Genomic DNA, 54,068 nt, shown 5'->3' on the forward strand with positions numbered 1-54,068 from the left:
CGGAGCGTTATACGCCCTACGCTCCACGATCAGATCGTCGCCAACGCCTTGGCCAGATCGGCGCGCAGGTCCTCCACGTCTTCCACTCCCACCGACAACCGGACCAGCGAATCACCGATGCCCAGCTCGGCGCGATTCTCCGCAGGAATGCTGGCATGGGTCATGATCGCCGGGTGCTCGATCAGGCTTTCCACCCCGCCCAGGCTTTCCGCCAGGGCGAACAGCTTGACGTTCTCCAGGAAGCGCTTGGAGCCTGCCAGGTCGGTGTTCAGGTCCAGCGAGATCATCCCGCCGAAGCCCTTCATCTGCTTGCGCGCCAGCTCGTGCTGCGGGTGCGACGGCAGGCCGGGGTAGTAAACGCGCTTCACCTGCGGCTGCTGCTCCAGCCACTTGGCCAGGTCCAGCGCATTGGCACAGTGCCGTTCCATGCGCAGCGCCAGGGTCTTCACCCCGCGCAGGGTGAGGAAGGCGTCGAACGGGCCGGCAATGGCGCCCACCGAGTTCTGCAGGAAGCCCAGGCGCTCGGCGAGGTCGGGGTTGTCGCCGACGATGGCGATGCCGCCGATCACGTCGGAGTGCCCGTTGAGGTACTTGGTGGTGGAGTGCACGACGATGTCGAAGCCCAGGTCCAGCGGGCGCTGCACGTAGGGGCTGGCGAAGGTGTTGTCGGCCACGCAGAGGATGCCGCGCTCACGGCAGGTGCGGGCGATGGCGGCCAGATCGGTCAGGCGCAGCAGCGGGTTGCTCGGGGTTTCCACCCAGACCATGCGGGTCTTGTCGGTCAGCGCCGCCTCCAGCGCGCCGGGCTGGGCCAGGTCGGCGAAGTGGAAGTCATGCCCGGCGCTGCGCCGGCGCACCCGCTCGAACAGGCGGAAGGTGCCGCCGTACAGGTCGTTGCCGGAAACGATGTGCGAGCCGGCGTCGAGCAGCTCCAGCACCGCCGAGATGGCCGCCAGCCCGGAGGCGAAGGCGAACGCCTTGCTGCCGCCTTCCAGGTCCGCCACGCAGCGTTCCAGCGCCCAGCGCGTGGGGTTGTGCGAGCGACCGTAGTCCAGGCCCTTGTGCACGCCGGGGCTGTCCTGGCGGTAGGTGGAGTTGGCGTAGATCGGCGGCATGATCGCCCCGGTGGACGGGTCCGGCTCCTGCCCGGCGTGAATCACGCGGGTGGCGAAACCGAGGCGGTCGTGGTGCTGGCTCATGCGAGGGTCCTCCGCAAATGGTTGAGCAAATCGAATCTTGTGATCAGGCCGTGGAAGCCCGAGGCATCGGCAATGATGGCGACCAGGCCGCGCGCCAGCACGGCTTCGAGCTCCTTGAGGCTGGCGCCCGGCGCGAGGGTTTCCGGGGCGGTGCTCATGGCGCTGGCGACGTCGCTGCGAAAATGCGCCGGGTCGTCATGCACGCCCAGCAGGATGTCGGATTCGTCGATGACCCCGACCAGGCGCTGGCCTTCGAGCACCGGGAGTTGGGAGATGTCCGCCAGGCGCATGCGCTGGAAGGCGGTGAGCAGGGTGTCGCCGGGGCCGACGCTGACCACCCGGCCCTCCTCGAAACGCCGCGCGACGATGTCGCGCAGGTCGCCGTAGCGCTTGCGCTGCAGCAGGCCCTGGTCGGTCATCCATTGGTCGTTGTAGATCTTCGAGAGGTAGCGGGTGCCGGTGTCGCAAACCAGGCTGACCACCCGCTTGGGTTCGGTCTGCTCGCGGCAGAAGCGCAGCGCGGCGGCCAGCAGGGTGCCGGTGGACGAGCCGGCGGCGATGCCTTCGTTGCGCAATAGCTCGCGGGCGGTGCGGAAGCTTTCCTCATCGCTGATGGAGTAGGCATGGCGCACGCTGGAAAGGTCGGCAATCGACGGCACGAAGTCCTCGCCTATGCCCTCCACCGCCCAGGAGCCGGGTGTGCCGAGCTGACCGGAGCGCGAGTACTCGGCCATGATCGAACCCACCGGGTCGGCCAGGACCATTTCCAGCTTCGGCTGGACCTTCTGGAAGAATCGGGTCAACCCGGTCAGGGTACCGGCCGAGCCGACGCCAACCACCACGGCGTCCAGGTCATGGCCGGTCTGCGCCCAGATTTCCGGGCCGGTGCCGGTCTCGTGGGCCAGGGGGTTGGCGGGGTTGTTGAACTGGTCGGCGAAGAAGGCGTCGGGCAGTTCCCTGGCCAGCCGCGCGGCGACATCCTGGTAATACTCGGGGTGGCCCTTGCCGACGTCGGAGCGGGTGATGTGCACCTCGGCGCCCATGGCGCGCAGGTGCAGGACCTTCTCGGTGGACATCTTGTCCGGCACCACCAGCACGACGCGGTAGCCCTTCGCCCGGCCGACCAGCGCAAGCCCCAGGCCGGTGTTGCCGGCGGTAGCTTCGACTATCACGCCGCCGGGCTTCAGCCGACCGTCACGCTCGGCGGCCTCGATCATGGCGACGCCGATGCGGTCCTTGATGGAGCCGCCGGGGTTCTGCGATTCGAGCTTGAGGAACAGGGTGCAGGGTCCGGTATCGAAGCGGGTGACGCGGACCATGGGGGTGTTGCCGATCAGGTCGAGTACGGCGGGGCGGGATTCGTTGCTCATGGCAGCCACTCCTTCGGGGCGCCCCGGGGATCGCCCGGCGACGCCTGCTACTGTCCTCCTGACCTTAGGCGGGAGGCACAGGTCGCGCCAGGCGGCGCGACGAAAGAGAGCGGCTTTGGCTTTTCGTAGGAGCGAGCTTGCTCGCGCACAAACCTCGTGCCGTGCGGTTCGCGAGCAAGCTCGCTCCTACAAGAGAAGGATCAGATGCGCTGCGGCCCGTTGCGCTCGGAAATCTGGCTGTTCAGCGTCCAGAAGTCATAGAGCACGCCGATGAAAAACAGCCCGCCGGTGAACAGATAGAGAATCCCGGTGAGCCACTTGCCCATGTACATGCGATGCACGCCGAACACGCCGAGGAAGGTCAGGAGGATCCAGGCGACGTTGTAGTCCACACCACCGGCGCGGTAGCGCTGGTCCGCCGCGTCGTCCATGGAGGGGATGAGGAACAGGTCGATGATCCAGCCGATGAAGAACAGGCCGAGGGTAAAGAACCAAATGGTGCCGGTGATCGGCCGGCCATAGTAGAAGCGGTGCGAACCGGTGAAGCCGAAGATCCACAGCAGGTAGCCGATGAGCTTGCTGTGGGTGTCTGGGTTGGCGGACATGCCTTTCTCCCGTCTTGTTGCGGTACGGCCAGGATAAACGAAAAGCCCGCTCTAGGCGGGCTTCTCGGGTGCCAACTGTTCGGAAAGCAGGCTCAGCGGAAACGGCGGTTGGGATCGTCGTCGCTCATCTCCAGGGTCAGCCCCTGGGTCATGCTGGAAAGGTGGTCGGCGTCGGTTTCCGAACCCAGCTTGATCATCAGGCGCAGGTCGTTGGCCGAGTCGGCGTAGGCCAGCGCGTCTTCGTAGGTGATCTCGCCCTGGCTGTAGAGCTGGTACAGCGCCTGGTCGAAGGTCTGCATGCCCTGCTCGGTGGAGCGCTTCATCAGCGGCTTGAGCTCGTGCACTTCGCCCTTGCGGATCAGGTCGGCGGCCAGCGGGGTGTTCAGCAGCACCTCGATCACCGCGCGACGGCCCTTGCCGTCCGGGGTCGGCACCAGTTGCTGGGCGACGATGGCCTTGAGGTTCAGCGACAGGTCCATCCACACCTGGCCATGCCGGTCGGCCGGGAAGAAGTGGATGATCCGCTCCAGCGCCTGGTTGGCGTTGTTGGCGTGCAGGGTCGCCAGGCACAGGTGGCCGGTTTCGGCGAAGGCCACGGCGTGGTCCATGGTCTCGCGCGAGCGCACCTCGCCGATCATGATCACGTCCGGCGCCTGGCGCAGGGTGTTCTTCAGGGCCACTTCGAAGGAGTCGGTATCCAGCCCCACTTCGCGCTGGGTGACGATGCAGCCCTGATGCTGGTGGATGAATTCGATCGGGTCTTCGATGGAGATGATGTGGCCGGTGGAGTTCTTGTTGCGGTAGCCGATCATCGCCGCCAGCGAGGTGGACTTACCGGTACCGGTGGCACCGACGAAGATCACCAGGCCGCGCTTGGTCAGCGCCAGTTTCTTGAGGACTTCCGGAAGCTTGAGGTCTTCGATGGTCGGGATGTTGGTCTCGATGCGGCGCAGCACCATGCCCACCAGGTTGCGCTGGTAGAAGGCGCTGACGCGGAAACGGCCGACGCCACGGGCGCTGATGGCGAAGTTGCACTCGTGGTTCTCGGCGAACTCGCGGCGCTGCTGCTCGTTCATCACCGCAAGCACGGACTCGCGGGTCTGCTCCGGCGACAGCGCGGTCTTGGTCACCGGCAGCACCTTGCCATTGACCTTCATCGAAGGCGGTACGCCCGCCGTGATGAAGAGGTCGGAGGCTCCCTTTTCCACCATGAGGCGCAACAGCTTCTCGAATTCCATGATCGTTCCCGCCGGGTTCACGCTGACTGCGACAATGCTGTCGAATCACGGAGCGAGTGCGTGTGGCGCGCTCCGTGCGCCGGGCCCTAGGGGCCCGGTGGGTTTGGAACCTGCTTACGATCTCGCGAGCTAGTGCAGAACAAGGCGAAAACGGTTTAGGGAGCGGAGGGTAAATAAGCATCCCGAGACCAATTTCAACGCAGTTATGCCGACGCGCAGCAGATCGAAAGCAGGTTCTTAGAAGTTTTCCTGAATCTTGGCCTTCTCCTTGGCCGCCTCGCGGGTCACCAGGCCCTTGGCGACCAGGCCCTTCAAGCACATGTCCAGGGTCTGCATGCCGATCGCACCGCCGGTCTGGATCGCCGAGTACATCTGCGCGACCTTGTCCTCGCGGATCAGGTTACGGATCGCCGGGGTGCCGATCATGATCTCGTGGGCCGCGACACGGCCGCCGCCGATCTTCTTCAGCAGGGTCTGGGAGATCACCGACTGCAGGGATTCGGAGAGCATGGAGCGAACCATGGACTTTTCCTCGGCGGGGAACACGTCGACGATACGGTCGATGGTCTTGGCCGCGGAGGTGGTGTGCAGGGTGCCGAATACCAGGTGACCGGTTTCCGCGGCGGTCAACGCCAGGCGGATGGTCTCCAGGTCGCGCATCTCCCCCACCAGGATGATGTCCGGGTCCTCCCGCAGGGCCGAGCGCAGCGCCTCGTTGAAGCCGAGGGTGTCACGGTGCACCTCGCGCTGGTTGACCAGGCACTTCTTCGACTCGTGGACGAATTCGATCGGGTCTTCGACGGTGAGGATGTGGCTGTACTTGGTGTTGTTCAGGTAGTCGAGCATCGCCGCAAGCGAGGTGGACTTGCCCGAACCGGTCGGGCCGGTCACCAGCACCAGGCCGCGCGGCACGTCGGAAATACGTTTGAACACTTCTCCCATGCCCAGGTCCTCCATCGTGAGTACCTTGGAGGGAATGGTCCGGAACACGGCGCCGGCGCCACGGTTCTGGTTGAAGGCGTTGACACGGAAACGGGCGACCCCGGGGACTTCGAAGGAGAAGTCGGTCTCCAGGAATTCTTCGTAATCCTTGCGCTGCTTGTCGTTCATGATGTCGTAGATCAGCGCGTGGACCTGCTTGTGCTCCAGGGGCGGCAGGTTGATCCGGCGAACATCGCCATCGACGCGGATCATCGGCGGCAGACCGGCCGAGAGGTGCAGGTCCGAAGCGCCCTGCTTGGCGCTGAAGGCGAGCAGCTCGGTAATATCCATGGGACTCCCCAATCAAGAGCAAGCAGGTAGAATGCCGCAGAACTCGCAGCAGCCGGGCGGAAAAGCGACGGTAATGTCCACGATAGCAGAGAATATTGCAAAGGTTCGCGCGCGCATCCGTGAGGCGGCGCAAGCTTGCGGACGCGCCCCGGAGACAGTGCGCCTTCTGGCGGTCAGCAAGACCAAGCCGGCCGCCGCTATCCGCGAGGCCTTCGCCTGCGGATTGGCCGATTTCGGCGAGAACTACCTGCAGGAAGCCCTGGCCAAGCAGATGGAACTGGCGGACCTGGCGCTGACCTGGCACTTCATCGGCCCGATCCAGTCGAACAAGACCCGGCCGATCGCCGAACACTTCCAGTGGGTCCACTCGGTGGACCGCCTGAAGATCGCCCAGCGCCTGTCCGAGCAGCGTCCTGCGCACCTGCCGCCGCTGAACATCCTGCTGCAGGTGAACGTCAGCGGCGAGGACAGCAAGTCCGGCTGCTCCCTGGAGGAGCTGCCCGCCCTCGCCCAGGCGGTGGCGCAGCTGCCGAACCTGAAGCTGCGCGGCCTGATGGCGATTCCCGAACCGACTGAAGATGTTGCCGCACAGCACGCTGCGTTCGCCCGCCTGCGCGAGGCGATGCACGCCCTGAACCTCGGCCTGGACAGCCTGTCCATGGGCATGAGCCACGATCTCGAAGCCGCCATCGACGAAGGCGCCACCTGGGTGCGGATCGGTACCGCCCTGTTTGGCGCCCGCGACTACGGCACTTCGCACTGAATAAAGGAAGAGACTCAATGAGCAGCACCCGCATTGCCTTCATCGGCGCCGGCAACATGGCCGCCAGTCTCATCGGCGGCCTGCGCGCCAAGGGCGTCGAAGCCAGCCACATCCGCGCCAGCGACCCGGGCGCCGAGCAGCGCGCAAAGATCGCCGCCGAGCACGGCATCGAAGTCGTTGCCGACAACGCCAGCGCCGTGGCCGGCGCCGACGTGGTGGTCCTGGCGGTCAAGCCGCAGGTCATGAAGGACGTCTGCCAGGCACTCGCGCCGGCGCTTTCGGGCAACGCACTGATCGTCTCCATCGCCGCCGGCATCCCCTGCGCCAGCCTCGAACGCTGGCTGGGTGCCGTCGACGGCCAGCCGCGCGCCATCGTCCGCTGCATGCCCAACACCCCGGCGCTGGTCGGCCTGGGCGCCAGCGGCCTGTACGCCAACGCCAGCGTCAGCGCCGCCCAGCGCGAGCAGGCGCAGAAGCTGCTGAGCGCCGTCGGCATCGCCCTGTGGCTGGATGCGGAGAAGCAGATCGACGCGGTCACCGCCGTTTCCGGCAGCGGCCCGGCCTACTTCTTCCTGCTGATGGAGGCCATGACCGCCGCCGGCGAGAAGCTCGGCCTGTCCCGCGAGGTCGCCGGCCAGCTGGCCCGCCAGACCGCCCTGGGCGCCGCGCAGATGGCCACCACCAGCGACGTCGAGCCGGCCGAACTGCGCCGCCGCGTGACCTCGCCCAATGGCACCACCGAAGCTGCCATCAAGACTTTCCAGGCCAACGGTTTCGAAGCGCTGGTAGCGAAGGCGGTAGGCGCCGCCGACCATCGCTCCGCCGAGCTGGCCGAACAACTGGGTCAATGACAAGGAGCCCTCAATGACCGGTCTTTCCACCGCCGCCATCTACGTCATCCAGACCCTCGGCAGCCTGTACCTGCTGATCGTCCTGCTGCGCTTCATCCTGCAACTGGTGCGCGCCGACTTCTACAATCCGCTCAGCCAGTTCATCGTACGAGCCACCAAGCCGCTGCTGAACCCGCTGCGCAAGATCATCCCCGGCTTCGGTGGCGTCGATTTCGCCTCGCTGGTGTTGGCCATCCTGGTTCAGCTGGTGCTGATGATCGTCACCCTGACCCTGATGGGTTACGGCGTCGGCGGTTACATCCTGCAGCTGCTGGTGTGGTCGGTGATCGCGGTGACCTCGCTGTTCCTCAAGGTGTTCTTCTTCGCCCTGATCATCAGCGTGATCCTCTCCTGGGTCGCCCCGGGCAGCTACAACCCGGGCGCCCAACTGGTGAACCAGATCTGCGAGCCGTTCCTGGCGCCGTTCCGCAAGCTGCTGCCGAACCTGGGCGGGCTGGATATCTCGCCGATCTTCGCCTTCATCGCGCTGAAGCTGATCGACATGCTGGTGATCGGCAACCTGGCAGCAATGACCGGGATGCCGCAGATCCTCAGCCCCTTCATGTGAGTCGGGCGTGCCCTTCTACCACTGGGACGGCGAGGACCTGATCCTCGATTGCCACCTGCAACCCAAGGCGAGCCGCGACGAGTTCGCCGGGTTGCACGGTGAGCGCCTGAAGATCCGCCTCACCGCACCGCCCGTGGAAGGCAAGGCCAACGCCCACCTGCTGGCGTTCCTCGGCAAGGCCTTCGGCGTCCCCAAGAGCCAGGTGAAACTGGAAAGCGGCGAACTGAACCGGCAGAAGCGGGTGCGTATTCCGAAACCCTCGAAGCTCCCGGAAGAGCTGGGGATTACCGCTCGGTAGCCTTGGCCGACCTTACACGCGGTATTGTTATGAAGGCCAATTGACGCTATTGCGCGTCATCGCATAATTCGGGGTATTCATCATCCCCGCGCAGGACGCGCCAGCCTAAGGAACGCCTGAATGAGCATGGAGCGTCTCAGTCAGCAGATCGATGCCTACGTCACCTGGAAGCGGGAGCTGGTCCGGGAGATCACCCGTTATCGCAGCCTGCTGGAGCGTTGCCGGCTGAACACGCCGGACATCGAGAGCCGCCTGGAACGCACCCTGCGCCTGCTGCGCATCGACCACATTACCCTGGCCTTCGTCGGCGAGTATTCGCGCGGCAAGACCGAGCTGATCAACAGCCTGTTCTTCGCAGGCTACGGCCGCCGCATGCTGCCGTCCCAGGCCGGGCGCACCACCATGTGCCCCACCGAGCTGTTCTTCGACCCACGCTCGGAGCGTCCCTATATCCGCCTGCTGCCGATCGAGACCCGCGTGGCCGACGCAAGCGTCGCGCAGTTCAAGCGCATTCCACGGCACTGGGTGAACATTCCGCTGGATACCTCCGACCCGGCCAACATGGCCCTGGCCTTCGCCCAGGTCGCCAAGACCAAACCGCTGCCGGTGGAACAGGCGATCCAGCTGGGCTTCCACCCGGACATGCTGGAAGCCACCGACAAGCCCGGCATCGTCCTGGTGCCGGCCTGGCGCCACGCGCTGGTCAACTTCGACCACCCGCTGCTGCGCCAGGGCCTTCGCATCCTCGATACCCCCGGCCTGAACGCGCTGGGCAGCGAGCCCGAACTCACGCTGTCGATGCTGCCCGCCGCCCAGTCGATCCTCTTCCTGCTGGCCGCGGACACCGGTGTCACCGCCTCTGACATGGCGATCTGGCAGAACCACATCCGCCAGCTGGGCGAGGACAGCCACACCACGCTCTATGCGGTGCTGAACAAGATCGACGTGCTGTGGGACGACCTCGCCGGCGAAAGCTTCGTGCAGAACGCCATCCGCCAGATCCAGGACGCCACCGCGCGCCAGCTGGGCATCGCCCGTCGCGACGTGCTGCCGCTGTCGGCCAAGCAGGGGCTGCTGGCCAAGGTACGCGGCGACCGCGAGCTGCTGGCCCGCAGCCAGATGGAAAGCCTGGAGGACCTGCTCTGCGAACGCATTGTCGCGCAGAAGGAACACCTGCTCGAAAGCGCCGTGGTCGGCCAGGTACTGGCGCTGGTGAACAACACCCAGCACACCCTGCGCGTGCGCCTGGAGAAGGTGAAGGAGCAGCACGCGCTGCTCGACAGCCAGCAACACGACAGCGGCCAACTGCTGTTCGAGCTGACCGCCAGGACCAAGGAAGACCACAGCCTGCATCACAAGCGCCTGCTGAACCTGAAGACCAACCAGCGCCTGCTGCGTCACCAGGGCGAACAGCTACGCGAGGCGCTGCACCCCGAGCGACTGGAGCTGCACCTGAAGCGGGTCCACCACAAGCTGCGGGGCAGTTGGACCACTTTGGGCATCAACCAGGCAATCCTGCACTTCTTCCACACCGTGGAGGACGACCTGGTCGGTCTGCACCACGAGGCCGAGGCGGCCAACCGCATGGTCGCGGCCATCTACCTTCGGCACAACCAGGAAAACCCGCTCAACGCCCTGGACGCTCCGCAGTTCCGCGTCGAGCGCTACCTGAACGAGCTGGCCAAGCTGCAGGCCAAGGCCGACAGCTTCCGCCTGCACCTCAAGACCCTGCTCACCGAACAGCGCACCCTCACCCGGCGCTTCTTCGCCACCGTGGCCCAGGAAGTCATCGGCCTGCACCTGCGCCTGCGCGAGGAGGCCGAGCAGTGGGCCACCGATGCGCTGATGCCGCTGATGCAGTACAGCCTGGAGCACAAGCAGCTGCTGGAAACCCACATGCTGCGGCTCAAGGCGCTGGCCCTGGAAACTCAGCAGGCTCGGCAGCGTTCGCTGCTCCTGGGGCGCTATACCGACGAGCTGGAAAAGCAGCTCGTCGAGGCCTCCGACATCCTCCGCCAGCTGCGTCGCCCCTCGCCGCTGCACCGCCAGGCCAAGGTCGTCACCCTGCCCGGCTCGCAGCGCGCCTGAACCCCGCCCCGGCGCTTGCCGCTAGGGGCGGCGCTCTTTAGACTGGCCCTCCTTTTTTATTCTTGAGCTGGGTCGATGCCAACAGTCTTCCCCGAAGATTCCGTCGGTCTGGTCTCGCCCCAGACGCTGCAGTTCAGCGAGCCGCTGCCCCTGGCCTGCGGCAAGACGCTGCCCGAATACCAGCTGGTGATCGAGACCTACGGCGAGCTTAACGCCACGGCGAGCAACGCCGTGCTGATCTGCCACGCCCTGTCCGGCCACCACCACGCCGCCGGCTACCACAGCAGCGAAGACCGCAAGCCGGGCTGGTGGGACAGCTGCATCGGCCCCGGCAAGCCCATCGATACCCGCAAGTTCTTCGTCGTCTCGCTGAACAACCTCGGCGGCTGCAACGGTTCCACCGGGCCGACCTGCCTCAATCCGGCCACCGGCAAGGTCTATGGCGCGGACTTCCCCGTGGTCACCGTGGAAGACTGGGTGCACAGTCAGGCGCGCCTGGCCGATCGCCTGGGCATTGCCCAGTGGGCGGCGGTGATCGGCGGCAGCCTTGGCGGCATGCAGGCCCTGCAATGGACCATCAGCTACCCCGAGCGCGTGCGCCACTGCCTGTGCATCGCCAGCGCGCCCAAGCTGTCGGCGCAGAACATCGCCTTCAACGAAGTGGCACGCCAGGCGATCCTCTCCGACCCGGAGTTCTTCGGCGGCCATTTCCAGGAACACGACGTGATTCCCCGACGCGGCCTGAGCCTGGCACGGATGGTCGGGCACATCACCTATCTCTCCGATGACGCCATGGGAGCCAAGTTCGGCCGCGACATGAAGTCGGAGAAGCTCAACTACGACCTGCACAGTGTCGAGTTCCAGGTGGAAAGCTACCTGCGCTACCAGGGCGAGGAATTCTCCACCCGCTTCGATGCCAACACCTACCTGCTGATGACCAAGGCACTGGACTACTTCGATCCGGCCGCGGCCCACGGCGGCGACCTGGCGCGAACCCTGGCCGGAGTGAAGGCGGACTTCTGCCTCATGTCCTTCACCACCGACTGGCGCTTCTCCCCGGCGCGCTCGCGGGAAATCGTCGACGCCCTACTGGCGGCGAAGAAGAACGTCAGTTATCTGGAAATCGACGCACCGCAAGGTCACGACGCCTTCCTGATACCGATTCCACGCTACCTGCAAGCCTTTGGCGGTTACATGAACCGCATCAGCGTATAAGAAGGAACGCCATGCGCGCCGACCTGGACATCATCCAAGACTGGATCCCCGCCGGCAGCCGGGTACTCGACCTGGGCTGCGGCGACGGCGAACTGCTCGCCTGGCTGCGTGACCACAAGCAGGTCAGCGGCTACGGCCTGGAGATCGACGCCGAAAAAATCGCCAAGTGCATCGAACGCGGCGTCAACGTCATCGAACAGGATCTGGACAAGGGCCTGGGCAACTTCGCCAGCAACAGTTTCGACGTGGTGGTGATGACCCAGTCCCTGCAGGCCCTGCGCTACCCGGACAAAGTGCTGGCGGAAATGCTGCGGGTGGGCAAGACCTGCATCATCACCTTCCCCAACTTCGGCCACTGGCGCTGCCGCTGGTACCTCGCGCGCAACGGTCGCATGCCGGTGTCGGACTTCCTTCCGTACACTTGGTACAACACGCCGAACATTCACTTCTGCACCTTCCGCGACTTCGAAGCCCTGTGCCGGCAGTTGCAGGTGAAGGTTCTCGACCATCTGGCGGTGGACCGCGAGCATCAGCATGGCTGGGCGTCGCGAATCTGGCCTAATCTGTTGGGTGAGATCGGTATCTACCGGGTCAGTGGCCCTGGCGTACAGGACCATCGCATCGCCGTCTGATCGACCCCAGGAGAATTATCATGCGCCGCCTGCTCACCCTCATCGCCTGCCTGGTCCTCGCCCTGCCCGCCTTCGCCGAACAGGTCAAGCGCCTGGGCGACCTCCAGGTCCACTACAGCGTGTTCAACTCCAGCTTCCTCCAGCCCAAGGTCGCGCAGGCCGTGGGCGTGGTGCGCAGCAAGGCCCAGGGCGTGGTCAACATCGTGCCGCTGGACGCCAATGGGAAGCCGGCCAACGCCACCGTGGCCGGCAGTGCGAAGAACCTGATGGGCCAGGTAATCCCCCTGACCTTCAAGCGCGTGGTCGAGGAAGGCGCCGTCTACAACCTGGCGCAGTTCCCCATCGAAGGCCGCGAAACCCTGACCTTCACCATCCAGGTCCAGTCCGGAGGCGGAGCTCCGCAGAGCTTCGACTTCATGCAGGAAATCTTCCCCGACGAATGATCAAGCTCGAACAACTGGTGCTGGCCAGTCACAACGCCGGCAAGCTCAAGGAACTCCAGGCCATGCTCGGCGCCCACGTGAAGGTGCGCTCGATCGGTGAGTTCAGTGATGTGGAGCCGGAAGAAACCGGTCTGTCCTTCGTCGAGAACGCCATCCTCAAGGCTCGCAACGCGGCACGCATCTCCGGCCTGCCGGCGCTGGCCGACGACTCGGGCCTGGCAGTGGACTACCTCGGCGGTGCGCCGGGCATCTATTCCGCGCGCTATGCCGACGGCAAGGGCGACGCGGCAAACAACGCCAAGCTGCTGGACGCCCTCAAGGACGCGCCGGACGAAGAGCGCGGCGCCCGATTCGTCAGCGTGCTGGCCCTGGTCCGCCACGCCGATGACCCGCTACCGATCCTCTGCGAAGGCCTCTGGGAAGGCAGCATCCTGCGCGAAGCCCGCGGCGAGCACGGTTTCGGCTACGACCCGCTGTTCTGGGTGCCGGAAGCCAACTGCTCCAGCGCCGAACTGCCGCCGCAGCAGAAGAACCAGCTCAGCCACCGCGCCCGCGCGATGGCCCTGCTGAAGCAGCGGCTGAGTCTATGAGCCAGGCAGGAAGCCACGGGCTCGACGCCGGGCCGGTGGTTTCCGGCTTCCGCCTGCCGCCGCTGTCCGCGTACGTGCACATCCCCTGGTGCGTACGCAAATGCCCCTATTGCGACTTCAACTCCCACGCCGCCGGGCCGGAGCTGCCGGAAGACGCCTACGTCGAGGCGCTGCTGGCTGACCTCGCCGCTGACGGCGCGCATGTACACGGCCGCAAGCTGACCTCGATCTTCTTCGGCGGCGGCACGCCCAGCCTGTTTTCCGCCAGCGCATTGGGCCGCATCCTCGAAGGACTGGAAAAGCAGGTCGGCTTCGAGGACGACATCGAGATCACCCTGGAAGCCAACCCCGGTACTTTCGAGCAGGCCAAGTTCGCTGACTACCGAAAGCTCGGCATCAATCGCCTGTCCATCGGCGTGCAGAGCTTCCAGGCGGCCAAGCTCAAGGCGCTGGGTCGCATCCATGACGGTGACGAAGCCGTACGCGCCGCCGACATGGCCCGCCGCGCCGGCTTCGACAACTTCAACCTGGACCTTATGCACGGCCTGCCGGATCAGAGTGTCGCCGATGCCCTGGGCGACCTGCGGCAGGCCATCGCCCTGGCGCCGACGCACCTGTCCTGGTACCAACTGACCATGGAGCCGAACACGGTGTTCTGGAGCCAGCCGCCGGAGCTGCCCGAGGACGATCAGTTGTGGGAAATCCAGGAAGCCGGCCAGGCCCTGCTCGCGCAAGCGGGCTACGCGCAGTACGAAACCTCCGCCTATGCCCGTGACGGCAAGCCCGCGCGGCACAACCTGAACTACTGGACCTTCGGCGACTTCCTCGGCATCGGCGCCGGCGCACACGCCAAGCTGAGCACCCCGCAAGGCCGCATCCTGCGCACCTGGAAGACCCGCCTGCCGAAGGACTACCTGAACCCGGAGAAGCCCTTCCAGGCCGGCGAGCGGGACCTGGAAGCGGATGACCTGCCCTTCGAGTTCATGATGAACGCCCTGCGCCTGACCGACGGCGTTCCAGCAGCGACCTTCACCGAGCGCACCGGCCTGCCGCTGGCCGCCATCGACGAAGCCTGCCGGCAAGCACGCAAGGACGGACTGCTGGTCGACGACCCGCTGCGCCTGGCCCCGACCGAGCGCGGACAGCTGTTCCTCAACGACCTGCTGCAGCGTTTCCTGCCCTGAGTCCATTGTTCAAGTACGGGCCGGGCGGCGCTGTCGTCGCCCGCCGTGTACACTCCCCGGCGACTCTCGATCCCAAGGAGCCCCAATGGACTTCGCGCTCGACCTGATTGCCAACGTCTCCCGCTGGTGCCGCGGCCATTTGTCCGACATCGCCCTGGCGATCATGGCCACCGTGCTGGTGCTGTTCGGCCCGGCCATCAACGCCTGGATACAGCAGCGCATCGGCAGCCTGAACTTCGTCTTCCGCACCTTGCTGTTCGTGCTGATCTGCGCCGTCGGCTACGGCCTGGCGATGGTCTTCGTCACCCCGTGGCTGGCCAAGGGGCTGGGTTACTTCAACAACTACACCCTGGCGCCGATCCTGCTGCTAGTGTTCTTCGTGATTGGCATGATCGCCGACCGCAGCTGAGCTGCGTGCCTCCGGCGGTTGGCCCCACCGCCGGAGGACACATGAAACCGATCAAACACCTCTACCTGCACTTCACCGATGGCCAGCGCCTGGCGCTGCGCTTCCCGCAACAAAGCGACGACCCCACCGAAGTGGCCCGCGGCATCCGCAAGCAGATGGAGTCGCCGGCCATCGCCATCGAAGTGGACGGCGACCTGCTGATCATTCCGCGCACCAGCATCAAGTACCTGCAGATCAGCCCGGCGCCGCTGCGCATGCCGGAGACGACGGTTTTGGGGGCCGAGTTGATCGAATAGCGCACTGCGCCTTCTCTTGGCAGGAGCGAGCTTGCTCCTGCAGGTCACAGTATGCAGATAGACAAAGGCCGCCTCGCGGCGGCCTCTGCTTGCCTCAGTTCCCCTCGCGGCGCAGCGCCTGCGGGGTGAAGTCACGCGGCCCCAGCGGGGCGTTGAAGTCGTACATCGGCTCGTTGTTGTCCAGGCCGTCGACGAAGTAACGCGCGCCCTCGAAGTCGTACAGCGCCTCCAGGGTGCTCGCCACCATGGGCACATCGTAGTAATTGATCGGGTGCACTTCCTGGGCGCGGATCAGCTTGCCATCCTGGTTGTAGATGTCGGTGGCAAGGATCTGCCAGCTGTCTTCATCCAGATAGAAGCGGCGCTTGGCGAACGGATGGCTCATGCCCTTGCGCAAGGTCGCCTCGACTACCCAGACGCGGTGCGGCTCGTAGCGCAGCAGCTCGGGATTGAGGGTCTTGGTGCGCAGGATGTCGGCATAGGGAATGCCCTTCTGGTGCACCGCATAGCTGTTGTAGGGCACCAGCATCTCGCGCTTGCCCAGCAGCTTCCACTCGTAGTGGTCCGGCGCGCCGTTGTAGACGTCCACGGTGTCGGCGGTGGCCAGGCCGTTGGTATCCGGTTGCAGGCTGTCGTAGGCCAGGCTCGGCAGGCGGCGCACGCGCCGCTCGCCGCTGTTGAAGCGCCAGGCCTTGCGGATCGACAGCACCTGGTCGAGGGTCTCCTGCACCACCAGCGCGGAGCCGGCCAGCTTGGCGGGGGCGAGCACGTTGTACTTGTAGTAGAACAGCGTGTTGTTCAGGTCCTGCGGGGTCATGCCCTCGCGGCCGTAGTTGAAGTACACGTAGCGGTCGAGCTTGAGCAGGTTGTAGCTGCCGCTGGCGAGCACGGCGGCCTGGTTGGTGACCAGGTGAATCTGCTCGCCACGGTAGCGCATGATGTGGTTCCAGATCGCTTCCAGGCCACTCTTCGGGACTGGGAACGGCACGCCGGCGGCAGCGCCCTGCACGCCATTACCGTCGGCGATCAGCTCGGCATTCTCGGCGTTGACGCGGTTGGCGTCGTAGATGCGCTGGGGCAGCGAGGCACTGCGGCGGCTGGGGAACACGCGCAGGTAGTAGTCCGGGTTCTCCTGCAACAGTGCCTGGGTGCCCGGGGTGAGCAGGGCCTGGTACTGCGCCAGATTCTTGCTGTCGACCTTGTACTGCAAGGCATCGCCGGCATAGGGATCGATATGGTGGGTGCCGGGTTGGTAACCGGCCGGAGGCGTGGCGATGCCGCCCGTCCAGGCCGGGATGGTGCCACTGGCGTTGCCGGCCTTCTCCGCCCCCATCGGCGTCAGGTCGCGGCCCAGTCGCGCCGCCTCGGCAGCATCGACCTTTGCCTGCGTCGGCAGGGCCCACACCCCTGCCACCAGCAGTACAGCAAGTTTCTTCAACACAGCAGACTCCTTTGCGGCGGACTCCTGTCCGCCACTCTTATTTTCGTCCGCGGCGGGTGCCGCTTTTGTCAGGAGGTGAGGGTGGCCTTCCCGGCCGCCGGGTGGTCCCGGTCTAGTCGATGTTCATCCATGAAAAAGGCCTGCTGGGCAGGCCTTCGGGTGGTTCAGTCGACGCGCTCGAACTTGAGGTCCCAGACGCCGTGTCCGAGTCGCTCGCCGCGGCGCTCGAACTTGGTCACCGGACGCTCCTCCGGGCGCGGCACGTAGGTATTATCCGCCGAAAGGTTGCGGTAGCCGGGTGCGGCATTCATCACTTCCAGCATGTGCTCGGCATAGTTTTCCCAGTCGGTGGCCATGTGCAGCACGCCGCCCACCTTCAGCTTCTGCCGCACCAGCTCCGCCCAGGCCGGCTGGACGATGCGGCGCTTGTGGTGGCGCGACTTGTGCCACGGGTCAGGGAAGAACAGCAGCAGGCGGTCGAGGCTGGCGTCGGCCACGCAGTCGCGCAGCACTTCCAGGGCGTCGCAGCTGTAGACGCGGATATTGGTCAGGTTCTGCGTGAGCATGCCGTTGAGCAGCGCGCCAACGCCCGGACGGTGCACCTCCACGCCGATGAAGTCCTGGTCCGGCGCGGCGGCGGCCATCTCCAGGGTGGCGTGGCCCATGCCGAAACCGATCTCGAAGGTACGCGGCGCCTGGCGCCCGAAGACCTGGTCGAAATCCCGCAGGCCGTCGGCCAGCTCCAGGCCGTACTTCGGCCAGCCCTGGTCGAGGCCGCGCTGTTGGCCTTCGGTCATGCGCCCGGCGCGCATCACGAAGCTCTTGATGGTGCGCATCGGCCGGTTTTCGCCGTCGGGCTGGTTTTCGGGCTGATTCTCGGGAATGTCACTCATGACTCGAACCTTGCGGGTAAATGCACGCGCGGGCCGGCTGCCCCTGGCAAGCCGGCCCGCGCGTTGATGTGGAAATGCTTAGTTGATCAGACCGGTCATCGGCGACGACGCGCTGGCATACAGCTTGCGCGGCATGCGGCCGGCCAGGTAGGCAAGGCGTCCGGCGACGATGGCGTGCTTCATGGCCTCGGCCATCATCACCGGGTTCTGCGCGTGGGCGATGGCGGTGTTCATCAGCACGGCCTCGCAACCCAGTTCCATGGCGATGGTGGCGTCGGAGGCGGTGCCCACGCCGGCATCCACCAGCACCGGAACGGTGGCTTCTTCGAGGATGATGCGCAGGTTGTACGGGTTGCAGATGCCCAGACCCGAGCCGATCAGGCCGGCCAGGGGCATCACCGCGATGCAGCCGATCTCGGCCAGCTGGCGGGCGATGATCGGGTCGTCGCTGGTGTACACCATGACGTCGAAGCCGTCCTTGACCAGCACTTCGGCGGCCTTGAGGGTTTCGACGACATTGGGGAAGAGGGTCTTCTGGTCGGCCAGGACTTCCAGCTTGACCAGGTTGTGGCCATCCAGCAGCTCACGGGCCAGGCGGCAGGTGCGCACAGCCTCGACAGCATCGTAGCAACCAGCGGTGTTCGGCAGGATGGTGTAGCGATCCGGCGGGATCACGTCCAGCAGGTTCGGTTCGCCCGGGTTCTGCCCGATGTTGGTGCGGCGCACGGCGACGGTGACGATCTCGGCGCCGGAGGCCTCGATCGCCACTCGGGTCTCTTCGAGGTCCTTGTACTTGCCGGTGCCGACCAGCAGTCGCGAATTGTAGGTACGGCCGGCCAGGGTGAAGGGCTTGTCTACCGGCAGGGTGGAGGAAGCTTGGCTCATCGGATCACTCCTCAGGAATTGGGAAAGCTTTGCGGGGCCTGAAAGATGTGGCGGCGGGCTCTAGCCGCCGCCGATGGCATGCACCACTTCCACCTGGTCGCCTTCGCTCAGGGCGGTGGCGGCGTGCTGGCTGCGCGGCACGATGTCCAGATTGAGCTCGACCGCGACACGCTTGCCGGTGAGGTCGAGACGCTCGAGCAGGTTGGCGACGGTCTGGCCGTCGGGCAGCTCGAAAGATTCGCCGTTCAACAAAATACGCATGGGCGGGACGGTCATTGCTGGAGGGGTCGGCATTCTAGCCCGATCGCGCCCGATGACCAAGGCATCGGGCGCCGCAGCCTGGTTTTTCTGACGTCCGGGTCAGCCCAGGCGCGCGGCCGTGGCAAACAACAAGGCCCAGCCGACGAGGAAGAACAAGCCGCCGATCGGCGTGACGATACCCACGCTCAGGCCCGCCAGGGTCAGCAGGTAGAGGCTGCCGGAGAACAGCAGGATGCCAAGGGCGAAGGCCCAGCCGGCCCACTTCACCAGCGCACCGCCGGCCTGCACCGAGAGCAGCGCTACGCCCAGCAGGGCCAGGGCATGCAGCATCTGGTAGTGCACGCCGGTCTGGAACACCGACAGGTACTCCGGCGTGAGGCGGTTTTTCAGGCCGTGGGCGGCGAAGGCGCCAAGGGCCACGCCGGTGAAGCCGAAAAAGGCGGCGAGCATGAGGAAGATACGCAGCATGCGAAAGCTCCAGGCAGATGAGTGCCGCTATAATGGCCCGCTCATCCATCCGGGCAAAGTATAGGGTCTGTTACCGTTTCGGCGTGGCCGCGACGGAACCACATTTTGCGCAGGGCAAGGCACGAGGAGAGTGGTTTGGTCATTCCAAACGAACGACGAGTAACGCGGCACTGCACAAAATGCGGCCCGTCCCTTCGGGTTGCGTGCCAAATCACGCCATGCGTCGTTGCGGGACTTGCCAAGGGAACAACCATTGCCTGCGTCCCGCGCCTAGCCTGGCGTGATTTGGCACAGCAACGCGGCTCACGACGAAACGGTAACAGACCCTAAATGCGCACCTGGTTCCGCCGCCTGTTCAAGTTCGCCCTCTGGTTCGTCGCCGGCAGCGTGGCGCTGGTCATCGTCCTGCGCTGGGTGCCGCCGCCGGGCAGCATGCTGATGGTGGAACGCAAGATCGAGTCCTGGTTCGATGGCGAACCGATCGACCTGCAGCGCAGCTGGCGCCCCTGGGACGAATTGCCCGAGGACCTGAAGATCGCGGTGATCGCCGGCGAGGACCAGAAGTTCGCCGAACACCACGGCTTCGACCTGCCGGCGATCCAGCAGGCGCTGGCCCATAACGGGCACGGCGGCAGCGTGCGCGGCGCCAGCACCATCAGCCAGCAGGTGGCGAAGAACGTCTTCCTCTGGTCCGGCCGTAGCTGGATTCGCAAGGGCTTCGAGGCCTGGTTCACCCTGCTGATCGAGACTTTCTGGCCCAAGCAGCGGATTCTCGAGGTCTACCTGAACAGCGTGGAGTGGGACTCCGGGGTGTTCGGCGCCCAGGCCGCCGCTCGCCACCACTTCGGCGTCGACGCCCAGCGCCTGTCGCGCCAGCAGGCCAGCCTGCTGGCCGCCGTGCTACCCAACCCGCGCAAGTGGAGCGCCAGCCGCCCCGGCGCTTACGTTCGCCAGCGTGCCGCGTGGATCCGCCAGCAGATGTGGCAATTGGGCGGTGGCGACTACCTCGACCGCCTGTAATCCCGCGTCAGGCCAGCGACTCAGTGCGGCCTGGTCTTCTCGAAGGTACTGCGCGGCACCACACGCAGCCATTGCAGCAGACCATCCTTGTGCAACAGCGTCAGACCTCGCTCGGGGTAGACCCAGGCTTCGCCGGCATCGGTCTGCAGGCGCAGCCTGGGGTCGCCCAGGCTGACCGCCAGGCGGCCGACGGCCAGTTCTTCCTGCGGCGCCAGCGCCAGCTCGGCCACCGGCTTGCTTTCCAGCTGACGCATCAGCTCGGTGCTCAACGGTTGGTCCTTGCTGCCGGGCTGCACGCCGGTGGCCTTGGCCAGGCTGGCATGTTCGGCCGCGCTCAGCTTCAACTCCGCCTCGACGTGCCAGAGCCCTTCGTCGGTGTGCAACTGGCCGCGATAGGACAGTTGCGGCCCGTCCTGGCTGGCAGTCAGCCAGAGTTCACCCGGCAGCCGAGCCTGGACTTCGTCCAGCGTCAGGCGGTCGTCAGCCAGCGGCTCGAACACCTTCTCCTGCCACTCACCGAACCAAAGCGGCGGCTTGGGTGGCGCCGAGGTGCGGGCGACCCAGGAACCCAGGACGAACGCCAGCACAGCAATGACGAGGAAGAACATCCCGTAGACGGGGCGAATGCGCGGCATGGAGCTCTCCGGTTGCGCAGGCAGAAAAAAACCGCACCAGGGGTGCGGTTCTCGGACTCACCGGGGCGCGTCGAAGCCGGTCAGGCTTCGATGCGACCCTTGAGTTTGTTCATCGCGTTCTTTTCCAGCTGACGGATGCGCTCGGCGGACACGTTGTACTTGGCCGCCAGGTCGTGCAGCGTCGCCTTCTCCTCGGCCAGCCAACGCTGGTAGAGGATGTCGCGGCTGCGCTCGTCCAGGCCTTCCAGCGCCTCGTGCAGGCTGGCGGTGGAGCTATCGCTCCAGTCCGCTTCCTCCAACTGGCGCGCCGGGTCGTAGCGATGGTCTTCCAGGTAATGCGCCGGAGACTGGTAGGCACTTTCGTCGTCGGCGTCGGCCGCCGGGTCGAAGGCCATGTCCTGCCCGGTGAGACGGCTTTCCATCTCGCGGACTTCACGGGCCTCGACGCCCAGGCTTTCGGCGACGCTGTTCACTTCGTCGTTGCTCAGCCAGGCCAGACGCTTCTTCTGGCTGCGCAGGTTGAAGAACAGCTTGCGCTGCGCCTTGGTGGTCGCGACTTTCACGATCCGCCAGTTGCGCAGGATGAACTCATGGATTTCCGCCTTGATCCAATGGACGGCGAACGACACCAGGCGCACACCCATTTCCGGGTTGAAGCGCTTCACGGCCTTCATCAGGCCGACGTTGCCTTCCTGGATCAGATCGGCCTGAGCCAGGCCGTACCCGGAATAACTCCGGGCGATGTGCACGACGAAGCGCAGGTGCGCCAGAACCATTTGCCGTGCCGCTTCCAGATCTTGCTGATAGAAGAGGCGTTCGGCCAGTTCGCGCTCCTGCTCCGGCGACAACAGCGGAATGCTGTTCACCGAGTGCACATAGGCTTCCAGGTTTGCACCGGGAACCAGGGCATAAACAGGTTGCAGAGAAGTGGTCATGCGAATCCTCCGATTCACGAAACTCGCGCAGTGTAGCACTGCGAAATCTGACTGCAAGCGGGTGTAAAAGTTCCTTTACACCCGCTTAACCCCCCGTAAATTCAGAGGGTTTCAGCGCGGCGCCAGCTCCCGCAGGTGGCGCGCCACGGCCAGCCAGGCGCCGATCCAGCCCAGCAGCACAGCGCCTACGGTGAGCGACACGCCGTCGTCCACCGGCACGCCGGCGAGGCCGAAATCGCTGCCATAGAGCCCGGCCAGATTGACCACTGCGTCGTTCAGCCAGTTCAGGCCGAAGGCCAGCAGCGCCCAGGACAGCACGCCCGCGCCCAGGCCATACAAGGCACCCATATAGAGGAAGGGGCGGCGCACGTAACCGTCCGTCCCGCCGACCAGCTTGATCACCTCGATTTCGTTACGGCGGTTTTCAATGTGCAGGCGGATGGTGTTGCCGATGACCAGCAGCAGGGTCAGCACCAGCAGGATGGTCAGGCCGAAGACGAAACGGTCGCCCAGCTTGAGGATCGCCGACAGCCGCTCGACCCAGACCAGGTCCAGTTGCGCCTGTTGTACGCCGGGCAGCTCGGACAGGCGTTGACGCAAGGCATCCAACTGGGCCTTGTCGATCTGCTTGGGCGTCACCGAGATCACAGCCGGCAGCGGGTTGTCAGGCAGTTCCTTCAGAGCTTCACCTAAACCGGACTGTTCCTGCAGCTCTTTCAGCGCGTCGTCACGGCTGATCAGCTGTGCCTCGATCACGTCGGGCATTTTCTCGATCTGCTCGCGCAGGTCCTGGCCCTGGGTCTCACTGGCCTTCAGGTCGAGGAACAGGGATATCTGCGCGGCGCGCTGCCAGGAGCCACCGAGGCGCTCGACGTTGCCCAGCAGCAGCGACAGCCCCATGGGCAAGCTGAGGGTGATGCCCATCACCAGGCAGGTGAAGAAGCTGCCGAAAGGATGGCTGAACAGGCGGTGCAGGCTGTCCGCCAGGCTGGCGCGGTGGTTTTCCGCATAGGCGGCCAGCGAGGCGCTCTGGTCCTGATTCTCGTGCTCGTCCGGGCGCTCGCGGGTGCTGCGCTGCGGCGTGCCCTCTTCCGGGCCATGGGGCAGGTCGTTGGCGCTCATCAGGCGGTCTCCTCGCGGTCGGCGATGATGCGGCCGCGCTGCAGGGTGATCATCCGGTGGCGCATCCGCGCGATCAGCGCCAGGTCGTGGCTGGCGATCAGCACGGTGGTGCCCAGGCGGTTGATGTCTTCGAACACGGACATGATTTCCGAGGCCAGGCGCGGATCGAGGTTGCCGGTGGGTTCGTCGGCGAGCAGCAGGGCCGGGCGGTGCACCACCGCGCGAGCGATGCCGACGCGCTGCTGCTGGCCGGTGGAAAGGTCGGACGGCAGGTCCTGGGCCTTCTCCTTGAGATTCACCCGCTCCAGCGCTTCTTCCACGCGGCGGGCGATCTCCGGCTTGGGCAGGCCAAGGATCTGCATCGGCAGGGCGACGTTGTCGAACACGCTGCGGTCGTTGAGCAACTGGTGGTTCTGGAACACCACGCCGATCTGCCGGCGCAGGAAGGGAATCTGCGCGGTGGAGATGCGCGACACGTCCTGCCCGCCGAGCAGCAGCTTGCCGGAGGTGGGCCGCTCCATCGCCAGGATCAGGCGCAGCAGGGTGCTCTTGCCCGCACCGGAGTGGCCGGTGACGAACATGATCTCGCCGCGGGGCACGCGGAACGAAATCTCGTGCAGGCCGACATGGCCGTTGGGATAGCGTTTGCCAACCTGCTCGAAACGGATCATGCGATCTCCCGGGTCTCGAAGAGTGCGCGGACGAAGGCATCGGCCTCGAAGGTTCGAAGATCGTCGATGCCTTCGCCAACGCCGATGTAGCGGATCGGCAGACCGAACTGCTTGGCCAGGGCGAAGATCACCCCGCCCTTGGCGGTCCCGTCCAGCTTGGTCAGGGCCAGGCCCGTGAGCTCAACGGCGTGGTTGAACTGCTTGGCCTGGTTGATGGCGTTCTGCCCGGTGCCGGCATCGAGCACCAGCAGGACTTCGTGGGGAGCCGTCTCGTCCAGCTTGCCGATCACCCGGCGCACCTTCTTCAGCTCTTCCATCAGGTTGTCCTTGGTGTGCAGGCGGCCGGCGGTGTCGGCGATCAGCACATCCACGCCACGGGCCTTGGCGGCCTGCACGGCGTCGAAGATCACCGAGGCGGAGTCGGCGCCAGTGTGCTGGGCGATCACCGCGATGTTGTTGCGCTCGCCCCAGACCTGCAGCTGCTCGACGGCCGCGGCGCGGAAGGTGTCGCCGGCAGCCAGCATGACTTTCTTGCCGTCCTGCTGCAGCTTCTTGGCCAGCTTGCCGATGGTGGTGGTCTTGCCGACGCCGTTCACGCCGACGACCAGGATCACGTAGGGCTGCTTGCCAGACTCGATGGCCAGCGGCTGTTCCACGGGACGCAGCAGGCCGGTCAGTTCTTCCTGCAGGGCCTTGTACAGCGCCTCGCTGTCGGCCAGCTCCTTGCGCGCCACGCGCTTGGTCAGGTTCTGCACGATGGTGGTGGTGGCCTCGACGCCGACGTCGGCGGTCAGCAGGCGGGTTTCGAGTTCGTCCAGCAGGTCGTCGTCGATGGCCTTCTTGCCCAGGAACAGGCTGGCCATGCCTTCGCCGATGCTGGCGCTGGTCTTCGACAGACCCTGCTTGAGACGGGCGAAGAAGCCGAGCTTGGCCGGTTCGACGGCGGCAGGTTTGGCTTGCGATTCAGGCTGGGCTTGAGGCTCAGCCTGGGGCACAGGCTGCAACTCCGGCTGGGCAGCCACGACAGGCGCCACCGGCGCGGGCTGTACCGGCACTGCCTGTACCGGCGCGGCGATCGGAGCCGGCGGCGGCTCGACGGGCTGTACGGCTTGTACTGGCTCCACGACCGGCTGCGGCACTTCGACAACGACCGGCGGCTGCGGCTCGGGCTGCTTTACCGGTTCGACGGGAACGCTGACGGGCACCACGTCGAGCACCGGCTCGGGGATCGGCTCGGCGCGCGGGGCTAGCGGCTCGGCCTGGGCAGCGGGAGCCGGCTCGGGCGCGGGAACCGGTTCGGCGGCAACAGGCTGCTCAACCTGCGGCGCGGCTTCGGCGGCGGGTTGCTCGTCGGCCTGCGGCTTCTTGCGCCACCAGCTGAACAGTCCTTTCTTTTCCCCGGCTGGCGGGGCTTTCTTGTCGTCGTTGGAACCAAACATGTAGGGATCGAATCTCTAGGGGACGCCACGGAGACAGGCAGCAAAAAAGCCTCGAAACAGCTTTGAGAAACCCTGGACGTGGCCGCCCGGAAAACGGATGGGTATCCTAGCATCTCCTCGCCCGCCGGGGTTAAGAGGCTGGCCGCCAGCCTGCATAGACCCTGCGGATAGCCCGAAAGGTTCATTCGACGATGAAAACCCCTGCACGCCGCCACGCCGGCCTGCTGCTCGGTTCCCTGCTGCTGCCGCTGATGGCGGTGGCCGCAGATCCGCAGCCCACCCACGAATACACCCTGGACAACGGTCTGAAGGTCGTCGTCCGCGAAGACCACCGCGCGCCCGTGGTGGTCTCCCAGCTCTGGTACAAGGTCGGCTCCAGCTACGAGACGCCCGGCCTGACCGGCCTGTCCCACGCCCTGGAGCACATGATGTTCAAGGGCAGCCGCAAACTCGGCCCCGGCGAGGCCTCCCTCGTGCTGCGCGAACTCGGCGCGGAAGAGAACGCCTTCACCACCGACGATTACACCGCCTATTACCAGGTGCTGGCCCGCGACCGCCTGTCGGTGGCGCTGGAACTGGAAGCCGACCGCATGGCCCATCTGAGCCTGCCGGCCGACCAGTTCAAGAGCGAGATCGAGGTGATCAAGGAGGAGCGCCGCCTGCGCACAGACGACAAGCCCAACGCGCTGGCCTTCGAGCGCTTCAAGGCCGCCGCCTATCCCGCCAGCGGCTACCGCACGCCGACCATTGGCTGGATGGCCGACCTGCAGCGCATGACCATCGACGACCTGCGCCACTGGTACCAGGCCTGGTACGCGCCGAACAACGCCACCCTGGTGGTGGTCGGCGACGTCAGCGGCGACGAGGTGAAAGCCCTCGCCCAGAAGTACTTCGGCGAGATTCCCAAGCGCGACCTGCCCGCCGCGCGCAAGCCGCTGGAACTGGCCGAGCCCGGCGAACGCCGGCTGACGCTGCATGTGCGCACTCAGCTGCCAAGCCTGATCATGGGCTTCAACGTGCCGAGCCTGGGCAGCACCGACAACCCCCGCGAGGTCAACGCCTTGCGTCTGCTCTCGGCGATCCTCGACGGCGGCTACAGCGCGCGCCTGTCCTCGCGCCTGGAGCGTGGCGCGGAGATCGTCACCGGCGCATCCGCCTCCTACGACGCCTTCGCCCGTGGCGACAGCCTGTTCTTCCTGAGCGCGACGCCCAACGTGCAGACCGGCAAGACCCTCGAGCAGGTCGAGGCCGCTCTCTGGCAGCAACTGGAAGAGCTGAAGAAAACCCCGCCCAGCCCCGAGGAACTGGAGCGCGTGCGCGCCCAGGTCATCGCCGGGCTGGTCTACGAGCGCGACTCCATCGCCAGCCAGGCCAGCACCATCGGCGAGCTGGAAAGCGTCGGCCTGTCCTGGAAGCTGGCCGACCAGGACCTGGAATCCCTGCAGGCGGTCACCGCCGAGGACATCCAGAAAGCCGCCCGCACCTATTTCACCCGCTCCCGCCTGACCCTCGCCCAGGTCCTGCCGGAAGTCGCCACCGACAAGGAGCCGAGCCATGAGTGAACGCAATGGCCTGCGCTACGGCCTGGTCGGGCTGATCGTCATCGCGCTGATCGCCGGACTGGTGCTGTTCGTTTCCCGCCCCGCCGCCGATACCGGGGTCGCCAAACCGGCACCCGAGCCGAGCGCGCCCACCGGCCTGCAATCCCTCGCCGAAGCCGCCGGCAAGGCGCCCGGCCACCGCAAGCTGGACATCCAGCAGTGGAAGACCGCCGAAGGCGCCCGCGTGCTCTTCGTCGAAGCCCATGAACTGCCGATGTTCGACCTGCGCCTGACGTTCGCCGCCGGCAGCAGCCAGGATGGCGACGCCTACGGCCTGGCCATGCTGACCAACGCCATGCTCAACGAAGGCGTGCCCGGCAAGGACACCAGCGCCATCGCCGCCGGCTTCGACGACCTGGGCGCCAACTTCGGTAACGGCTCCTACCGCGACATGGCGGTGGCCAGCCTGCGCAGCCTGAGCGAGCCGGCCAAGCGCGATGCCGCGCTGGCGCTGTTCGACCAGGTGATTGGCCAACCGACCTTCCCCGAGGACGCCCTGGTACGCATCAAGAACCAGGTACTGGCCGGCCTCGAGTATCAGAAGCAGAACCCCGGCAAGCTGGCGGGCCTGGAGCTGTTCAAGCGGCTGTACGGCGATCACCCCTACGCCCATTCCAGCGACGGCACCGAGCAGTCGATCCCGAAGATCACCACCGCCCAGCTGCGCGCCTTCCACCAGAAGGGCTACGCCGCCGGCAACGTGGTCATCGCACTGGTCGGCGACCTGACCCGCGAGCAGGCCGAGAGCATCGCCAACCGCGTCTCCCAGTCGCAGCCCAAGGGCCCTGCCCTGCCGGCCCCGGCCGAGCCGCAGGCGCCCAAGGCCGGTGTCACCCACATCGAGTTCCCGTCCAAGCAGACCCAGCTGATGCTGGCGCAACTGGGCATCACCCGTAACGATCCGGACTACGCCGCGCTCTACCTGGGCAACCAGATCCTCGGCGGAGGCGGCTTCGGCACCCGCCTGATGGACCAGGTGCGCGAGAAGCGCGGCCTGACCTACGGCGTCTACTCCGGCTTCACCGGCATGCAGTCGCGCGGGCCCTTCACCATCGGCCTGCAGACCCGCGCGGAGATGAGCGAAGGCACCCTCAAGCTGGTCCAGGACATCGTCCGCGACTACCTCGACAAGGGCCCGACGCAGAAGGAACTGGACGACGCCAAGCGCGAGCTGGCCGGCAGCTTCCCGCTGTCCACCGCGAGCAACGCAGACATCGTCGGCCAACTGGGCGCCATCGGCTTCTACGACCTGCCGCTGGACTACCTGGAAACCTTCCTCGGCCAGGTGCAGGCGCTGAGCGTCGAGCAGGTGCGGCAGGCTATGCGCCGCCACCTCGACGCGAACGCCTTCGTCATCGTCACCGCTGGCCCGACCGTACCGCAGAAGCCGCTGCCGCCGCCCACCGACAAGCCCGCCGAGCAACCCGTCGGCGTACCGGAGCACTGATGAGCAAACGACCCGACGGCGCCTCACGCGCCGCACAACGTCCCCACGGCGGCCAGGGCCAGCTGCGCATCATCGGCGGCGAGTGGCGCAGCCGCCGCTTCGCCTTCCCCGAAGGCCCGGGCCTGCGCCCGACGCCGGACCGAGTGCGCGAGACGCTGTTCAACTGGCTCGCCGCCTACGTACCCGGCGCCCGCGTGCTGGACCCCTTCGCCGGCAGCGGCGCGCTGTTCCTCGAAGCCTTGTCACGCGGCGCCAGCGCCGGCCTGGCGCTGGACACCAACGCTGAAGCGGCGGCCGCCCTGCGCGGCCACCTCGGCACCCTCCAGTGCACCAGCGGCCAGGTCCTGCTGACCGACGCCCTGCGCTACCTCGAAGCACAGCCGGCCAGCCCGTTCGACCTGGTGTTCCTCGACCCGCCCTTCCACCAGGACCTGCTGCAGAACGCCTGCCGCCTGCTGGAAGAGCGCGGCTGGCTGGCCAAGGACGCCTGGATCTACACCGAAAGCGAAGCCGCGCCCTCCAGCCTCGGCCTGCCGCCCAACTGGCGCCTGCACCGGGAGAAAAAGGCCGGGGCGGTGTATTACGCGCTGTGGCAGCGGGAAGGCTGATCGCTCATATCGACTTCCCGACATCGACAGTGCGGGTGCGCACCAGCTCCACGCCGTCGACCACCATCTTCCACCTCCCGCCCTCCTGATAGGGTGGTTTCGACACCTCGAAGTGCGTATCGAAAGGCCCGATGCCGACGCTGAAACCGTCGGCGTCGTAGCTCTTTATCGGTGCTTCGATGGAGCGTGAATTGCCGCCCGAGAGCCGTTTGTAGGCGACACGGCCGTCCGCCGTGATCAAAAGGCTCATCTGCGGCGAAGTCCAGTAGCCCACATAGGCCTTGTGCTCCTGCGGCACCGGCTCACCGCAGGCCGCCAGCCACAGCACCAGGCTCAACCCCGCGATTCTTTTCCACATTCCGGCAACTTCCTTCATGTGCGTCCTCCGACGCACAACGCATCCATGGCAGGGCCGACTTGGCGCTACTATCACAGCTCGTCGGCCCATTTGCTCAATGATGACTATACCGTCCCCGTTCAAACCCGCCTGGTGGCTCCCCGGCCCGCACCTGCAGACCCTGTACGGCTCGCTGCTGCGTAAAGCGCCGACCCTCGATCGCACCCGCGAACGACTGTGGCTGGAGGATGGCGACTTCATCGACCTGGACTGGCACGGCCCGCATGAGGCCGATACGCCGCTGGTGCTGGCGCTGCACGGGCTGACCGGCTCCTCGTCCTCGCACTACATCCTCGGCCTGCAGCAGCGACTGGCGGCCCAGGGCTGGGCCAGCGTGGCGCTGAACTGGCGCGGCTGCTCCGGGGAGTCGAACCTGCTGCCGCGCGGCTATCACTCGGGCGTTAGCGAGGACCTGGCTTCGGTGGTCGCCCACATCCGCGCCCAGCGGCCAATGGCCCCGCTCTATGCAGTGGGCTATTCGCTGGGCGGCAACGTGCTGCTCAAGTACCTCGGCGAATCGTCGGACAGCTGCCCGCTGAAAGGCGCGGTGGCGGTGTCGGTGCCGTTCCGCCTGGATCAGTGCGCCGACCGCATCGGCATTGGTTTCTCCAGGGTCTACCAGGCGCACTTCATGCGCGAGTTGGTGGCCTATGTGCAGACCAAGCGCCAGGCCTTCGCCGCCAGCGGTCATGTGGAGAAGCTCGCCGCGCTGGAGCGCCTCGGTCCGCTGGACGGCATGCGCACCTTCTGGGATTTCGACGACCGGGTGACCGCACCGCTGCACGGCTTCGCCGATGTCCACGACTACTATCGACGCGCGTCCAGCCGCTACTACCTGGGGGGCATCCGCGTACCGACCCTGGTCATCCAGTCCAGCGACGATCCCTTCATCCACGCACAGAGCATTCCCCAGGCCGGCGAGCTGTCGGCCTCCACCGAACTGGAACTGCTGACCCACGGCGGCCATGTCGGCTTCATCGGCGGCGCGCCAGGGCGACCGGACTACTACCTTGAGCGCCGCATCCCGCACTGGCTGCGGCAACGGCACGGCACCTGACTGCCCTGGATCAGCCGGCCGGGGCCGTGATGGGGCAAACTGGAGATGTACCCAGGACGGGAAGGCCGGACAGGAGTGATGCCATGACCGACGAACCGCTGACGATTCTGCACAACCCGACGCTGAACGATGCGCAATGCGCAGGGATCGCCGCGCTCTATCGCGCGGTGGGCTGGGGCTCGCCCGGCACGACGGCGGAAATCCGCGAACTCTACGAGTTCTCCAGCTACACCCTGCTGGCCCAGGACGACGAGCAGGTCATCGGCCTGCTGCGGGCCGAGAGCGAAACGGCGCAGACCACCTGGCTGGCAGAGATCGCCGTGCTGCCGGGCTTCCAGTCACGCGGCGTGGGGCGCCTGCTGATGGCGCGCTTCCTCGCCGACCACCCGCAGCGCACGCTCTACACCGATGCCACCGAGGGCGTGGAGGAGTTCTTCCTGCGCCACGGCATCGCGCTGCGCCGGCCACGGGTGCCGGGGCCGCGCAAGGCGGATGCCTGAGATGGATAGCGCGCGACGAGAGCCCCTCACCCTGACCCTCTCCCGAAGGGAGAGGGGACCGTTCGGTGCAAGGTGATGTCAAGGTGTCAGCCGGTAGGGCCTGCCCCCTCTCCCTCTGGGAGAGGGCTGGGGTGAGGGAGAGGCAGCCGTAGGGAAGTATCCGCGCCGCTCAGACCCCACCGTAAATCATTCGTGTAGGGCGGATAACCGCTCGCGGTTATCCGCCGATAAAACTCCCCCGCAGCCTCAGTCTTCCAGCGGCACGTACAACCGATCGAACACCGCCGCCACCGCCTCGCGCGCATCCGGGGCGATGTGTCCGCTTTCCAGCGCCAGCACCTGGTAGAGCCCCCGGCGCAGCTGGGCTTCGCTGAGGTCGCCGGCCACCTCGCGGGTGGTACACAGGAAGCGCACCCAGGAAGTGAGGATGATCCAGGCGTTGAGCGTCAGGGCTTCGAGCTGGGTGTCGTCCATCAGCAGGATGCCGGCGTCGACGAAGCCGCGATAGACGGTCTTGGCATTGACCAGCGCCCGGCGGGCGAAGCTGCGGTAGTTGGCCGCCAGTTCCGGGTCAGCGTCGAGCAGGTGCTCGAGGTCACGGTGCAGGAAGCGGTAGCGCCACATCGCCTCGAGCAGCGATTCGAGGTAGTAGATCTTGTCTTCCACCGTCAGCGCGCGGCCCTCCGGCAGGCGCAGGAACTGGTCCACATAGCCTTCGTACTCGGCGAACAGCTCGGCGATGATCGCCTGCTTGTTGCGGTAGTGGTAGTACAGGTTGCCCGGAGAAATGCCCAGGTGCGCGGCGATGTGGTTGGTGGTGACGCTGCGCTCGCCCTGGGCGTTGAACAGCTCCAGGCTGGCCTGGGCGATGCGCTCGCGGGTCTTGATGCGTGGGGCCATTCGCGGAACTCGTGAAGACGGATTGCGGGGCAAAGGTACACCGATTGCTACCGAGTAACACCTGGGCAGGCGCATCCCAGCTTTTCGTTGGCTGGGCCTGGCGACGCAGACACGGCATGCTGATTGACAGTCTAGAGTAATTACTCTAAAAATCCAGCGACAGCACAACAACACGAAGCGTCTCCCCACCGGACGCTTCCCCAGCCGCTTCCGCCAAGGAGCCCGTCATGGTCGCCGATATCGCCTACCTGCAGCAGAGCCAGCAGCAGATCAGCCAGCTGGAATCCCTCCTCGAACGCCAGCGCCAGGCCTACCGCGCCAACCCGATGCCGGATGCCGGCCAGCGCATCGCCTGGCTGAAGAGCCTCGCCAACCTGCTGGTTACCGAGCAGCAGGCGATCATCGCCGCGATCAACAGCGACTTCAGCAACCGCTCGGCCGACGAAACCCTGCTCGCCGAGGTGATGCCCAGCCTGCATGGCGTGCACTACGCGGCCAAGCGCCTGAAGAAGTGGATGAAGCCGTCACGCCGCAGCGTGGGCCTGCAGTTCCAGCCGGCCTCGGCCAAGGTCATCTACCAGCCGCTGGGCGTGGTGGGCGTGATCGTGCCGTGGAACTACCCGCTGTTCCTCGCCATCGGCCCGCTGACCGGCGCCCTGGCCGCCGGCAACCGGGTGATGATCAAGATGAGCGAATCCACCCCCGCCACCGCGCGCATTCTCAAGACGCTGCTGGCCAAGATCTTCCCCGAGGACATGGTGGCGGTCGTCGAAGGCGAGGTGGAAGTGGGCGTGGCCTTCTCCAAGCTGCCCTTCGACCACCTGCTGTTCACCGGCGCCACCAGCATCGGCAAGCACGTGATGCGCGCCGCCGCCGAGAACCTCACCCCGGTGACTCTGGAGCTGGGCGGCAAGTCGCCGGCCATCGTCTCCACCAGCGTGCCGATGAAGGACGCCGCCGAGCGCATCGCCTTCGGCAAGTCGCTCAACGCCGGACAGACCTGCGTGGCGCCGGACTACGTGCTGGTGCCGCACAACCGCGTCGACGAGTTCGTCGACAGTTACCGCCAGGTGGTGCAGGGCTTCTTCCCGAAACTGGAGAACAACCCGGACTACACCGCGATCATCAACGAGCGCCAGCTGTCGCGTCTGAACGGCTACCTGGCCGACGCCAAGGCACGCGGTGCCACGGTCATCCCGCTGTTCCCGCAGGGCCAGGGCCGCCGCCTGCCGCAGGCGCTGCTGCTGAACGTGACCGACGAGATGAAGGTGATGCAGGAGGAAATCTTCGGCCCGCTGCTGCCGGTGATCCCCTACCAGAACCTCGACGAGGCGCTGAGCTACATCAACGAGCGCGACCGCCCGCTGGCGCTGTACTACTTCGGCTACGAAAAGCGCGAGCAGGACTACGTGCTGGCGCGCACCCACTCCGGTGGCGTGTGCCTGAACGACACACTGCTGCACGTGGCCCAGGACGACATGCCGTTCGGCGGTGTCGGCCCGTCGGGCATGGGGCACTACCACGGCCACGAAGGTTTCCTGACCTTCAGCAAGGCCAAGGGTGTGTTCAGCAAGCCGCGCTTCAACGCCGCCCGGGTGATCTACCCGCCCTACGGCAAGTCGCTGCAGAAGCTGGCGTACAAGCTGTTCGTCCGCTGACCTTCCCGGCCGCCGGCAACCCCGGCGGCCTTCCATCACAGGTGCCCTCTACAAAGGTGACAGAAGAAGAATGACAGACACCTCCCTGAGCGCTCCGGGCCTGTCCCGGCGCGGCGTTCTCAAAGTCGGCCTGCTCGGTGGCGCCTTCCTCGCCACCGCCGGCGTCACCGCCACCTTGAGCGGCTGCTCGGCCAGCGTGCCGGCCAACGGCTACAAGGTCCTGCGCGACTCCGATCTGCCCTTCCTGCGCGCCCTGATCCCGGTGATGCTGGCCGGCGCCGTGCCTGCCGAGCGCATGGCCGACGCGGTCAAGGGCACCCTGGAAAGCATGGACTTCGGCCTCCACCGTCTCTCGCCGGAGATGCTCAAGCTCACCGTGCAGCTGTTCGATGTGCTCGCCCTGCCGATCACCCGCGGCCCGCTGACCGGCGTCTGGGGCAGCTGGGACAACGCCAGCGCCGCCGACGTGAAGCACTTCCTCGAGCGCTGGCAGAACAGCTCGATCTCGCTGCTGAAGATGGGCCACAGCTCGCTGCTGCAACTGGTGATGATGGCCTGGTATGGCCGCCCCGAGTCCTGGGGCCACTGCGGCTACCCCGGCCCGCCGAAGGTCTGACCCGGCCAGAACAACAAGAATTCGCCTGAGAGAATCCCGATGCCTGTACCCGATCTGTTCGCCGCCGGCCTGGCGGGTGGCTGGAAAGTCCATGACGGCTCACGCCTGGAAAACGACCTGACCCTCGAAGCCGACGTGGTGATCGTCGGCACCGGCGCGGGCGGCGGCACCACCGCCGAAACCCTCAGCGCCGCCGGCTACAAGGTGCTGCTGGTGGAGGAAGGTCCGCTGCGCACCAGCTCCGACTTCAAGATGCAGGAAGCCGACGCCTACCCGACCCTGTACCAGGAAGGTATCGGCCGGATGAGCAAGGATGGCGCCATCACCATCCTTCAGGGCCGCGCCGTGGGCGGCACCACCCTGGTCAACTGGACCTCCAGCTTCCGCACGCCGGAACCGACCCTGGACCACTGGGCCAAGGAGCACGGCGTCAAGGGCCACAGCGTGGCCGAGATGGCGCCCTGGTTCGAGAAGATGGAGCAACGCCTGGGCGTCGCGCCCTGGGCACTGCCGCCGAACGCGAACAACGACGTGATCCGCAAGGGTTGCGACAAGCTCGGCCTGCACTGGAAGGTCATCCCGCGCAACGTGCGTGGCTGCTGGAACCTGGGCTACTGCGGGATGGGCTGCCCGACCAACGCCAAGCAATCGATGCTGGTGACCACCATTCCCGCCACCCTGGACAAGGGCGGCGAGCTGCTCTACCTCGCCCGCGCCAACCGGCTGCTGATCGACGGCGACAAGGTCAGCGGCCTGGAATGCCTGGCCATGGACGAGCGCTGCGTCGCCCCCACCGGCCGCAAGATCACCGTCAAGGCGCGCCACTACGTGCTCTCCGGCGGCGGCATCAATACCCCGGCGATCCTCATGCGCTCCAAGGCCCCGGACCCGAACGGCCGCGTCGGCCAGCGCACCTTCCTGCATGTGGTGAACTTCAGCGCCGCGCAGTTCGACGAGGTGATCAACCCCTTCTACGGCGCGCCGCAGTCGATCTACTCCGACCACTTCCAGTGGGACGACGGCGCCACCGGGCGCATGTCCTACAAGCTCGAAGTGCCGCCGCTGCAACCCTCGCTGACGTCCACCCTGCTCGGTCGCTTCGGCGAGGACAATGCCATGCGCATGGAGCAGCTGCCGCACACCAACGTGATCCTCGCCCTGATGCGCGACGGCTTCCACCCTGACAGCGCGGTCGGCACGGTCAGCCTGCGCGGCGACGACACCCCGGTGCTCGACTACCGGATGACCGACTACACCTGGGACGGCATCCGCCGCGCCTTCCACACCATGGCCGACATCCAGTTCGCCGCCGGCGCCAAGGCCGTGCTGCCGCTGCATGCCGACGCCGGGTATGTGAAGACCGCCAAGGAAGCCCACGCCCTGATCGACGGCCTGAGCCTGGAGCTGTACCGCACCCGCCTGGGCAGCGCCCACGTGATGGGCGGTTGCGCCATGGGCGAAGACCCGAAGCAGTCGGTGTGCGACAGCCTCGGCCGCCACCACCAGCTGCGGAACCTGTCGATCCACGACGGCTCGCTGTTCCCCACCAGCATCGGCGCCAACCCGCAGCTGTCGGTCTACGGACTCACCGCGCAACTGGCCGACGCCCTGGCCAAGCGCCTGGGCACGGCCTGATCCCGGCGAACAGGCCGTAGGGCGTATAACGCTCCGCGTTATACGCCGGTTAACCCAGGTTTCAGGGCGCTTCGCGCTTGTCACCTGAGCGACGAAGATGCGCGGTGAATCGGCGTATAACCGCGAACGGTTATACGCCCTACGCCTCAGGCCCAAGGCAAGACCCACGCAATGGCTCTGGAACGGGCCCTGCGCGTGACCGCATGGTCCGTCGCCGATAAACTCAGGTAGTCCGTGCGCGGAAGCACTACCAAGGTCGCTTGGCCCCACGGACATGCTGCGTTACCATCCGCCCCGCTGATGCCCAGCCTGCCAACAAGAGCCGACCAGGACGCCGCGATGAATCGAGTGCTGTACCCGGGTACCTTCGACCCCATCACCAAAGGCCATGCGGATCTGGTCGAACGCGCCTCGCGACTGTTCGACCAGGTAATCATTGCCGTCGCCGCCAGCCCCAAGAAGAATCCGCTGTTCCCGCTGGAGCAACGGGTCGAGCTGGCGCGCCAGGTCACCTCGCACCTGCCCAATGTCGAAGTCGTCGGCTTCTCCTCGCTGCTCGCGCACTTCGCCAAGGAACAGAACGCCAACATCCTGCTGCGCGGCCTGCGCGCGGTGTCGGACTTCGAGTACGAATTCCAGCTGGCCAACATGAACCGCCAGCTCGCTCCCGACCTGGAAAGCATGTTCCTCACCCCGTCGGAGAAGTACTCCTTCATCTCCTCCACCCTGGTGCGCGAAATCGCGGCGCTGGGCGGCGACATCACCAAGTTCGTCCATCCCGCGGTCGCCAGCGCCTTGGCCGAGCGCTTCAAGCGCTGACCGCGCCAGCGGTCCCCGAGCGCATGCCGGGCCTCCCCCAGGCCCGGCTTTTCTGCTAGAACAGCTAAGCCCCGCCGCACCTCGCGCAACCCAGGGGCACAATCCGCCGAACGACACGGACACGTCTCCTCAAGAAGAACAACAAGAGGCGAGGCCATGCTCCGCAAGAGCCAGCACCCCGATGCGCTTTCACCGCAGGAGTGGGCGAGCTTCATGCCCACCCCGGCGCAAACCTCCAGCGACAGCCACGGCTGGACGTCGATCACCGCCCGCCGCCACCTGCACCCCACCCGCGGGCACATCGAGCCGCCGCCGCTGGCCGCGCACTTCATCGTCATCCACCTCGATACCCCCGGCGATCTCGGTGTTCGTCTCAATGGTGAGTGGCTGCGCGGGCACAGCCGTCCGGGGCAGATTTCGATCATGTCGGCGAACCAGGAGAACGCCTGGGAATGGTCGTCGGCGATCGACTCCCTGCACGTCTGCCTGGACCCGCAGGTGCTGCGGCGCACGGCGCGCGAGGCGGAATTCCCGGCGTTCGAACTGACCGACGGCATCGGCCTTGAGAACCCGGCGATCTACAACATCGGCCTGGGCCTGCTCGACGAACTGCACGGCAACAAGCCCGGTTCACGGGCCTACGTGCAGGCACTGACCCAGACCTTCTGCCTGGAACTGCTGCGCGGCCACTGCACGCTCCTGGCCGAGGAGCCGGACGAACGCCTGGCGCTCTCGCCGCACAAGCTCAAGGCGGCGCTGGACTTCGTCGAGGCGAGCCTGGCGCAGAACATCTCGGTGGAGGACATCGCCACGGCGGCGCACAGCAGCCCCTGTCACTTCGCCCACACCTTCCGCAAGGCCATGGGCGTATCGCCCTACCACTACCTGCTGCAGCGGCGCATCGAGCGCGCCAAGGTACTGCTGCGGGAAACCGACGCGCGCATCAGCGACGTGGCGCTGGCCACTGGATTCTCCAGCCAGAGCCACTTCACCGCGTGCTTCCACCGCACCTGCCGGGAAACCCCCGGACGCTTCCGCCAGCGCACCGGCGACTGACACCCGGAGCCCGGCGGGCGGGCTCCGGGCGCAGGCTCAGCGATAGCCACCCTTGTTCGCCGGCATGATCCAGAGGCGGGTCAGCAGGCAATACACCACCGCTGCGACCAGCACCGACGGCAGCGAGGCGGTGGTGAAGGCGTAGGGGCCGTGGCTTTCGTAGGTCAGCGGGTCGAGCAGGACGACATAGGTCGCGCACCCGGCCGCCATCGCCAGCACCGCCGCCGGATTGACCCCGAGCCAGAAACGATAGGGGCTGTCCGGTCCGTTTTCGTACAGCGCGCGCACCACGATCCGGCGCCGGCGCATCAGGTAGTAATCGGCGATCTGGATGCCGCACAGCGGCGCGAAGCCGACCCCGATGAAAGCGAGGAAGGTGCCGAAGTTGGCGAAGAACAGCTCCGGGATGATCAGACCGACCAGCGCCACCGGCAGGATGGTGATCAGCAGGATCGCCGGCCACGACAGGCGTTCCAGCGCCTTGAAGTGCTGCAGGCCGATGGCAGAGGCATAGACCCCCGCCACGGCGGTACCGAGGTTGGCGGCGGCGACGAACAGCAGCGCGACGATGCCGTAGGTCGGCCCGCCGATGCTGCGCAGCCACTCCGACGGATCGGACACCTGCAGCACCAGCACCCCGGCGATGCCGATCAGGCTCAAGGCCGGCACCGGCGCCGACATGCCCAGCATGATCGGCAGGGCCGCCGTGCGCCCCTTGGGCGCCATCCGCACCATGGCGCCCATGTACGGCCACCAGGACAGCAGCGAGGCGATGCCGATCTCGACGCCGGTGGTGTAGTTCCACAGGCGGTCGGGCGAGGCAGACGCCGGCACCGCGCTGGCCAGTTCGTCCCAGCGCTGGCTGACGATGATGTAGAGCATCCAGAAGCCCACCAGGACGTGCACCACCAGGATCTTGGCGACCCGGTCGACCCCGCTGGAACCCTTGAGCAGGAAGCAGAACACCAGCGAGCAGGCCAGCAGGATGGTCATCGGCACCAATAACGCGCCGCTGCCGTCCTGGATCACGCCCAGCGCCAGCAGCAACTGGGTGGTCGACTTGGCGAAGAAGATCAGCAGCAGGGAGTTCCAGCCGACGATCGAGATGAACTGCATGGCGCTGACCAGTACCCAGCCGCGGTTGCCGAACTGCGGCTTGACCGAGGCGATCGAGTCGACGCCGAAGCGCATGCACACCGGCACGACGGCCAGGGCCACCAGCAACATACCGATCATGCAGCCGGCGCTGAGGGAGATCGACCCGCTCAGGAACGGCAGGTAGGCGCCGACGTAGCCGCCGATGAGATAGCACCAGGTCGCCGCCGCCGCGGTGGCCAGCGAGATGCCCAGTTTCCAGCTGCCCCAGGTGCGCTCGCTGCGCAGCAGCGGCAGGGCGCTCTTGTCCGCCTCGACGGCGGCGCTGACGGAAGCCTGGGTGGCCTCCGCCGATGCCGAGGAGAGTTGCCCGTTCATGCGTACCACCCCGCGACCAGCGCCACCACCGGCAGGACCAGTCCCAGCAGGAGCAGCCAGAACCAGCTCATCGCATCGAAGTCTTCGCCCTGCTCAGCCGGGTCTTCCAGCAACCGCAGACGTCTTTCCAGTTCGCCCGTTTGTTCTTGCATTTGTTCGGCCCTCATCCAGAAAGGTCCGCCGCCCGTACCGGCGCGGCGACGTATTTGCATCGGATACTGACTCAACGCGCACCGGGGAAGGCTTCCTCGTCGCGGAACGGGAACCACCAGAAGTCCTGGGCCGAGGCCGCCGGGTCCATCATCACGAACTTGCTGTGGCGGAAGGTATCCAGGCCTTCGGCGCCCAGCTGGCGCCCCATGCCCGACTGCTTGCGGCCGCCGAACGGGCCGGCATCGTTGTCCAGCAGCGGCGCGTTGACCCACACCATCCCAGCCTCCAGGGCGTGCACGGCGCGCATGCTCTCCTCGAGGTCGGTGGTGTAGATGGTCGACCCCAGGCCGTAGCGCGAGTCGTTGGACAGCTTCAGCGCCTCGTCGAGGCTTGCGACCCGACAGATCGGCGCCACCGGGCCGAAGCTCTCGTCATGCAGGATCTCCATCTCCGGGCGCACGTCGCGCAGCACGCTCGCCTCGGCGAACCAGCCCCGCTCCAGGCCGCGCGGACGGCCACCGCCGGCGGCGACGCGTGCCCCCTGCTCGATGGCGCGCTGCAGAATGCGCTCGTAGCGCTCGCGCTGCACCCGCGAGGCGAGCGGCCCCATGTCCACCTTGTCCAGGCCGTTGCCGACCCGGATGCGCCCGGCATGGTACGCCAGGCGCTCGACGAAGGCGTCGTACACGGCGTCGTGCACGTAGAAGCGCTCCGACGAGGCGCACACCTGGCCGCAGTTGAGGTAGGCGCCAAAGGCCGCGCCGCGGGCGGCGATGTCCAGCGGCGCCGAGGGCATCACGATGAACGGGTCGTTGCCCGAGGTCTCGATCAGGGTGCGCTTGTACAGCCCGGCGCACTCGCGGGCGACGATGCGCCCGGTCTCGATCCCGCCGGTGAACGCCACCATGTGGGTATCGGGGTGACGGACCAGTTGCTGGGCGACCTCGGCGCCGCCGGTCAGCACCTGCACCAGGCCCTCGCCCAGCGCGGCGAAGGCCTGCACGAATTGCAGGGTGGTCAGCGAGGTCAGCTCGGACGGCTTGATGATCACCGAGTTGCCCGCCGCCAGGGCCGCGGCGGCCTGCCAGCAGAGCAGGCAGAGCGGATAGTTGAAGGGCAGGATCAGCACCACCACGCCCAGCGGTTCCTTGAGCGAGAAGTTGAACTGCCCGTCCACCACCGGGCCGGTGACCCGACCGATCTCATGGCGTCCCAGCTCCGCGTAGTAGTCCACCGCGGTGGCCGACCAGGAAACTTCGTCGAAGGACTCCTTGTAGGTCTTGCCGATCTCGCGGGTGAGCATCTCCGCCACCAGCGGCTGCTGCCGGCGGATTTCCGCGGCGGCCGCATGCAGCGCTTCGGCGCGATGCAGGCCATTGCTGCGGTTCCACAGATGCTGGGCGCGGTTGGCCACGGCGACCGCGCGCTCGACCTCCTCGCGACTGGCGTCACTGATCTGGCCGATGCACTGCTCGGTGGCCGGGTCGAGGACATCCTGGCTGGCGCCGCCGGAGCCCGGGCGCAGCTGTCCGTCGATCCATTGGCAACCGCTGAGCCGAGCAAAGTGTTCAAGAGCATTCATGGTGCGCTTTTCCTTTCTGACGACTGTGGACTGAGTCCGGGGAACCCCGGCGGCCACCGCCGGCCGGGTTCGGTTCAGCGCCAGACTAGGGCTGTCGCAAGCCGCCGATCTTTCAGCTTCCTGCGGCGCTTTGCGCAATCCTGCGAATTCTTCGCGCCCTGGCCGGTCAGCCGGCAGGTGCGCCGAAGCCCCCGATGCGGCACAATTCCAGCATTACCGTTGCTGACAGCCATGCCCCCGGACATGGCCGGAGTTATTCGATGTCCCTGAAAATCACCGACGATTGCATCAACTGCGACGTCTGCGAACCCGAGTGCCCCAATGCCGCGATCTCCCAGGGCGAGGAGATCTACGTGATCGACCCGAACCTGTGCACCGAGTGCGTCGGCCACTACGACGAACCGCAGTGCCAGCAGGTCTGCCCGGTCGACTGCATCCCCCTCGACGAAAACAACGTCGAGAGCAAGGAGCAACTGATGGAGAAGTACAAGAAGCTCACCGGCAAGGCGTGATCCGGGGCGTTTCGACATATTTTCATTGAGCTCTCACAAACCCTTGGGCCGTGGGATTGTCTATCCTCCCTAGTTCGCCCAATCAGGTTTTCCAGCCGGTGCAGCCGGCGGTTCGTGAGATGCCATGTCCCTGTTGAATATCCGCTCCCGCACCTCCCTGCTCGGCCTCTGCAGCCTCCTGCTGCTCAGCGCCGCCCTGCATGCCGCGGAACACCCGGCGCAGGCCGGCGTTGCCACCGCCCATCCGGCGGCCACCGTGGCCGGCCTGGAAACCCTCGCCGGCGGCGGTAACGCCTTCGACGCCGCCGTGGCCATCAGCGCTGCGCTGGCGGTGGCCGAACCCTATGGCTCCGGCCTGGGCGGCGGCGGCTTCTTCCTGCTGCGCCAGGCCGGCGATCCCCCGACCTACCGTTTCATCGACGCCCGCGAGCGCGCCCCACTGGCCGCCCATGCGCGGATGTACGAGCGCAACGGCAGGGTCGACCCGCAGCTGTCGCTCAATGGCGCGCTGGCCGCCGGCATTCCCGGCCTGCCCGCCGCGCTGGCGGACATCACCAGCCGCTACGGCAGGAAGACCCTGGCGAATAACCTGGTGCCGGCGATCCGCCTGGCCACCGACGGCGTCTCCGTCGACCGCGTCTACATCGACCGCGCTTCCTGGCGCCTGGACGCCATGCGCAAGGACCGCGAAACCTCGCGCATCTTCCTCCCCAGCGGCAACCTGCCCGAAGAATGGGACCTGGTGCGCCAGCCAGACCTGGCGCGTACCCTGGAACGCTTGGCCCGTTATGGCCGGATCGGTTTCTACGAGGGCGAGACCGCCGACAAACTGGTACAGGGCGTCCGCGCCGCCGGCGGCCTCTGGAGCCTGGAGGACCTGGCCAGCTACCGCAGCGTGGAGCGCCCGGCGCTGCGCTATCCGCTGGCCGACGGCAAGGAACTGATCAGCGCGCCGCCGCCCTCCGCCGGCGGCGTCGCCCTGGCCCAGAGCCTGGGGATGCTGCAGCAATTGCCGTGGCAGAAGGCCGACCCGGTGCAGCGCGTCCACTACGTAGTGGAAGTGCTGCGCCGCGCCTACCGCGACCGCGGCCTGCTGGGCGACCCCGACCGCGTCGCCAATCCCGTGCCGCAACTGCTCGCTGCCGACTACCTCAAGCGTCTGGCCGGTGGCATCGACCCGCAGCGTGCCACCCCGAGCGCTTCCCTGCCCCCGGCGCCCGCCTGGCGCGAGGGCGACCACACCACCCACTTCGTGGTCATGGACGCGGACGGCAATGCGGTGGCCGCGACCCTGTCGGTCAACCTGCCGTTCGGCGCCGCCTTCACCGTGCCCGGCACCGGCGTGCTGCTCAATGACGAGATGGATGACTTCGCCACCGACGTCAGCGGCGCCAACGCCTATCAACTGGCCGGCAGCCAGGCCAATGCCGTGGCCTCCGGCAAGCGTCCGCTGTCGAGCATGAGCCCGAGCTTCATCGAGAGCCCCACAGAGCTGGCGGCCTTCGGCACCCCCGGCGGCAGCCGGATTCCCAGCATGGTGCTGCTGTCGATGCTGGATTACCTGGATGGCAAGCCGATCCAGCAATGGGTGTCGTCGCCGCGCTACCACCACCAGTACCTGCCGGACGTGATCGAGCACGAGCCGCGCACCTTCAGCGGCAGCGAAATGGCCGAGCTGAACCGCCGTGGCTATACGCTCAAGGATGTCGGCCGTGCCTATGGCAACCAGCAGGTGCTGCTGTGGAACAAGAAGTCCGGAGAGGTACAGACGGCCAGCGATCCGCGCGGCATCGGCATCGCCACCGAGCTGGCGATGCCATTGCGCTGATCACTTCAGGGGCGGCTCTTCACGGCAGAACCAGGGCCGGCGCATCGTCGTCCTGCGGCTCGAACATGCCATGCTCGGTGCCCAGTTGCAGCACGTTGCGCAGGCTCTGGACGATGCGGCTCGCATAGCCCAGGTCGTTCATCAGCGAGCTGGTCTGCAGGCCGTCCAGCTCCTGCTGGCGCACGGCGGCGAACAGGCGCTGGCGGAAGGCCGCGTCGAACGCCGCGGCGCTTTCGTCGAGCAGTTGCAGGCGCGCCAGGAGCGCGGCTTCCGGTAGCTCACCCCCGATCAGCGCGCCCATCGCCCGCACCTCACGCAGCATACCGAGCAGGTGGCGGCGCAGTTCCACGTAGGCATCGCGTGTGCTCGACGGCCGGCCCCGCAGGGCCTGTCCGAGGTTCTTCTGCAGGTGCTTGGCGTCCTTCACCGCGTCCACCAGCTGCAGCGCCACCACCTGGCAGGATAGCCAGAGCCGCTGGTGCTCCTCGTCCAGCAGCACGTCCAGGCGGCCCATGAAGCTCAACAGGTCGCCGTAGACACCCTTGATATGGCGCTGGTAAAGCACCTCCGCGGACAGCGCGTGACGGTCCGGCGCGGCCCGCAACTGACTTTCGTCCACACGCGGCTGGCTGAGCATTTCCACCGGCAGGTACAACGCGTGGCAGATCACCTCGATACTCAGCCGGCCCAGATGGCGCAGCTCCTGAAGCACCGCGCTGGCCGAGGCGTCGGCGGAGTCCAGTGCCCGTTCGTTGAGGTAGCGTGCATGGGTGCGCTCGATGGTCGGCTCGGCGGGCGCCATGTCGGTAATCAGCACCGGCGGCTCCTCCACCTCCGGCAGCCAGCGCACCAGCGCCTTGGCCAGGGCGCCCTGCAACGGCCAGAACAGCAGTACGCCCATGCCGTTGAACAGCGTGTGGAACAGCGCCAGCTGGATCATCGGGTTGTCCGCCAACCCGAACGGCGTCACCAGCGCGTGCACCAGCCAGGTCAGGGGCGAGAGCAGGATGAAGGTCAGCACACCGGTCACCACGTTGAACAGCACGTGCGCCAGCGCCAGCCGCTGCCCACTGCGGTTGCCGCCCAGGGAGCCGACGAAGGCCGTGGTGACGCTGCTGCCGACGTTGGAGCCGATGGCGATGGCCAGGCTCTGGCCCAGCTCCAGCTGGCCGCCGGCCAGCGCCGCCAGGGTGAGCATCAGGGTGGCGTGGCTGGATTGCAGCACCACGGTGATCAGCACACCGAAGGTGACGAACAGCAGCGATCCGAGCATGCCCTCGGCCTGCAGCTCGCTGGCGTCCAGGGCGTCGCCGAAGCTCTGGAAACCTTCCTTGATCTGGTCAATGCCAAGGAAGATGAAGGCGATCCCCAGGAGGATGCGCCCGGCCGCCTTGCTCTTGTCGCCGTTGAAGCCCATCAGCACGCCGAACACCAGCAGCGGCAGCGCCAGCGGGCTCAGGCTGAGGTTCTGCCCGGCCAGGGCGAGCAGCCAGATGCCACTGGTGGCGCCGAGGTTGGCGCCGAAGAGAATGGCGATGCCACCGGCCAGCTGGATCAGCCCGGTGCTGATGAAGGCAATGGTGAGCAGGGAGACCAGGGTGGAGGATTGCAGCAGGAAGGTGCCGACCAGGCCGAACAGCAGGCTCTTGCCGCGGGTCGCGGTGCTTTTCTCCAGCCAGCGCTCAAGCTGGCTGCCGGCCAGGTCGCGCAGGCCCTCTTCCAGGCACTGCATGCCGAACAGGAACAGTGCCAGCCCCGCGCCCAACTGCAGCAGACCGGCACTGGACCAGAAGCTATAGCCAAGGCCAACGGCAACCAGCAACAGAAGCACGGGACGCAGGTGCTTCTTCAGCCGGGTCGTGTCCATACGTTACCTGCTGCAGACGACGCATCGCCCTGGATGCGTCCGCTATCACGGGACGGCCCGAACCCGGCCGCCCCACGGGCAGAACTCAGTCCTGCTTGTAGCCGCTCTTGGTGCAGCCCAGGCAACGAACGAAGGCGGACTTGCCCGGCTCGATCACCAGTGCCTCGCCGGCTTCCTTGACGTTGCCACCCAGAGCGCTGAACGGCAGGGTCACCACGAACGCGGCGGCGCCCACCACGGTGGCGGCGATCAGCAGCGGACGGGCGAAGATCAGGTCGCCCATCATGGCGTAGCCGGGCGGGGCCTCGACGGTGTAGATCGGGTCGCCGCTGGCGCTGGAAGCCACCACTTCATCGGCGACGGCCGGCATCGCCGACAGCCCGCAGGTCAGAGCCAGGACAACGGCGGTGGTGCGAAACAGGTTCATGGAGAGAAGTCCTTTTTATGTAGTTGGGCAGGCAGACTGCCATTAACTATAACAGCGCTCCGTGACTTGTCGCGTGACAGCCTTCAATCGCCGAAGAATGCATATTCAGGCTTTTTCGGTACAAACGGCCGGTAGAAATCCAGCATCCGCCGCAGATCGCCCGCCTCGTCCCCCGTCGGCCAGAAGGGCTCGCCGATGACGATGCGCCGCCCCGGATAATCCAGTGCGGCCGGCACGATGGGCACACCCGCGCCACGGGCGATGTGGTAGAAGCCCATTTTCCAGCGCTCGACTTTCTTGCGGGTGCCCTCCGGCGAGAGGATCAGCATCATCTCGCGGCTCTCGCGGAAGGCCTGCACCGCCTGGTCCACGGTATTGAGCTTGAGGTGCCGCTGGATCGGGATGCCGCCCCAGCGGCGCATCAATCCGCCCCAGGGACCACGGAACAGGGTGTGCTTGCCGAACCAGCGGGCATTCAGGCGCAGCACGAACTTGGCGGCGAGGAACAGCATGAAGTCCCAGTTGGACGTGTGGTGGGCGCCGATCACCACGAACTTGTCGAGGGCGGGCAGGGAGCCCTCGATGCGCCAGCCCGCGATACGCAGCATGGCATGGCCGAGCGCCTCGGCCAGCGGATTGCGGGGCAGATAATTACCGGACATGAATCACCTGGTGGCCCCCTCGAGAGGGGCCATTGTTGTTATGGATTATTTTAGAGCGACAGATTAACGGTGGCGGCGGGCGTCAACGTTGGCAGCGCGGACAGTACACGCTGGCGCGCTGGCCGAGGCGGACCTCGCGCAGGGTCGAGCCGCAGACCTTGCAGAATTCGCCGCCGCGTCCGTAGACGAACAGCTCCTGCTGGAAGTAACCCGGCTGGCCGTCGCCGCCGACGAAGTCACGCAGCGTGGTACCGCCGCGCTCGATGGCGATCGCCAGAATGCGTTTGATCTCCTGCGCCAGCTTCAGGTAGCGGGCACGGGAGATGGAGCCCGCCTCGCGGCGCGGGTCGATGCCGGCGGCGAACAGCGCCTCGGTGGCGTAGATGTTACCGACACCGACCACCACCGCATTGTCCATGATGAAGGGCTTCACCGCCATGCTGCGGCCCCGGGACATCTGGTACAGCCGCTCGCCCTCGAAGGCGTCGGTCAGCGGCTCCGGCCCGAGATGGCGGAGCAGCTCATGCTCCAGCGGCGCCTGGCTCCACAGCAGCGCACCGAAACGCCGGGGATCGGTGTAGCGCAAGGCCATGCCCGACTCCAGCTCGATATCCACATGCTCGTGGCGCGCCGCCGGCAGTCCGCACTCGACCAGACGCAAGCTGCCCGACATGCCCAGGTGGCTGATCAGCGTGCCAGCCTCGGCATTGAGCAGCAGGTACTTGGCCCGCCGCTCCACCTGCAGGATGCGCTGCCCGGAGAGGCGCACATCGAGGTCCTCCGGGATCGGCCAGCGCAGACGGCGCTCGCGGACGATCACGCGACTGACGCGCTGGCCTTCGAGGTAGGGCGCAATGCCCCGGCGGGTGGTTTCGACTTCGGGTAATTCAGGCATGGATCGATACGCAGGAGAATTCTGTAGGAGCGAAGGGACCGCTAGTTATTGCTCGCGAACATCGGAAAAAGCAAATGCCTTGCGTGAAAGCCCGCACCCAAGGTGAGGCATGGGGGCTTTTGTAGGGGCGGACTCCGTCCGCGATAGGCCCGGCGCAAGAGCATCGCGGACGGAGTCCGCTCCTACGAGATGCAATGGTGCGTAGACGACAGCAACTCAGTCCAGCGCACGCGCCAGCTGGATCAGCTCCCCGCGCCACTCCGCAGCCTGCGGCAGGGCGAGGAATGATTGGTTGAGCAGCGTATCCCGGGCTTCATAGGTGAAGGTCTGGCCATGCAGGTCGAGCACTTCGCCACCGGCACCCTCCAGGACGCCCTGGGCCGCCGCGGTATCCCACTGCGAGGTCGGCGCCAGGCGCGGATAGCAGTCCGCCGAGCCCTCGGCCAGCAGGCAGAACTTCAGGGAACTGCCGATATTGGCCAGCTGCAGGTCACCGAAACGCTCCGCCAGACCAGCCAGCAGGCGCTCCTGGGCCGGGCTGGAATGGCGCTTGCTGGCCACCACGGTGAAGGCTTCGACGGGGCTGACCCGCACGCTGATTTCCTGCGGCTCGCCGCCGCGCTCCTCGCGCCACGCACCGAGTCCGGCACCACCGTAGTAGCAACGGCCGCTGGCGGGGACGCCGACGACGCCGAACACCACGCGGCCGCGCTCGATCAGCGCCACGTTAACGGTGAACTCCTCGCTGCCGGCGATGAACTCCTTGGTGCCATCCAGCGGGTCCACCAGCCACCAGCGCGTCCACTGGGCACGCTGTTCCAGCGGGATGTCGCAGTCTTCCTCCGACAGCACCGGCACCTCCGGTGCCAGGGCGCGCAGGCCGTCGGCCAACAGGCGGTGGGCGGCCAGGTCGGCAGCGGTCACCGGCGACTCGTCGGCCTTCTGCTCGACGTTCAGGTCACCGCGCCAGAACGGCAGGATCACGTCGCCGGCCTTGTGCACCAGGTCGATTACCGCGGGAAGAAAGGCATGCATCACGGTTGGTACTCTCCTCGTTGGGTCAGCAGGTCGCGCACCAGATAGAGCGCGGCCAGTGCGCGTCCTTCGCTGAACTGGGCATGCTGGGCGAGGCTGGAAAGCTCTCGCAGGTTGATCTTGTCCACCCGCATCGGCTCCGGCTCGTCGCCAGGCAGGCTCTCGGGATAGAGATTGCGCGCCAGCACCACCTGGATGCGCTGGCTCATGTAGCCGGGCGACAGCGACAGCTCGGTGATGTACTCGAGCTCATGGGCGCCGTAGCCGGCCTCCTCCTTGAGCTCGCGGTCGGCGGCGGCGAGGATGTCCTCGCCCGGTTCCACCAGCCCCTTGGGCAGCGACAGCTGGTATTCGTCGACACCGGCGCAGTACTCCTCGACCAGCACCACATGCTCGGCGTCGAGCATCGCCACCACCATCACCGCGCCGTAGCCCTGCCCCTTGCCCACCAGACGCTCATAGGTGCGCTCCACACCGTTGGAGAAGCGCAGTTGCAGCTCTTCGACGGCGAACAGCCGGCTTTTGGCGACGATCTCGCGGGCGAGGACCGTGGGTTTCTGACGCATGGGGCAACTCCTGGGGGTGGCCGGGTCGGCTATGATAACCCGCCTTCTCCGATTGTCCGTGTCGGATGTTGCGCGGAGCCTGCCGATTCAAGGCGCAATTACGACACCCTGTTACCGAGCCCACCATGCCAAGCCTGCCCTGGTCAGCCATCGATACCGTCCTGCTCGACATGGACGGAACCCTGCTCGACCTGCACTTCGACAATCATTTCTGGCTCGAACACCTGCCCAGGCGCTACGCCGAGCACCACGGCATCACCCGTGAGCAGGCCGACGCCGAGTTGCTGCCGCTGTTCCGCGACCATGCCGGGCAACTCAACTGGTACTGCCTGGACTTCTGGAGCCGCGAGCTGAAGCTGTCGGTCCGCGACCTCAAGCGCGAGGTGGCCCACCTGATCGCCCTGCGCCCGGATGCCGACCTGTTCCTCGCCGCGCTGCGCCTGCATGGCAAGCGCGCGGTGCTGATCACCAACGCCCACCGCGATTCGCTGTCGCTGAAACTGGAGCGGGTCGAGCTCGCGCCCTGGTTCGACCGCCTGATCAGCTCCCACGACTACGGCTATCCCAAGGAAAACCCGCAGTTCTGGCAGGCGCTGCACGCCGATATCGGCTTCGACCCGGCGCGCAGCCTGTTCATCGATGACAGCCTGCCGATCCTGCGTGCGGCGAGGCAGTTCGGCGTCGGCCACCTGCTGGCGGTGCGCCAGCCCGACAGCCGTGGCGGGCCCAAGGACACCGAGGAATTCGCCGCCCAGGACAGCTACCGGTCGCTGATCGAAGGGCTCTGATTCCAAGGTCTCAAAAACAGAGCCCGGCACTGGGCCGGGCTCCTAAGTGTTGTTACGCCGGAATCCGCAGTACCTGGCCGGGGTAGATCTTGTCCGGGTGGCTGAGCATCGGCTTGTTCGCCTCGAAAATCTTCATGTAGGCGTTGGCGTTGCCGTACTCGGCCTTGGCGATGGCGCTCAGGGTGTCGCCCTTCTTCACGGTGACGAAGCGCGCTTCCGCTGCCGGAGTGGTGACAGTGATGTGGTCTTCCACGCCGGATACGCCCGCGACGTTGCCCAGGGTGAGCAGGATCTTCTCCTTCTCTTCCTGGCTGGCCACCTCGCCGGTGGCGATCACCTTGTCTCCCTCGACGCTGACCTGGATGTTCGGGTTGCCCAGGCCAACCTTGGCAATGTGATCCTTGAGCGATTCGGCGGCCTGCGCCTCCTGACCCACGATGCTTTCCCACAGCTTCTCGCCGGCTTCCTTCACGAACGCAAAAATGCCCATTTCCAACCTCCCTACGGTTACAGTGACAGGCGGCCGGCATTGGGCAGACCGCGCGCGCAAGGAGTCTAGTCGGCAAGATCGGCAACGCTCGCCGGATTATTCCCAGCCCAGCCTTTCACTGACGCAACGCCGACTCCCGGAGCCATCCGCCGATGGACATCAAACAGCTCAAGTTCCTCTGTGCTCTCGACGAGACGCGGCATTTCGGCCAGGCAGCGGCGCGTTGCCACGTCACCCAGCCGACCCTGTCGATGCGCCTGCGCAACCTGGAGGAAGAGCTGGGCCTGGAGCTGGTGAGGCGCGGGCAGCGCTTCGAAGGCTTCACCGAAGCCGGCGAGCGCGTACTGGCCTGGGCGCGCAGCCTGCTGGCCGCCCACGACGGCCTGTACGCCGAGGCCGCAGCCTGCCGTGGCCAGCTGGTCGGCACCCTGCGCCTGGGGCTGGTGCCGCTGGCGGGCTTCGACCCCATGCGCCTGATCGAGCTGTTCGCCCAGCGCCACCCGGAGCTGCGCTTCCAGCTATACGCCCTGAGTTCGGAAAGCATCCTCGAAGGCCTTGGCCGCAACCAGCTGGACCTCGGTTTGTCCTACCTCGACCGCATCGACCGCGAGCACTTCGAAGGGCTGGAGCTGGCCGGCACGCGCATGGGCCTGCTGCATGACCGCCGGCACTTCCAGTTCGACAGCCCGACCCTCGGCTGGGACGCCCTGGCGGACCTGCCCCTGGGCCTGCTCTCCACCGGCATGCATTTTCGCCAATCCATCGACCACGGCTTCCGCAGCCGTGGCCTGACGCCCCAGCCGCGCCTGGAAACGGACGCCGTGCACCAGTTGCTGCAAGCCGTGGAGCGCGGCCTGTGCTGCGCGATCATGCCGCTGGGCAGCGGGCTGGACGCCCAGGGCGAACACTTCGCCCTCACCCCGATAGAGGACGCCCGCACCCTCTCCCCGTTGGGGCTGATCATTCGCCGCGGCGAGCCGCGCTCGGCCCTGGCCGAAGCCTGCTTCCGCGAAGCGGCAACGCTGCTGGACGGGTCGCCAGACGAGTGATAGATGGCGTCGATCACGGCATCGAAACTACCCATTAGACGCCCCCGGCGTATCGGCCTAGTCTGGCGCTATTACTAGAGAACCATAGGGCTCAGCCCATGCCTTGCTTGATCGCCCGCCCGGCCGCCGCCGAGGTCCGGGCTCCCGACACGTCCGCCGACGGCTACACCTACGCCGAACTCACCCCGGAAAACGACACCGGCAGCGCCGCCCTGGCCGACGAAATCGCCCTGGCCATCGCCTACAACGGGCTCAGCCAGGCGGTGATGATGGTCTCGCCCAACGACCTGGAAGATTTCGTCCACGGCTTCAGCCTCGGCGCCGGTTTCATCGAATCCATCGACGCCATCTATGACATCCGCCTGACGCCCCACGGCGATGCCATTTCCGCCGAGGTGCAGGTCAGCAACCGCGCCTTCTGGGCACTCAAGGAGCAACGCCGCCAACTGGCCGGCAGTACCGGCTGCGGCCTGTGCGGCGTCGAGGCGCTGGACCAGGCGCTGCCGGACCTGCCGGTGCTGCCGACCGCCCCGCTGCCGCCCGCCGCCCACCTGGCCGGCCTGCGCGAGCGGGTGAATGCCGCCCAGGAAATTGCCCGCCGCAGCGGCGCCGTGCACGCCGCGCTGTTCGTTGACGGCAGCGGCGAGATCCGCCTGTGCCGCGAGGATATCGGCCGGCACAACGCCCTCGACAAGCTGGTCGGCGCCCTCAAGCGCCAGCGCCTGGACACCCGCGACGGCTTCGCCGTGGTCACCAGCCGCTGCAGCCTGGAGCTGATCCACAAGGCCCTGCGCGCCGGACTGCCCACCCTGGTCAGCCTGTCCGCGCCCACCGCACTCACCGTGCAGTGGGCCCGCGAGCACAACCTGAACCTGATCCATCTGCCCCACCGCAGCGCCCCTCGCGTCTACAGCCCGGCCCCGAAAGCCCTCTGACAGCTATCTGATATCTGACGACAGCGCCGCAGCCGTCCCTCAAGAAAGAGCCCCCATGAGCCTGCAACAAGAAAACCCTCGCTACCAACCTTACAAAGGTCCGGCCGCCGGCTGGGGCGCGCTGATCAGCGTCACCCGCTTCTGGCTGGACAGCAAGCAGCCCTTCAAGAACCTGCGCGCACTGCTCAAGACCAACCAGAGTGGCGGTTTCGACTGCCCCGGCTGCGCCTGGGGCGACTCGCCCGAAGACGGCCGGGTGAAGTTCTGCGAGAACGGCGCCAAGGCGGTGAACTGGGAAGCCACCAAGCGCCGGGTGGACGCCGCTTTCTTCGCCCGCCACAGCGTCAGCGCCCTGCGCGAGCAAAGCGACTACTGGCTCGAATACCAGGGCCGCCTGACCGAGCCGATGCGCTACGACCCGGCCACCGACCGCTACCAGCCGATCGCCTGGGACGACGCCTTCGCGCTGGTCGCCCGGCACCTGAACGCGCTGGAAAGCCCCGACCAGGCAGAGTTCTACACCTCCGGCCGGGCCAGCAACGAGGCGGCCTACCTCTACCAGCTGTTCGTCCGCGCCTTCGGCACCAACAACTTCCCCGACTGCTCGAACATGTGCCACGAGGCCAGCGGCGTGGCCCTGGGTGCAAGCGTCGGCGTCGGCAAAGGCACCGTGACCTTCGACGACTTCGAGCATGCCGACGCGATCTTCGTGTTCGGCCAGAACCCCGGCACCAACCATCCGCGCATGCTCGAACCACTGCGCGAGGCGGTGCAGCGCGGCGCCCAGGTGGTCGCCTTCAACCCGCTCAAGGAGCGCGGCCTGGAGCGCTTCCAGCACCCGCAGAACGCGCTGGAGATGCTCACCAACGGTTCCGAACCACTGAACACCGCGTTCTTCCGCCCGGCGCTGGGTGGCGACATGGCCGCCGTGCGCGGCATCGCCAAGTTCCTCCTGCAGTGGGAGCGCGAGGCCCAGGCCAAGGGTGAGCCGGCGGTGTTCGACCATGCCTTCATCGCCGAGCACACCCAGGGCGTCGACGCCTATCTGGCCGAGCTGGACGCCACCGACTGGGACCACATCGTGCAGCAGTCGGGCCTGAGCCTTGAGGAGATCGAGCAGGCCGCGGTCATGTACCGCCGCGCCGAACGCGTGATCGTCTGCTGGGCCATGGGGATCACCCAACACCACCATTCGGTGCCGACCATCCAGGAACTGGTCAGCCTGCAACTGCTGCGCGGCAACGTTGGCCGCCCCGGCGCCGGCCTGTGCCCGGTGCGCGGCCACAGCAACGTGCAGGGCGACCGCACCATGGGCATCAACGACCGCCCGCCGGTGGCGCTGCTCGATGCCCTCGAACGCCGCTTCGGCTTCAAGGTGCCACGCGAGCACGGCCACAACACGGTCGAGGCGATCGAGGCCATGCTCAAGGGCGAGGCGAAAGTCTTCATCGGCCTGGGCGGCAACTTCGCCCAAGCCACCCCGGACAGCCCGCGTACCCATAGCGCCCTGGAGCGCTGCGCACTGACCGTGCAGATCAGCACCAAGCTCAACCGTAGCCACCTCACCGTGGGCGGCGACGCGCTGATCCTGCCGTGCCTTGGCCGCACCGACATCGACCGCCAGGCCGAAGGCCCGCAGGCGGTGACCGTGGAAGACTCCTTCAGCATGATCCACGCGTCCTACGGCCAGCTGGAGCCCTCCTCCAAACAAATGCGTTCGGAGCCGGCCATCATCGCCGGCATCGCCAAGGCGACCCTGGGCAACCACCCGGTGGACTGGGACGCGCTGATCGGCCACTACGACCGCATCCGCGACCTGATCGCCGACACCATCCCCGGCTTCACCGACTTCAACCGCCGCGTGGCGCACCCTGGCGGCTTCCACCTGGGCAATGCCGCCGCCGACCGGCGCTGGAACACCGCCAGCGGCAAGGCCAACTTCCACAGCCAGCCGCTGCCGGCGGACCTGGTCCACGAGAAGGTTCGCCAATCCGGCCAGGAGCCACACCTGATCCTGCAGACGCTGCGCTCCCACGACCAGTACAACACCACCATCTATGGCCTGGACGACCGCTACCGCGGCGTGCGCGGCCAGCGCGAGGTGGTGTTCGCCAACGCAGCGGACATCCGCCGCCTGGGCTTCGAACCGGGCGAGAAGGTCGACATGGTGTCGCTCTGGGCGGACGGCGTGGAGCGCCGGGTCAGCGGCTTCACCCTGCTGGCCTACGACATCCCCGCCGGCCAGGCGGCGGCCTACTACCCGGAAACCAACCCGCTGGTGCCGCTGGAAAGCCACGGCGTGGGCAGCTACACCCCGACCTCCAAGTTCGTCGCCATCCGCTTCGAGAAGGCACAGCCGAGCCTGCGGATCGTCTGAAGCCCCTTGCGGCGCTCCGCCCGGAGCGCCCATCCCTCTGCGCATGGGCACACGCACGTCCCCCAGCCCCGGCACGCCGGACTTCTACGCGCACGCGAAAGGGCATCCCGCGAAAAATCCGCCGAAATCGCATCACGTAGGAAGAGGCTGAAAGGTAAACTCGGGAGGGAGAGGGGCTTTTTGTGATTTGCCATCATTGCAATGGCAATTTGCAGGAAAAACACACACAAAACCAAACCCTGCAATAACACTCAGACCGCCCAAAATCGAAAAAGTTCTGACCTCAAATCAAATACTTGCATTAT

Annotated in this window: 56 protein-coding genes; 29 read left to right on the forward strand and 27 right to left on the reverse strand. The window is 66.5% G+C overall.

The features are described 5' to 3' along the window. Positions 1-29: 29 nt before the first annotated feature. The 5 genes from ACNFBT_RS05965 to pilT form a co-directional block, all read right to left on the reverse strand. Complete coding sequence (locus ACNFBT_RS05965) at positions 30-1,199, reverse strand: cystathionine gamma-synthase (RefSeq protein ID WP_416747392.1); 1,170 nt, start codon at positions 1,197-1,199, stop codon at positions 30-32. Then, positions 1,196-2,569 (reverse strand): pyridoxal-phosphate dependent enzyme, encoded by a 1,374-nt coding sequence (locus ACNFBT_RS05970; protein ID WP_416747394.1) that lies wholly within the window; start codon positions 2,567-2,569, stop codon positions 1,196-1,198. The genes ACNFBT_RS05965 and ACNFBT_RS05970 overlap by 4 nt, the downstream gene beginning before the upstream one ends. A gap of 200 nt (positions 2,570-2,769) precedes the next feature. Further along, positions 2,770-3,174, reverse strand: a complete 405-nt coding sequence (locus ACNFBT_RS05975) for an NINE protein (protein WP_416747396.1) — start codon at positions 3,172-3,174, stop codon at positions 2,770-2,772. A gap of 92 nt (positions 3,175-3,266) precedes the next feature. After that, positions 3,267-4,412, reverse strand: coding sequence for a type IV pilus ATPase PilU (gene pilU, locus ACNFBT_RS05980; protein WP_416747398.1), 1,146 nt, complete (start codon positions 4,410-4,412; stop codon positions 3,267-3,269). Positions 4,413-4,649: 237 nt separating this feature from the next. Continuing rightward, positions 4,650-5,684 (reverse strand): type IV pilus twitching motility protein PilT, encoded by a 1,035-nt coding sequence (gene pilT / locus ACNFBT_RS05985; protein WP_416747400.1) that lies wholly within the window; start codon positions 5,682-5,684, stop codon positions 4,650-4,652. Positions 5,685-5,757: 73 nt separating this feature from the next. Here pilT and ACNFBT_RS05990 point away from each other — a divergent pair, with 73 nt between their 5' ends. From ACNFBT_RS05990 to ACNFBT_RS06045, 12 genes are all read left to right on the forward strand, one after another. Further along, complete coding sequence (locus ACNFBT_RS05990) at positions 5,758-6,447, forward strand: YggS family pyridoxal phosphate-dependent enzyme (protein ID WP_416747403.1); 690 nt, start codon at positions 5,758-5,760, stop codon at positions 6,445-6,447. A gap of 17 nt (positions 6,448-6,464) precedes the next feature. After that, complete coding sequence (proC, locus tag ACNFBT_RS05995; protein ID WP_416747405.1) at positions 6,465-7,298, forward strand: pyrroline-5-carboxylate reductase; 834 nt, start codon at positions 6,465-6,467, stop codon at positions 7,296-7,298. 13 nt (positions 7,299-7,311) lie between these two features. After that, on the forward strand, positions 7,312-7,905 hold the full coding sequence (locus tag ACNFBT_RS06000) for a YggT family protein (protein ID WP_416747407.1): 594 nt from the start codon (positions 7,312-7,314) through the stop codon (positions 7,903-7,905). 7 nt (positions 7,906-7,912) lie between these two features. Next, on the forward strand, positions 7,913-8,203 hold the full coding sequence (locus ACNFBT_RS06005) for a DUF167 domain-containing protein (RefSeq protein WP_275609791.1): 291 nt from the start codon (positions 7,913-7,915) through the stop codon (positions 8,201-8,203). Between the two features lie 120 nt (positions 8,204-8,323). Next, positions 8,324-10,291 carry a dynamin family protein gene (locus tag ACNFBT_RS06010; protein ID WP_416747409.1) on the forward strand — a complete coding sequence of 656 codons (1,968 nt, stop codon included), beginning with the start codon at positions 8,324-8,326 and terminating at the stop codon, positions 10,289-10,291. A gap of 75 nt (positions 10,292-10,366) precedes the next feature. Beyond that, positions 10,367-11,506 carry a homoserine O-succinyltransferase MetX gene (metX, locus tag ACNFBT_RS06015; RefSeq protein WP_416747411.1) on the forward strand — a complete coding sequence of 380 codons (1,140 nt, stop codon included), beginning with the start codon at positions 10,367-10,369 and terminating at the stop codon, positions 11,504-11,506. 11 nt (positions 11,507-11,517) lie between these two features. Next, positions 11,518-12,138 (forward strand): methionine biosynthesis protein MetW, encoded by a 621-nt coding sequence (gene metW / locus ACNFBT_RS06020; RefSeq protein WP_416747413.1) that lies wholly within the window; start codon positions 11,518-11,520, stop codon positions 12,136-12,138. 20 nt (positions 12,139-12,158) lie between these two features. Beyond that, positions 12,159-12,581 (forward strand): DUF4426 domain-containing protein, encoded by a 423-nt coding sequence (locus ACNFBT_RS06025; protein ID WP_416747415.1) that lies wholly within the window; start codon positions 12,159-12,161, stop codon positions 12,579-12,581. After that, positions 12,578-13,171, forward strand: a complete 594-nt coding sequence (rdgB, locus tag ACNFBT_RS06030; protein ID WP_416747417.1) for an RdgB/HAM1 family non-canonical purine NTP pyrophosphatase — start codon at positions 12,578-12,580, stop codon at positions 13,169-13,171. The genes ACNFBT_RS06025 and rdgB overlap by 4 nt, the downstream gene beginning before the upstream one ends. Continuing rightward, on the forward strand, positions 13,168-14,355 hold the full coding sequence (gene hemW, locus ACNFBT_RS06035) for a radical SAM family heme chaperone HemW (protein ID WP_416747419.1): 1,188 nt from the start codon (positions 13,168-13,170) through the stop codon (positions 14,353-14,355). Before rdgB ends, hemW begins: the two co-directional genes overlap by 4 nt. Before the next feature lie 85 nt (positions 14,356-14,440). Further along, positions 14,441-14,764, forward strand: a complete 324-nt coding sequence (locus tag ACNFBT_RS06040) for a DUF3392 domain-containing protein (protein WP_207887084.1) — start codon at positions 14,441-14,443, stop codon at positions 14,762-14,764. Between the two features lie 41 nt (positions 14,765-14,805). Then, positions 14,806-15,060 (forward strand): hypothetical protein, encoded by a 255-nt coding sequence (locus tag ACNFBT_RS06045; RefSeq protein WP_416747421.1) that lies wholly within the window; start codon positions 14,806-14,808, stop codon positions 15,058-15,060. A gap of 94 nt (positions 15,061-15,154) precedes the next feature. Here the strand turns inward: ACNFBT_RS06045 and ACNFBT_RS06050 are convergent, their stop codons facing one another. From ACNFBT_RS06050 to ACNFBT_RS06070, 5 genes are all read right to left on the reverse strand, one after another. Then, the gene (locus tag ACNFBT_RS06050) at positions 15,155-16,501 is read right to left on the reverse strand and encodes a DUF1329 domain-containing protein (RefSeq protein WP_416747423.1); all 1,347 of its coding nucleotides are present in this window, start codon (positions 16,499-16,501) and stop codon (positions 15,155-15,157) included. Between the two features lie 164 nt (positions 16,502-16,665). Next, complete coding sequence (gene trmB, locus ACNFBT_RS06055) at positions 16,666-17,337, reverse strand: tRNA (guanosine(46)-N7)-methyltransferase TrmB (RefSeq protein ID WP_416748292.1); 672 nt, start codon at positions 17,335-17,337, stop codon at positions 16,666-16,668. Positions 17,338-17,472: 135 nt separating this feature from the next. Next, entirely contained in the window at positions 17,473-18,279 is an 807-nt protein-coding gene (locus ACNFBT_RS06060) for a thiazole synthase (protein ID WP_152219462.1), read from the reverse strand. A gap of 60 nt (positions 18,280-18,339) precedes the next feature. Next, a complete protein-coding gene (thiS, locus tag ACNFBT_RS06065) occupies positions 18,340-18,540 on the reverse strand; it encodes a sulfur carrier protein ThiS (protein WP_275609782.1) in 201 nt (66 codons plus the stop codon). 99 nt (positions 18,541-18,639) lie between these two features. Then, positions 18,640-19,008 carry a DUF423 domain-containing protein gene (locus ACNFBT_RS06070; protein ID WP_416747425.1) on the reverse strand — a complete coding sequence of 123 codons (369 nt, stop codon included), beginning with the start codon at positions 19,006-19,008 and terminating at the stop codon, positions 18,640-18,642. Between the two features lie 330 nt (positions 19,009-19,338). On the opposite strand from ACNFBT_RS06070, the gene mtgA reads away from it, so the two are divergent. Continuing rightward, on the forward strand, positions 19,339-20,028 hold the full coding sequence (gene mtgA / locus ACNFBT_RS06075; RefSeq protein ID WP_416747427.1) for a monofunctional biosynthetic peptidoglycan transglycosylase: 690 nt from the start codon (positions 19,339-19,341) through the stop codon (positions 20,026-20,028). Positions 20,029-20,048: 20 nt separating this feature from the next. Here the strand turns inward: mtgA and ACNFBT_RS06080 are convergent, their stop codons facing one another. The 5 genes from ACNFBT_RS06080 to ftsY form a co-directional block, all read right to left on the reverse strand. After that, positions 20,049-20,663, reverse strand: a complete 615-nt coding sequence (locus tag ACNFBT_RS06080; RefSeq protein WP_416747429.1) for a hypothetical protein — start codon at positions 20,661-20,663, stop codon at positions 20,049-20,051. Positions 20,664-20,743: 80 nt separating this feature from the next. Further along, on the reverse strand, positions 20,744-21,598 hold the full coding sequence (gene rpoH / locus ACNFBT_RS06085; RefSeq protein WP_416747431.1) for an RNA polymerase sigma factor RpoH: 855 nt from the start codon (positions 21,596-21,598) through the stop codon (positions 20,744-20,746). A gap of 111 nt (positions 21,599-21,709) precedes the next feature. Then, entirely contained in the window at positions 21,710-22,720 is a 1,011-nt protein-coding gene (gene ftsX / locus ACNFBT_RS06090) for a permease-like cell division protein FtsX (protein ID WP_416747433.1), read from the reverse strand. After that, positions 22,720-23,391 carry a cell division ATP-binding protein FtsE gene (gene ftsE, locus ACNFBT_RS06095; RefSeq protein ID WP_416747435.1) on the reverse strand — a complete coding sequence of 224 codons (672 nt, stop codon included), beginning with the start codon at positions 23,389-23,391 and terminating at the stop codon, positions 22,720-22,722. The genes ftsX and ftsE overlap by 1 nt, the downstream gene beginning before the upstream one ends. Beyond that, complete coding sequence (ftsY, locus tag ACNFBT_RS06100) at positions 23,388-24,830, reverse strand: signal recognition particle-docking protein FtsY (protein ID WP_416747437.1); 1,443 nt, start codon at positions 24,828-24,830, stop codon at positions 23,388-23,390. The genes ftsE and ftsY overlap by 4 nt, the downstream gene beginning before the upstream one ends. Positions 24,831-25,021: 191 nt before the next feature. Between ftsY and ACNFBT_RS06105 the strand changes: the two genes are divergently transcribed. The 3 genes from ACNFBT_RS06105 to rsmD are packed head-to-tail and all read left to right on the forward strand — an operon-like array spanning position 25,022 to position 28,486. Continuing rightward, positions 25,022-26,392, forward strand: coding sequence for a M16 family metallopeptidase (locus ACNFBT_RS06105; protein ID WP_416747439.1), 1,371 nt, complete (start codon positions 25,022-25,024; stop codon positions 26,390-26,392). Then, positions 26,385-27,878, forward strand: coding sequence for a M16 family metallopeptidase (locus tag ACNFBT_RS06110; protein WP_416747441.1), 1,494 nt, complete (start codon positions 26,385-26,387; stop codon positions 27,876-27,878). Before ACNFBT_RS06105 ends, ACNFBT_RS06110 begins: the two co-directional genes overlap by 8 nt. Next, positions 27,878-28,486, forward strand: coding sequence for a 16S rRNA (guanine(966)-N(2))-methyltransferase RsmD (rsmD, locus tag ACNFBT_RS06115; protein ID WP_416747443.1), 609 nt, complete (start codon positions 27,878-27,880; stop codon positions 28,484-28,486). Before ACNFBT_RS06110 ends, rsmD begins: the two co-directional genes overlap by 1 nt. A 4-nt stretch (positions 28,487-28,490) precedes the next feature. On the opposite strand, the gene ACNFBT_RS06120 is transcribed toward rsmD, so the two are convergent. After that, positions 28,491-28,862: a hypothetical protein gene (locus ACNFBT_RS06120; protein ID WP_416747445.1), complete on the reverse strand. Its 372-nt coding sequence runs from the start codon at positions 28,860-28,862 to the stop codon at positions 28,491-28,493. 82 nt (positions 28,863-28,944) lie between these two features. Here ACNFBT_RS06120 and ACNFBT_RS06125 point away from each other — a divergent pair, with 82 nt between their 5' ends. Next, the gene (locus ACNFBT_RS06125; protein WP_416747447.1) at positions 28,945-29,940 is read left to right on the forward strand and encodes a hydrolase; all 996 of its coding nucleotides are present in this window, start codon (positions 28,945-28,947) and stop codon (positions 29,938-29,940) included. 83 nt (positions 29,941-30,023) lie between these two features. After that, complete coding sequence (locus ACNFBT_RS06130) at positions 30,024-30,440, forward strand: GNAT family N-acetyltransferase (RefSeq protein WP_416747449.1); 417 nt, start codon at positions 30,024-30,026, stop codon at positions 30,438-30,440. 246 nt (positions 30,441-30,686) lie between these two features. Here the strand turns inward: ACNFBT_RS06130 and ACNFBT_RS06135 are convergent, their stop codons facing one another. Beyond that, positions 30,687-31,340: a TetR/AcrR family transcriptional regulator gene (locus ACNFBT_RS06135; protein ID WP_416747451.1), complete on the reverse strand. Its 654-nt coding sequence runs from the start codon at positions 31,338-31,340 to the stop codon at positions 30,687-30,689. Between the two features lie 227 nt (positions 31,341-31,567). On the opposite strand from ACNFBT_RS06135, the gene ACNFBT_RS06140 reads away from it, so the two are divergent. From ACNFBT_RS06140 to ACNFBT_RS06160, 5 genes are all read left to right on the forward strand, one after another. Further along, positions 31,568-32,998, forward strand: a complete 1,431-nt coding sequence (locus ACNFBT_RS06140; protein ID WP_416747453.1) for a coniferyl aldehyde dehydrogenase — start codon at positions 31,568-31,570, stop codon at positions 32,996-32,998. 70 nt (positions 32,999-33,068) lie between these two features. Continuing rightward, positions 33,069-33,614 carry a twin-arginine translocation pathway signal protein gene (locus ACNFBT_RS06145; protein ID WP_416747455.1) on the forward strand — a complete coding sequence of 182 codons (546 nt, stop codon included), beginning with the start codon at positions 33,069-33,071 and terminating at the stop codon, positions 33,612-33,614. 39 nt (positions 33,615-33,653) lie between these two features. Further along, positions 33,654-35,249, forward strand: coding sequence for a GMC family oxidoreductase N-terminal domain-containing protein (locus ACNFBT_RS06150; protein ID WP_416747457.1), 1,596 nt, complete (start codon positions 33,654-33,656; stop codon positions 35,247-35,249). 339 nt (positions 35,250-35,588) lie between these two features. Next, positions 35,589-36,068, forward strand: coding sequence for a pantetheine-phosphate adenylyltransferase (gene coaD, locus ACNFBT_RS06155; RefSeq protein ID WP_184590535.1), 480 nt, complete (start codon positions 35,589-35,591; stop codon positions 36,066-36,068). A 156-nt stretch (positions 36,069-36,224) separates the two neighbouring features. Beyond that, complete coding sequence (locus tag ACNFBT_RS06160) at positions 36,225-37,124, forward strand: helix-turn-helix transcriptional regulator (RefSeq protein WP_416747459.1); 900 nt, start codon at positions 36,225-36,227, stop codon at positions 37,122-37,124. A 36-nt stretch (positions 37,125-37,160) separates the two neighbouring features. Here the strand turns inward: ACNFBT_RS06160 and ACNFBT_RS06165 are convergent, their stop codons facing one another. From ACNFBT_RS06165 to ACNFBT_RS06175, 3 genes are all read right to left on the reverse strand, one after another. Beyond that, positions 37,161-38,597 (reverse strand): purine-cytosine permease family protein, encoded by a 1,437-nt coding sequence (locus tag ACNFBT_RS06165; protein ID WP_416747461.1) that lies wholly within the window; start codon positions 38,595-38,597, stop codon positions 37,161-37,163. After that, a complete protein-coding gene (locus ACNFBT_RS06170; RefSeq protein WP_416747463.1) occupies positions 38,594-38,749 on the reverse strand; it encodes a hypothetical protein in 156 nt (51 codons plus the stop codon). The genes ACNFBT_RS06165 and ACNFBT_RS06170 overlap by 4 nt, the downstream gene beginning before the upstream one ends. Before the next feature lie 71 nt (positions 38,750-38,820). Then, a complete protein-coding gene (locus tag ACNFBT_RS06175) occupies positions 38,821-40,332 on the reverse strand; it encodes an aldehyde dehydrogenase family protein (protein ID WP_416747465.1) in 1,512 nt (503 codons plus the stop codon). A gap of 260 nt (positions 40,333-40,592) precedes the next feature. On the opposite strand from ACNFBT_RS06175, the gene ACNFBT_RS06180 reads away from it, so the two are divergent. Both ACNFBT_RS06180 and ACNFBT_RS06185 read left to right on the forward strand, forming a co-directional pair. Beyond that, positions 40,593-40,844 carry a YfhL family 4Fe-4S dicluster ferredoxin gene (locus tag ACNFBT_RS06180; protein WP_207885708.1) on the forward strand — a complete coding sequence of 84 codons (252 nt, stop codon included), beginning with the start codon at positions 40,593-40,595 and terminating at the stop codon, positions 40,842-40,844. A gap of 124 nt (positions 40,845-40,968) precedes the next feature. Then, complete coding sequence (locus ACNFBT_RS06185) at positions 40,969-42,672, forward strand: gamma-glutamyltransferase family protein (protein WP_416747468.1); 1,704 nt, start codon at positions 40,969-40,971, stop codon at positions 42,670-42,672. Positions 42,673-42,691: 19 nt separating this feature from the next. Here ACNFBT_RS06185 and ACNFBT_RS06190 read toward each other — a convergent pair whose 3' ends face one another. From ACNFBT_RS06190 to nudE, 6 genes are all read right to left on the reverse strand, one after another. Further along, the gene (locus tag ACNFBT_RS06190; protein ID WP_416747470.1) at positions 42,692-44,539 is read right to left on the reverse strand and encodes a Na/Pi cotransporter family protein; all 1,848 of its coding nucleotides are present in this window, start codon (positions 44,537-44,539) and stop codon (positions 42,692-42,694) included. Positions 44,540-44,624: 85 nt separating this feature from the next. Then, a complete protein-coding gene (locus ACNFBT_RS06195; RefSeq protein ID WP_416747472.1) occupies positions 44,625-44,966 on the reverse strand; it encodes a multidrug transporter in 342 nt (113 codons plus the stop codon). An 83-nt stretch (positions 44,967-45,049) separates the two neighbouring features. Next, a complete protein-coding gene (locus ACNFBT_RS06200) occupies positions 45,050-45,628 on the reverse strand; it encodes a lysophospholipid acyltransferase family protein (RefSeq protein ID WP_416747473.1) in 579 nt (192 codons plus the stop codon). Positions 45,629-45,710: 82 nt separating this feature from the next. Further along, on the reverse strand, positions 45,711-46,523 hold the full coding sequence (gene mutM, locus ACNFBT_RS06205) for a bifunctional DNA-formamidopyrimidine glycosylase/DNA-(apurinic or apyrimidinic site) lyase (protein ID WP_416747474.1): 813 nt from the start codon (positions 46,521-46,523) through the stop codon (positions 45,711-45,713). 216 nt (positions 46,524-46,739) lie between these two features. Further along, positions 46,740-47,558 (reverse strand): 3'(2'),5'-bisphosphate nucleotidase CysQ, encoded by an 819-nt coding sequence (cysQ, locus tag ACNFBT_RS06210; RefSeq protein WP_416747476.1) that lies wholly within the window; start codon positions 47,556-47,558, stop codon positions 46,740-46,742. Next, positions 47,558-48,124: an ADP compounds hydrolase NudE gene (gene nudE, locus ACNFBT_RS06215; protein ID WP_416747479.1), complete on the reverse strand. Its 567-nt coding sequence runs from the start codon at positions 48,122-48,124 to the stop codon at positions 47,558-47,560. The genes cysQ and nudE overlap by 1 nt, the downstream gene beginning before the upstream one ends. A 125-nt stretch (positions 48,125-48,249) precedes the next feature. Here nudE and yrfG point away from each other — a divergent pair, with 125 nt between their 5' ends. After that, entirely contained in the window at positions 48,250-48,912 is a 663-nt protein-coding gene (yrfG, locus tag ACNFBT_RS06220) for a GMP/IMP nucleotidase (protein ID WP_416747481.1), read from the forward strand. A 52-nt stretch (positions 48,913-48,964) separates the two neighbouring features. Here the strand turns inward: yrfG and lysM are convergent, their stop codons facing one another. Further along, positions 48,965-49,402 (reverse strand): peptidoglycan-binding protein LysM, encoded by a 438-nt coding sequence (gene lysM / locus ACNFBT_RS06225; protein WP_416747483.1) that lies wholly within the window; start codon positions 49,400-49,402, stop codon positions 48,965-48,967. 152 nt (positions 49,403-49,554) lie between these two features. Between lysM and ACNFBT_RS06230 the strand changes: the two genes are divergently transcribed. The 3 genes from ACNFBT_RS06230 to ACNFBT_RS06240 all read left to right on the forward strand — a co-directional run bounded on the left by ACNFBT_RS06230 (position 49,555) and on the right by ACNFBT_RS06240 (position 53,763). Next, the gene (locus ACNFBT_RS06230; RefSeq protein ID WP_416747485.1) at positions 49,555-50,451 is read left to right on the forward strand and encodes a LysR family transcriptional regulator; all 897 of its coding nucleotides are present in this window, start codon (positions 49,555-49,557) and stop codon (positions 50,449-50,451) included. Between the two features lie 98 nt (positions 50,452-50,549). After that, positions 50,550-51,386 carry a formate dehydrogenase accessory sulfurtransferase FdhD gene (fdhD, locus tag ACNFBT_RS06235; RefSeq protein WP_416747486.1) on the forward strand — a complete coding sequence of 279 codons (837 nt, stop codon included), beginning with the start codon at positions 50,550-50,552 and terminating at the stop codon, positions 51,384-51,386. A 55-nt stretch (positions 51,387-51,441) separates the two neighbouring features. After that, positions 51,442-53,763 carry an FdhF/YdeP family oxidoreductase gene (locus ACNFBT_RS06240; protein ID WP_416747488.1) on the forward strand — a complete coding sequence of 774 codons (2,322 nt, stop codon included), beginning with the start codon at positions 51,442-51,444 and terminating at the stop codon, positions 53,761-53,763. The last annotated feature ends 305 nt before the right edge of the window (positions 53,764-54,068 follow it).

It is taken from the genome of Pseudomonas sp. NY15181 (assembly GCF_048068055.1).
GTDB lineage: Bacteria > Pseudomonadota > Gammaproteobacteria > Pseudomonadales > Pseudomonadaceae > Pseudomonas.

Excerpts from the sequence above, each read along its gene's own strand:
- ACNFBT_RS06120 (WP_416747445.1), bottom strand. The coding sequence starts at position 28,862 with ATGAAGGAAGTTGCCGGAATGTGGAAAAGAATCGCGGGGTTGAGCCTG.
- ACNFBT_RS06080 (WP_416747429.1), bottom strand. The coding sequence starts at position 20,663 with ATGCCGCGCATTCGCCCCGTCTACGGGATGTTCTTCCTCGTCATTGCT.
- cysQ (WP_416747476.1), bottom strand. The coding sequence starts at position 47,558 with ATGCATGCCTTTCTTCCCGCGGTAATCGACCTGGTGCACAAGGCCGGC.
- ACNFBT_RS05965 (WP_416747392.1), bottom strand. The coding sequence starts at position 1,199 with ATGAGCCAGCACCACGACCGCCTCGGTTTCGCCACCCGCGTGATTCAC.
- ACNFBT_RS06230 (WP_416747485.1), top strand. The coding sequence starts at position 49,555 with ATGGACATCAAACAGCTCAAGTTCCTCTGTGCTCTCGACGAGACGCGG.
- proC (WP_416747405.1), top strand. The coding sequence starts at position 6,465 with ATGAGCAGCACCCGCATTGCCTTCATCGGCGCCGGCAACATGGCCGCC.
- trmB (WP_416748292.1), bottom strand. The coding sequence starts at position 17,337 with ATGCGCACCATCAAGAGCTTCGTGATGCGCGCCGGGCGCATGACCGAA.
- yrfG (WP_416747481.1), top strand. The coding sequence starts at position 48,250 with ATGCCAAGCCTGCCCTGGTCAGCCATCGATACCGTCCTGCTCGACATG.
- mtgA (WP_416747427.1), top strand. The coding sequence starts at position 19,339 with ATGCGCACCTGGTTCCGCCGCCTGTTCAAGTTCGCCCTCTGGTTCGTC.
- metW (WP_416747413.1), top strand. The coding sequence starts at position 11,518 with ATGCGCGCCGACCTGGACATCATCCAAGACTGGATCCCCGCCGGCAGC.
- ACNFBT_RS05970 (WP_416747394.1), bottom strand. The coding sequence starts at position 2,569 with ATGAGCAACGAATCCCGCCCCGCCGTACTCGACCTGATCGGCAACACC.
- ACNFBT_RS06135 (WP_416747451.1), bottom strand. The coding sequence starts at position 31,340 with ATGGCCCCACGCATCAAGACCCGCGAGCGCATCGCCCAGGCCAGCCTG.
- metX (WP_416747411.1), top strand. The coding sequence starts at position 10,367 with ATGCCAACAGTCTTCCCCGAAGATTCCGTCGGTCTGGTCTCGCCCCAG.
- ftsY (WP_416747437.1), bottom strand. The coding sequence starts at position 24,830 with ATGTTTGGTTCCAACGACGACAAGAAAGCCCCGCCAGCCGGGGAAAAG.
- mutM (WP_416747474.1), bottom strand. The coding sequence starts at position 46,523 with ATGCCTGAATTACCCGAAGTCGAAACCACCCGCCGGGGCATTGCGCCC.
- ACNFBT_RS06195 (WP_416747472.1), bottom strand. The coding sequence starts at position 44,966 with ATGAACCTGTTTCGCACCACCGCCGTTGTCCTGGCTCTGACCTGCGGG.
- ACNFBT_RS06170 (WP_416747463.1), bottom strand. The coding sequence starts at position 38,749 with ATGCAAGAACAAACGGGCGAACTGGAAAGACGTCTGCGGTTGCTGGAA.
- ACNFBT_RS06180 (WP_207885708.1), top strand. The coding sequence starts at position 40,593 with ATGTCCCTGAAAATCACCGACGATTGCATCAACTGCGACGTCTGCGAA.
- ACNFBT_RS06165 (WP_416747461.1), bottom strand. The coding sequence starts at position 38,597 with ATGAACGGGCAACTCTCCTCGGCATCGGCGGAGGCCACCCAGGCTTCC.
- ftsE (WP_416747435.1), bottom strand. The coding sequence starts at position 23,391 with ATGATCCGTTTCGAGCAGGTTGGCAAACGCTATCCCAACGGCCATGTC.
- ACNFBT_RS06110 (WP_416747441.1), top strand. The coding sequence starts at position 26,385 with ATGAGTGAACGCAATGGCCTGCGCTACGGCCTGGTCGGGCTGATCGTC.
- fdhD (WP_416747486.1), top strand. The coding sequence starts at position 50,550 with ATGCCTTGCTTGATCGCCCGCCCGGCCGCCGCCGAGGTCCGGGCTCCC.
- ftsX (WP_416747433.1), bottom strand. The coding sequence starts at position 22,720 with ATGAGCGCCAACGACCTGCCCCATGGCCCGGAAGAGGGCACGCCGCAG.
- ACNFBT_RS06000 (WP_416747407.1), top strand. The coding sequence starts at position 7,312 with ATGACCGGTCTTTCCACCGCCGCCATCTACGTCATCCAGACCCTCGGC.
- hemW (WP_416747419.1), top strand. The coding sequence starts at position 13,168 with ATGAGCCAGGCAGGAAGCCACGGGCTCGACGCCGGGCCGGTGGTTTCC.
- ACNFBT_RS05975 (WP_416747396.1), bottom strand. The coding sequence starts at position 3,174 with ATGTCCGCCAACCCAGACACCCACAGCAAGCTCATCGGCTACCTGCTG.
- ACNFBT_RS06145 (WP_416747455.1), top strand. The coding sequence starts at position 33,069 with ATGACAGACACCTCCCTGAGCGCTCCGGGCCTGTCCCGGCGCGGCGTT.
- ACNFBT_RS05990 (WP_416747403.1), top strand. The coding sequence starts at position 5,758 with ATGTCCACGATAGCAGAGAATATTGCAAAGGTTCGCGCGCGCATCCGT.
- lysM (WP_416747483.1), bottom strand. The coding sequence starts at position 49,402 with ATGGGCATTTTTGCGTTCGTGAAGGAAGCCGGCGAGAAGCTGTGGGAA.
- ACNFBT_RS06200 (WP_416747473.1), bottom strand. The coding sequence starts at position 45,628 with ATGTCCGGTAATTATCTGCCCCGCAATCCGCTGGCCGAGGCGCTCGGC.
- rdgB (WP_416747417.1), top strand. The coding sequence starts at position 12,578 with ATGATCAAGCTCGAACAACTGGTGCTGGCCAGTCACAACGCCGGCAAG.
- ACNFBT_RS06010 (WP_416747409.1), top strand. The coding sequence starts at position 8,324 with ATGAGCATGGAGCGTCTCAGTCAGCAGATCGATGCCTACGTCACCTGG.
- ACNFBT_RS06125 (WP_416747447.1), top strand. The coding sequence starts at position 28,945 with ATGACTATACCGTCCCCGTTCAAACCCGCCTGGTGGCTCCCCGGCCCG.
- pilU (WP_416747398.1), bottom strand. The coding sequence starts at position 4,412 with ATGGAATTCGAGAAGCTGTTGCGCCTCATGGTGGAAAAGGGAGCCTCC.
- ACNFBT_RS06105 (WP_416747439.1), top strand. The coding sequence starts at position 25,022 with ATGAAAACCCCTGCACGCCGCCACGCCGGCCTGCTGCTCGGTTCCCTG.
- pilT (WP_416747400.1), bottom strand. The coding sequence starts at position 5,684 with ATGGATATTACCGAGCTGCTCGCCTTCAGCGCCAAGCAGGGCGCTTCG.
- ACNFBT_RS06130 (WP_416747449.1), top strand. The coding sequence starts at position 30,024 with ATGACCGACGAACCGCTGACGATTCTGCACAACCCGACGCTGAACGAT.
- ACNFBT_RS06040 (WP_207887084.1), top strand. The coding sequence starts at position 14,441 with ATGGACTTCGCGCTCGACCTGATTGCCAACGTCTCCCGCTGGTGCCGC.
- ACNFBT_RS06175 (WP_416747465.1), bottom strand. The coding sequence starts at position 40,332 with ATGAATGCTCTTGAACACTTTGCTCGGCTCAGCGGTTGCCAATGGATC.
- ACNFBT_RS06160 (WP_416747459.1), top strand. The coding sequence starts at position 36,225 with ATGCTCCGCAAGAGCCAGCACCCCGATGCGCTTTCACCGCAGGAGTGG.
- coaD (WP_184590535.1), top strand. The coding sequence starts at position 35,589 with ATGAATCGAGTGCTGTACCCGGGTACCTTCGACCCCATCACCAAAGGC.
- ACNFBT_RS06140 (WP_416747453.1), top strand. The coding sequence starts at position 31,568 with ATGGTCGCCGATATCGCCTACCTGCAGCAGAGCCAGCAGCAGATCAGC.
- rpoH (WP_416747431.1), bottom strand. The coding sequence starts at position 21,598 with ATGACCACTTCTCTGCAACCTGTTTATGCCCTGGTTCCCGGTGCAAAC.
- ACNFBT_RS06045 (WP_416747421.1), top strand. The coding sequence starts at position 14,806 with ATGAAACCGATCAAACACCTCTACCTGCACTTCACCGATGGCCAGCGC.
- thiS (WP_275609782.1), bottom strand. The coding sequence starts at position 18,540 with ATGCGTATTTTGTTGAACGGCGAATCTTTCGAGCTGCCCGACGGCCAG.
- ACNFBT_RS06025 (WP_416747415.1), top strand. The coding sequence starts at position 12,159 with ATGCGCCGCCTGCTCACCCTCATCGCCTGCCTGGTCCTCGCCCTGCCC.
- ACNFBT_RS06185 (WP_416747468.1), top strand. The coding sequence starts at position 40,969 with ATGTCCCTGTTGAATATCCGCTCCCGCACCTCCCTGCTCGGCCTCTGC.
- ACNFBT_RS06070 (WP_416747425.1), bottom strand. The coding sequence starts at position 19,008 with ATGCTGCGTATCTTCCTCATGCTCGCCGCCTTTTTCGGCTTCACCGGC.
- ACNFBT_RS06060 (WP_152219462.1), bottom strand. The coding sequence starts at position 18,279 with ATGAGCCAAGCTTCCTCCACCCTGCCGGTAGACAAGCCCTTCACCCTG.
- ACNFBT_RS06190 (WP_416747470.1), bottom strand. The coding sequence starts at position 44,539 with ATGGACACGACCCGGCTGAAGAAGCACCTGCGTCCCGTGCTTCTGTTG.
- ACNFBT_RS06150 (WP_416747457.1), top strand. The coding sequence starts at position 33,654 with ATGCCTGTACCCGATCTGTTCGCCGCCGGCCTGGCGGGTGGCTGGAAA.
- rsmD (WP_416747443.1), top strand. The coding sequence starts at position 27,878 with ATGAGCAAACGACCCGACGGCGCCTCACGCGCCGCACAACGTCCCCAC.
- ACNFBT_RS06240 (WP_416747488.1), top strand. The coding sequence starts at position 51,442 with ATGAGCCTGCAACAAGAAAACCCTCGCTACCAACCTTACAAAGGTCCG.
- nudE (WP_416747479.1), bottom strand. The coding sequence starts at position 48,124 with ATGCGTCAGAAACCCACGGTCCTCGCCCGCGAGATCGTCGCCAAAAGC.